Raw genomic sequence first — 54,618 nt, 5'->3', positions numbered from 1 at the left:
CGTTGGACAAGGTCGCCGCCGACACCGGCGTGCCGGCCGAAATGGTGGTCGCCATCATCGGCGTCGAGACCAGCTACGGCGGCAACACCGGCAGCTACCGCGTGCTCGACGCGCTTTACACGCTGGGCTTCTTCTATCCGGTCAGCGGCGACCCGGCCAAGGTCGAACGCGAAACCATGCGCGGCAAGTTCTTCCGCGACGAGCTGGCGCAGGTGATGCTGCTGGCGAAGGAGGAGAAGCTCGACCTCGCCCAGCTCAAGGGCAGCTACGCCGGCGCGATGGGCTACGGCCAGTTCATGCCCTCGAGCTACCGCGCCTACGCGCGCGACGGCGATGGCGACGGCCGCCGCGACCTGTTCGGTTCGCTGCCCGACGTGTTCGCTTCGGTCGCCAACTATTTCGTGGCCCACGGCTGGAAGAAGGACGAGCCGGTGGTGGCGCTCGCGCAGGCCGCCGAAGGCGCCGCGCCGTTCGTGCCCGATACGCTGGAGGCCAAGTACAGCCTGGCCGAACTGGGCGAGAAGGGTTACCGGCCGGCGGTCGCGCAGGGCCACGACCTCGCCGCCACCCTGGTGACCTTCGAAGGCAACGCCGGCACCGAACACTGGCTCGGTTTCCGCAACTTCTACACCATCACCCGCTACAACCGTTCGCCGATGTACGCGATGGCGGTGTACCAGCTTTCCCGCGAGATCGCCGCGGGCGCGGCGCCCGCCGTCGCCCCATGAGGTTCGCGCCGGGGCTGTTGATGCTGGCGCTGCTCGCAGGCTGCGCCGACAAGCCGGTGAAGCCCGTTCCGCCCGCCGCCGAGCCGCGCGCCGATGCGCCGCGCTCGGCCGCCGAAGCCGCGCCGCCTGCGTCCGCGGTGCCACCGGCCTGCGTGCAGGTGCGCGAACACCGCGACGAGGACTACACGCCCGGCGGCCTGTACGCGCCCGGCGTCAGCGACAGCGCGCCCGAACACGCGCTCGACATCAGCGGCATCCCCGAACCGGTGCCGCGCGCCGAGCCGGCCTCCGCCTACGGCAATCGCTCGCCCTACACCGTGCTGGGCAAAAGCTACCGCGTGCTGCCCAGCGCCGAGGGGTATTCCGAACGCGGCATCGCCTCGTGGTACGGCCAGAAGTTCCACGGCCGGCAGACCTCCAGCCGCGAGGTCTACGACATGTGCAGCTTCAGCGCCGCGCACAAGACGCTGCCGTTGCCGAGCTACGTGCGCGTCACCAACCTCGACAATGGCCGCAGTGCGGTGGTGCGCGTCAACGACCGCGGCCCCTTCCACGCCGGCCGCATCATCGACCTCAGCTATGCCGCGGCGGTGAAGCTGGGCGTGGACCGCACCGGCACCGCCCGGGTCGAGGTGCGCGCGCTCACCGGCGGCGCCGACATCGCGGTCTCGCCGCCCCCGCAGGCGGCCGATCCATCGCGCCGCCAGGTGGTGCAGGTCGGCGCCTACCGCGACAAGGACAATGCCCGCCGCATCGCCGGCCAGCTCGAGGATGCCGGCATCGACGACGTCAGCATCGAGGACGTGCGGGTCGAGGGCGGCAAGGTCTGGCGGGTGCGCGTGGGTCCGCTGGCGCCGCGTTCGGTCGACGGCGTGCTCGAGCGCATTCGCCGCCTGGGCCTGCCCAGCCCGCGAGTATTCAGCGAATAAGGGCTAGCATTACCCTCACTTTTCCCGGCCGGCGCCCGCGCCTGCCCATGTATTGGAGCTACTCCCGGATGTCCGCCTCCCGTTTCCTGCCCCTCGCGCTGGCCGCCTTCGTCGCCACCGCCGCCTTCGCCCAGACGCCGGTCCCGACCCCGGCCGCTCCGGCCCCCGCGCCCGCCGAAGCGGCGCCGACCCCGACCGCGCCGGTGCCGGCCCAGGCCAAGGCCTGGATCCTGATGGACCACACCAGCGGCCAGGTGCTGGCAGGCGAGAACATCGACCAGGCGTTGGAGCCGGCTAGCATCACCAAGGTGATGACGTCCTACGTGGTGGCCGCCGAGATGGCCGCCGGCAAGGTCAAGCCCACCGACATGGTGCGCATCAGCGAAAACGCCTGGCGCTCCGGCGGCGCCGGCACCGACGGCAGCTACAGCGCGCTGGCGATCAATTCCGAAGTGAAGCTCGACGACGTGCTGCATGGTCTGGTCATCCAGTCGGGCAACGACGCCGCGATCGCCCTGGCCGAACACGTGGCCGGCAGCGAGGCCGCCTTCGTCGACCTGATGAACCGCTATGCCCAGCGCCTGGGCATGAAGAACTCGCACTTCGAGAATGCGCACGGCCTGTCGGCGCCGGGCCACGTGATGACGGCGCGCGACATCGCCGTCCTCTCGCGCGCGCTGATCAGCCAGTTCCCGGACCACTACGCGCTCTACAAGATCAAGGAGTTCACCTACGGTGGCATCCAGCAGTGGAACCGCAACGGCCTGCTGTGGAAGGACGCCAGCGTCGACGGCCTCAAGACCGGCCACACCTCGGCCGCTGGCTACTGCCTGGCCGCTTCGGCCCAGCGCGGCGACCAGCGCCTGATCTCGGTGGTGCTGGGCATCGACACCCAGAGCAAGGCCGACGGCTTCAAGCTGCGCGAGGAAGGCAACCTGGCCCTGCTCAACTGGGGCTTCCGCTTCTTCGAGACCCACAGCGTCTACGACGCCGGTGCCAAGGTGGCCGACCAGAAGCTGTGGCGCGGCGAAGTGGAAAGCGTGCCGCTCGGCGTCACCGAGGCCCTGCGCGTGACCGTGCCGCGCGGCCGCTATGCCGAGCTCAAGCCCAGCATGGACGTGCCCAAGCAGCTGCTGGCCCCGATCGCCAAAGGCCAGCAGATCGGTACCCTGCGCCTGTCGCTGGACGGCAAGGTGGTGGCCGAGCGTCCCCTGGTCGCGCTGGCCGACGTCGCCGAGGGCGGTTTCTTCAGCCGCATGAACGACGACTTCTGGCTCTGGTGGGAAGGCGAATGAGTTCCGCAGGCCGGGCCTGAAGGCCGGGCTGAATGGATGCGGGGCCGGCGCGAGCCGGCCCCTTTTTCTTTGCGCACGGTTGCAGCGCGCGCGGCGCCGGTCGTGACAGAATCGGGCCGTATGCCGGCTCCCGCAGCCGCCGGCGACACATGCAGGGGGCATGTCCGATGGAAGAGGGCGGTGGTGATGACGCGCGCCTGCGCCTGATCCGCGAAGTGGCCGACACCCGGCAGCGCGTGCTGCTGGGCGGCGTGTTCTATCTCGCCGGCTGGGCCGTGGTCGGCGGCTTCGCCTCGGTGTATTCGGACCACCCGGTGGCCGGCGGCCTGATCGCCGCGGCGTTCCTGGTGCTGGCGGCGCTGCGCTTCGTGATGCGCGCCCCCTCGTCCGAACAGCCGGCCGCGCTCCAGGCCGCGTGGCTGGACCGGCAGTGGACGGTGGTGCTGGCGACGTCGGCGCTGTGGGGCGCCGTGCTGTCCTGGGCCCTGCTCGATCCTGCTTTCGAACCGGCGCGCCCGGCGGCGCTGCTGTGCTCGATCGCCTACGCCACCGCCTACGCGCACAACTTCAGCATGCGCCGCGAGCGCGCCCTGCTCGGCATCGCGCTGATCTACCTGCCGGCGCCGGTGTTGCTGGCCCTGGACCGTGATGCGCTGGCGATCACGGTGACGATGGCCGTCTATCTGGTCTATGTAGTGCTCATCCTGTTCCGCAGTCACCGCGAGTACGAACACCGGCTCGACATGGACGAGGCACTGCGGCACCAGCGCGACCAGTACGAACAGCTCAGCCGCACCGACCCGCTGACCGGCCTGGCCAACCGTCGCCACTTCAGCGGCGTGCTCGAGCGGCGCTCGGCCGACGCGCAGGGTTCGCGATCACCGATGACCCTGCTGGTGCTCGACATCGACCACTTCAAGCGCATCAACGACGACCACGGCCACGAGGCCGGCGACGTCTGCCTGGCGCGTTTCGCCGAGCGCATGCGCGAGCTGTTCGTGTCGCCGGATGCGCATCTGGCCCGACTGGGCGGCGAGGAGTTCGCGGTGCTGCTGCCCGGCGTGTCCACGGGCGAGGCCGCCGGCGTGGCCGAGGCCTTCCGCCGCAGCCTGGCCGAGCGGCCGCTGCGCCTGCGCGAAGGCCCGATCGGCGTCTCGGTGAGCATCGGCGTGGCCGGTGCCGACGGCCGCTCGCCGGCCGACGGCGCCGAGCTCTACCGGGCCGCCGACCGGGCCATGTACCGGGCCAAGGCCGAAGGCCGCGACCGGGTCCGCATCGACGGCGCCTGAGCCGCCCGGCGGGCTTGGGACACCGGTCCTCCGGCCCCATAATGGTGGGCATGAGCATCCAGTCCGACAACCCCGAGCACGGCTTCCAGTTTCCCGGTGTGTTCGAGATCAGCGCCATGGGCGCCACCGACGCCGACCTGCACCTGGTCATGCCGATGGTGCTCGAGGCCCTGGGCCTGACGGTCTATCCCGACCGCACCCGCATCAAGCCCTCGACCAAGGGCAACTACGTCTCGGTGACCCTGGTCTTTGAGGCGCACTCGCGCGAGGACTACGACGCCGCCCACGGCGCCCTGCGCGAGCACCCGGCCGTGAAGTGGACGCTTTGAAGGGCCGCTGCATGGGACAAAAAAGAAGCCGCCCGATGGGCGGCTTCCTGTTTCTCAGCGGTGAAACTGCGAGTCAGGGGGCCGGCGGATCGGTATCCGTCTCCGCCTCCTCCCCCGATCGGATGTAGCTCAGCTTCGCGCCGGGCGGAAGGCGGCACACGACGGTGCCGGGCTGCTCGCTCGTGCCGCTCATTTCCGTGAAGTTGATGATCTTCAGGCCTGCAAGGAAGGGGGACGCGGCCACGGTCTGGGTGGCCGGAAGCTGGATGCCAGCCGTGTCGATGCCCACCGTCAGGGTGCATTCGATCGTGCCGTTCCCCGCGTACGCAAAAACCAGGACAACCGTAAGCCCCGAATCCGCGCTCCAGGACCCGTCCGCGTCGTGCACGATCGGGCAGATCGTGTACTTGTTGGTGTTGGTGGTCTTGTTCTGGACGCCGTCGGCACGGATCGCCAGGGTGTCGTAGGTCGACGTCTGGCCATACGGCTGGCATTCGGCAGGACTGAACTGCTTGTTGTCGTTGGCGGCATGTGCGTTGGAAAGCGCCAAGCCTGAAAGCAAGGAAATCGAGAGTGCGGCGGAAAGCGTACTTCTTGTCTTCATGGTGGACTCCGGGTTGGCCACGATGCTGTGACCGCAGTTTTCTGGAAGGAAACCTCGGGACAGCGCCTTTTCAGTTCAGTATCAAATTTGCTTCCGAGTGGCGTAAACAACGATCTGGGTACTTCCGTCCGGAAGCGACACCTGGAAGGACCGGGTGAACGGAAGGTCTTCGTTGATGGCCATGCCCAGCATCAGAGCGGCTTCGCCGATGCTGCCCGGATTGTCATAGACCATCTCGATTCGACATATGGAGCTTCTGCATTCGATGCTGCTTTGCAGCGGGGGGGTGGCTCCCACTTCCTGCAGGTGTTCGGCGCTCAGCGACTCCTCGATCTGGCGGGTGGTCGCGAGCGCCCAGGCGGGCGAGACCGCTTCGTTGGCGACCCGGTTCTCCAGCGACGACTGCAGCGCTTCGGAGGCGATGCGGGACGCGGCGATGCGCTCGCTCAGGGTCTGCCGGCTCGCTGCGCCGTCCTGTTCTCGCGAGCGCTCCGATGCCGACGCGCGGCGCCCCTGGATGTCGGCCACGAGCCTGTCCAGCTTCTCTTCAAGCGCCTGCTGCCTGAGCGCCTGTTCGGCCAGCTGGGCGGCCAGGCCGTTGTCTGCTTCCGCGGCCGCGGCCGCGGGCGTCTGCAGGCGCGACAGGCCATAACCGCCAGCGGCGGCTGCGGCCAGGCAAACGGCAGACGCCATGATCTTGAGCGCAGTATTCATTCCAGTCCGTCCATTGGCCGGAGCGGCACGAGGGCCGCTCCGACCGTGCCTGCGTCGTGAGGACGCGGTTACGGGTCGATGGTGTCGGTGCCGACGCTCTCGTAGACCTGGGCGAACGAGAACTTGGCTTGCGGCGGAATGCGGCAGGTGAACGTCGCGGCCTGGAAGCTGTCGCCCGCTGCCTCCGGGAAGGTCGCAACCCAGAGGTTGTAGGGCACCGCGCGCACCGCGTTGACGGTGTCGGAGACCGGGCCGGGCACGACGTTGTAGTCGCCCAGGTCGGTGCCGATGGTGCGGGTGCACTGGATGCTGCCGTTTCCTTCGTAGACGAAGTACAGCAGCATCGACTGGCCGCCTTCACCTTCGGGATCCCAGGCCGACTCGCCGTCGCGGCCGACGCCGCAGATGAAGTACTTGTTGGAATTGGTGGTCTTGTTCTGGATGCCGTCGGCGCGGATCGCCAGGGTGTCGTAGGTCGACGTCTGGCCGTACGGCTGGCAAAGGCCCGGGCTGATCATCTTGGCGTCGGAATCGGCTTGTGCGGACAGCGGCGCCGTCAGCAGCAGGACAGCGGCAAGGATCTTGGCGTTCATCGGAGCTCCGGATCGATTGGGAGAGGCGCCGAATCGGGTTCGGGCCTCAAGGGGTGGGTGTCGGTGGAGATGTCACCGGCGGGACGAAGAAGCGCTTAGCCCCCGGGGGGCCGGCGGGTGAGTCCCGCCGGCTGGCAAACCTTGCGGAAGACCGGGTGAACGAGGCCGCGCTCCACTGGCGCGGCGACGAATCACGGGGCCGGCGGAGCCGGGTTGGTCGCGGTGTCTTCGCTGTACTGGTAGAAGCTCAGCTTGGCCTGGGGCGGGAGGCGGCAGGTCATCGTCGCCGGCTGGAACGACTCGCCAGCGCGTTCTTCGAACTGGATCGCCCACAGGTTCCCAACATAGGGAACGGCGTTGGCGGAGACTGCGACCGGGCCGTCGTCGACGCCCGCGACATCGGTGCCGACCGTGAGGGTGCACTGGATCGTGCCGTTGCCGGTGTAGACGAAGTACACGATCATCCCCATGCCGTTCTCGGCAGTCCAGCTGCTTTCGGCATCGCGGTCGAGCGGGCAGATCACGTACTTGTTGGTGTTCGTGGTCTTGTTCTGAACGCCGTCGGCGCGGATCGCCAGGGTGTCGTAGGACGACGACTGGCCGTAGGGCTGGCACTGGCTCGGCCCGACGGTCTTGCTGTCTGCGAGCGCGGCCTGCGACACGGTCAGCGTGATGACGGCCGCGGCGAGGCGAGAGATGGACTTGGACATGGTTGGCTCCTTGGTTGCACAATGCCGCCGTGCGGGATCGAAGCCATCAGGCCGTTGATCCTCCCGGTCGGGGTTGAGGTCTGTTTTGTTTGGGGTCCGCGCCTACATGCGCGCCCGTGTCAATTTCGTCTACGTGTACAAGAACGCAAGCGCGCGCCGCATGCGGACATGCTCACGACTTGGGACGGTCGCGATACGCATAGACGATCATCTGCGTGCTGCCATCCGGCAGCGTATCGCGCACTGCGCGGGTGTAAGGAAGGCGATCGGCGATGCCCATGTTCAGAACGGTGCCTGCATCGATGGCGTGATCGGGATTGGAGAACACCATTTCGATCCGGCACATCGTGCTCCGGCATTCGATGGTCTGGCCCAGCGGAGGCTCGGCGCCGATTTCGCGGATATCGGCCGAAGCCAGCGCCGCCTCGATGCTGCGCGACGTTTCCAGGGCCCACTGCGGCGACACCGGCTCGGACAGGACGGACTGCTCGAGTTCGGCGCGCACGTCGCGCGATTTCGCCGCGGCGGCCTCGAGGTCGAGCACCGGCGCCGGCGGCGAACGGCGAGGCGCGGATGGCGAAGCGCCGCGCTCAAGATGCGCCGCGAGCCGGTCAAGCTTCGCGTTGAGTTCGGCGTAGCGCTTCTCCTGCTCGCGCTCGATCCGGTCCATGCGGTCGCCATCGCCGTCGGCGGACAACATCGTGGCGGGACTTTCCTTGACCAGAAGCATCACCGTGCCGATGCCGGCAGCGAAGATGGCGACAGCCAGGAGGCCTTTGACGAGCGGTTGCATATTCGAGGAACTCCGGAGCGTGGGGTTCCCAGTAGAACGATGCATGGCGGGCTTTTCGGACATTTCCCTCGGCGGGAGCGGATATCATGTCGCTCCGCCGAAGTTCCCCTGCGAGCCCAGACATGCTGAACGCGTCCTGCCCCGAAGCCACATCTGCCTGCGCCGGCGATGCGGGCCGGGCATGGGCGGTGCGTGAACTCGGCCGTCAGCCCTACGTGCCGGTATGGCGCGCGATGCAGCGCCTCACCGACGCCCGCGGCCCCGACACCGAAGACGAGCTGTGGCTGGTCGAACACGATCCGGTGTTCACGCTGGGCCAGGCCGGCAAACCCGAACACGTGCTGGCGCCGGGCGACATTCCGGTGATCAACGTCGACCGCGGCGGCCAGGTGACCTATCACGGCCCTGGCCAGATCGTGGCCTACCCGCTGGTGGACCTGCGCCGGCTGGGCCTGGGCGTGCGCGAACTGGTCTGCCGGATCGAACAGGCCGTGATCGACGTGCTGGCCGCGCAGGGCATCGCCGCGGTCCGCAAGGAGGGCGCGCCCGGCATCTACGTGGACGGCGCCAAGGTGATGGCCCTGGGCCTGCGGGTCCGCCGCGGCTGCAGCTTCCACGGCCTGGCCTTCAACGTGGCCATGGACCTGGAGCCGTTCCGGCGCATCAATCCCTGCGGTTTCCAGGGGCTGGAAGTGACCTCGGTGCTAGACTTGGGCGGCCCCGGCGACCCGGCTGCGCTCAAGCCGGCCCTGGTCGCGGCCCTGTCCGCCCAGCTGGGCCTGAGGCCCCGATTTTCGCCCGAACCGCCCGACCTGACCCCGCCCGCCTGAGTCCCCGCGCCCATGTCCGACCCCGCCGCCAAGACCATTCCCCTGCAGGTGCTGGGTTCCCCCCTGGTCGAGGGTGCGAAGCAGCTGGGCGGCGACAAGATCGGTAAAAGCCCGGTCAAGTTCGACGAAAACGCGCCGGTCCTGCGTAAACCCAGCTGGATCCGGGTCCGCATTCCGGCCGGCAACGCGGTCGCCAAGCTCAAGTCCAAGCTGCGCGAGAACCGCCTGGTCACCGTCTGCGAGGAGGCCAGCTGCCCGAACATCCACGAGTGCTTCAGCCACGGCACCGCGACCTTCATGATCCTGGGCGAGGTCTGCACCCGCCGCTGCAGCTTCTGCGACGTCGCCCACGGCCGGCCCAAGCCGCCCGACGCCGGCGAGCCGGCCAGCCTGGCGCGCACCGTCGCCGACATGGGCCTTCGTTATGTGGTGATCACCTCGGTGGACCGCGACGACCTGCGCGACGGCGGCGCCCAGCATTTCGCCGACTGCATCCGCGAGGCGCGCGCGCTGTCGCCGAACCTCAAGATCGAGATCCTCACGCCCGATTTCCGCGGCAAGGGCCGCATGGACCGCGCGCTGGAGATCCTGGCCACGAATCCGCCGGACGTGTTCAACCACAACCTGGAAACGGTGCGCGAGCTGTACCCGAACGTGCGCCCGGGCGCCGACTACGACTGGTCGCTGCAGCTGCTGCAGCGCTTCAAGGCCCAGCACCCGGACGTGCCGACCAAGAGCGGCATCATGCTGGGCCTGGGCGAGACCTGGGACCAGGTGCTGGGCGCCCTGCGCGACCTGCGTGCCCACGACGTGGACATGGTCACCATCGGCCAGTACCTGCAGCCGACGCCGCACCACCATCCGGTGATGGCGTACTGGACCCCGGAACAATTCAAGGCCCTGGAGGTCGAAGGCCTGGCGATGGGCTTCACCCACGTGGCCTCCGGCCCGATGGTGCGCTCGTCCTACCATGCCGACCGAATGGCGGCTGAAGCCGGGTTCGTTGCTGACCCCGCCTGAACAAGGGCGGGGGTATGCTCGGGACGCACGGCTTCGATAGCACTATCGGCACAGGCCCCGCCGTCCCCGGGGGCGCAAGCTGACCCCCTGATTCCCGGAAGCTCCCCATGCTCAAGCACAAGCTGATCGCCCTCTCCGCCGCCCTGCCGCTGGCCCTGGCCGTGGCCGCCAGTTCCGCCCCCGGCGGCAGCGCCCCGACCAGCCTCGAGGAGCTCAGCCCCAGTGCCGAACAGGCCGCGGCCGCGCGCCTGGTCTACGGCATCCTGTCCGACAGCCGCTACGTCTACCGCGCCAAGCCGCTGGACGATGCGCTGTCGGCCGAGATCCACCGCCGCTACCTGGAATCGCTCGACAGCCAGAAGCTGTTCTTCACCCAGGCCGACATCACCCGCTTCGAGGCCTACCGCAACGGCCACGACGACGCGATCAAGAACCAGCGCCTCGACCCGGCCTACGAAATCTTCAAGACCTACCTGCAGCGCGTCGACGAGCGCGTCGCCCACGCGCGCCGCCTGCTGGCCAAGCCCTTCGACTTCAGCAGCAACGAGACCTGGGCCTACGACCGCGAGGACGCACGCTGGGCCGCCAACGCCGCCGAGCTCGACGAAGCCTGGCGCAAGTACGTCAAGAACGACGCGCTGCGCCTGCGGCTCGCCGGCCGCGACCAGGCCGAGATCCGCAAGACCCTGGACAAGCGCTACGCCGGCCTGGCCGAGCGTGTGCACGAGCTGCGCGGCGACGACGTGTTCGAGTCGTTCATGAACGCCTACGCGACCTCGATCGATCCGCACACCAGCTACATGGCGCCGCGCAGCGCCGAGAACTTCAACATGCAGATGCGGCTCTCGCTCGAGGGCATCGGCGCCGTGCTGCAGCGCCAGGACGAATTCGTGGTCATCCGCACCATCGTGCCGGGCGGTCCGGCCGACAACGGCGGCAAGCTCAAGGTCGGCGACCGCGTGGTCGCGGTCGGCCAGGGCGCCAGCGGCCCGATGGTGGACGTGGTGGGCTGGCGCATCGACGATGTGGTCGCGCTGATCCGCGGCAAGAAGGGCACCCAGGTCCGCCTGGACGTGCTGCCCGCCGAGGCCGGCACCGACGCCAAGCCGCAGCCGATCAGCATCATCCGCGACAAGGTCAAGCTCGAGCAGCAGGCGGCGCAGAAGCGCGTGATCGACATCGGCGACCGCCGCATCGGCGTGGTCGAACTGCCGACCTTCTACCTGGACTTCGAAGCCCGGCGCCGCGGCGACAAGGACGCGCGTTCGGCCACCGCCGACGTCGCCAGACTGCTGCGCGAGCTGCGCGCCGAGAAGGTGGACGGCGTGGTGATCGACCTGCGCGACAACGGCGGCGGCTCGCTGCTGGAGGCCGTCGAACTCACCGGCCTGTTCATCGACCAGGGCCCGGTGGTGCAGGTGCGCGAGACCGGCGGCCGCGTCAGCGTGGAATCCGACGACATGACCGGCGTGGCCTGGGACGGCCCGCTGGCCGTGCTGGTGAACCGCAGCTCGGCCTCGGCCTCGGAGATCTTCGCCGCCGCGATCCAGGACTACGGTCGCGGCCTGATCATCGGCGAGCCGACCTTCGGCAAGGGCACGGTGCAAAGTCTCATTGACCTCGACCGCTTCCCGCGCAAGGACCAGGCCAAGTTCGGCCAGGTGAAGCTGACCGTGGCGCAGTTCTTCCGCGTCGACGGCGGCACCACCCAGCATGCCGGCGTGCTGCCCGACCTGGCCTTCCCGGTCAGCCTGGACGCCAGCGAGTACGGCGAGAGCACCTACGACAACGCACTGCCGGCGACCCGCATTGCCCGCGCGCCGCACGGCAACCTGGGCAACCTGGCCGCGCTGCGTCCGCAGCTGCTGCAGCAGCACAAGGCGCGCGTGGCCACCGATCGCGAGTTCCGCTGGTGGGCCGAAGACGTCGCGACCTTCCGCGCCGAGCGTGACAAGAAGACCCTCTCGCTCAACGAAACCGTGCGCGCCGCCGAGCGTGACCGCCTGGCCGCCGAGCGCAAGCAGCGCGAGGCCGAGCGCAAGGCCGCCGGCATCGATGTCGCCAGCCTCGCGCGCGACGACGACGGCCTGGCCGCCAGCGAGCGCAGCGTCGCCCAGCAGGCCGCCGAGGAAGAGGCCGCCAAGAACCGCCCGGATCCTCTGCTGCGCGAGTCGGCGGCGATCCTGGCCGATGCGCTCGACCTGCTGTCGGCCGACCGCCAGCTCACCGCCCAGGTGCTGCCGGTGACGCGCCAGCCGACGGTCTGGGCCGAATAAGCGAAACCGCAACATCCGGATAGCCGGTGCCCGACGGCGCCGGCTAGTCTGGGCGCATGGACAGCCACGCCATCGCCACCCCCGACCGCCGCCTCGACCGCGCCCGCCGCCTGCTGGACCAGGACGACCTGGGCCTGGCCCAGCTCGGCGCCGCCGTCGGCCTCAGCCCCAGCCACCTGCAGCGCAAGTTCCGCGAGCAGTTCGGCCTGAGCCCGGCCGAATACCGCGCCCAGCGCCGCCTGCAGACGCTCAAGCGCGGCCTGCGCGAAGGCCAGGCCGTGACCCAGGCGCTGTACGAGGCCGGCTACGGTTCGCCGAGCCGCGTGTATGAAGACGGCGCCGCCCGCCTGGGCATGGCGCCCCTGGCCTACCGCCGCGGCGGCGAGGGCCTGCAGATCCGCTGGTCGCTGGTGGACACCGCCCTGGGCCTGGCCCTGGTCGCGGCCACCGAACGCGGCGTCTGCGCGGTGTCGCTCGGCGACGACGCGGCCGCGCTGGAAGCGGAGCTGCGCGCCGAATTCCCGCGCGCCGAGCTGCAGCGCGTGGACAGCGGCCGCGACGAGTTCCTGGCGCCGCGCCTGCGCGCGGTCGCCGACGCGCTGGCGCAGAAGGACGGCCAGGTGCCGGTGGAGCTGATCGGCACCGCCTTCCAGCAGCGCGTCTGGTCGGCGCTGATGCGCATCCCCGCCGGCGAAACCCGCAGCTATGCCGAACTCGCGCAGGAGCTCGGCGCGCCGCGCGCCGCCCGCGCCGTCGCGCGCGCCTGCGCCAGCAACCGCGTCGCGGTGCTGGTGCCCTGCCACCGCGTGATCCGCGGCGACGGCACGCCCGGCGGCTATCGCTGGGGCCTGCCGCGCAAGCAGGGCCTGCTTGCGGCAGAATCGGCACGGCACAGGGAAGGAAAAAAGAGCCGCGCATGAGTGCTGGAAAATCCGCGGCACCCTCGGCCCTGGCGGTCGGCCTGGCCCTGGCGTCGGTGTACCTGGTCTGGGGCTCCACCTATCTGGCGATCCGCGTCGGCCTGGAAGGTTATCCGCCTTTCCTGATGGGCAGCCTGCGCTTCGTTGCGGCCAGCCTGGTGTTCTACGCCTTCCTGCGCTGGCGCGGCCATGCGCCGCCGACCCGTGCGCAGTGGAAAAACGCGGCGATCATGGGCCTGTTCATGATGCTGCTGGGCAACGGCCTGGTGAATGTTGCCGAACAGACGGTGTCGTCGGGTCTGGCGGCGGTGGCGGTGGCCTCGATGCCGCTGTGGGCCGGCCTGTTCGGCATGCTGCGTGGCCAGCATCCCAGCCGCGGCGAGTGGACCGGCCTGGTGATCGGTTTCCTCGGCGTGGTCTGGCTCAACTTCGACGGCGAGATGCGCGCCAGCGCAGTCGGCATGGTCGCGCTGCTGCTGGCGCCGATCGCCTGGGCCTGGGGTTCGGTGTGGAGCCGCGGTCGCGACCTGCCGGCGCCCTTCATGAGCACGGCGGCGCAGATGCTGTGCGGCGGCGTGGCGATGGGCGTGCTCGGCCTGGCGCTGGGCGAACGCATCGTCGAAGTGCCGCCGCTGAAGGCGACCCTGGCGGTCGGCTACCTCGCGGCCTTCGGGTCGATCGTCGGCTTCAGCGCCTACGTCTGGCTGCTGCACCACGTGCGGCCGGCGCTGGCGACCAGCTACGCCTACGTCAACCCGCCGATCGCGGTGCTGCTGGGCGCGCTGCTGCTGCACGAGCGCGTGGGCTGGGACGCGGTCGGCGCGATGGCGGTGATCCTGCTCGGCGTGGTGATCATCACCCGCGCCAAAGCGCGCGTGACGTAAGGCAGCTCAGGACCCGCGCGGTTTCGGTCCACGCAGCAGGGCCAGGCGCGCGCGGAACCAGGCGCCCGCGTCGATGGCCGCCGCTTCGCCGCACTGCACGCGGTAGGGACGGCCGGTGAAGCTGCTGCGCGAAGCGGCGAGTTCGATGAAGGCCTCGGCGCTGTCCACGCCGCCACGCTCGCGCACGTAGTCGTATTTGCGGCGCAGGTGCGCGGCGGCGCGCGCGCCGTCGTGCCAGCGGCCGTTGCGCTGGAAGCGGCAGGGCGAATCGCGTAGGCCGGCGATCAGGGCGGTGATCTCGCGCTCTGCGTCCGCGGGCGTCGCCTGTGCCGGCAAGGGAGCCGCCAGGACCAGCGCGAGCAGCAGGGTGAAGGTCCGCAATCCGCGGCTGCAGTCAGGAAAGCGCATGCCGGCACCGGCCTGTCGCCGAGCGGCGGCCAGGCCCACGATCAACCTTCCGGGCAGGGCCCGCCGGCGTTGGCCCAGGTGGTGAACGCGGCGATGAACTCGGCGTGCGGCACCGGCACCGGCGCGCGCTCGCCGCCCGGGTTCCAGCCCCACAGCACCAGCGCGTCCTCGCTGACGTGTTTGGTGAGCGCGGCGAAATCGCGGCCGCCGTTGCGGGCTTCGTCCTTCACCATCGCGCAGAGTTCGGCCGGCGGCAGCCCGATCCAGGCCATCTTCATGTCCGGCGGCGGCAGCTGCCAGTGCGGCGCGCCGGGCGGCGCATGCGGCCCGTAACTTGCCGGCGGATTGGTTTCGCCGTGGCAGGCGCTGCAGGGCAGGCCGGGCGCGCCCTTGCCCTCGGGGCCGCGCGCCACGTTCTGCGCGTGCAGCAGGCCGGCGTCGAACTGCAGCGGTGCATCGCCTTCGATGTGGCAGTTCTGGCAGCGCGGGTGCTGGAACACCTGCTGCACGGTGGCGAAGGCGGCGACGCCGGCCGCGCGCTCTTCGGCGGACGGGCCGCAGGCGGCCAGCGGCAGGGCGAGGACGATCGGCAGCAGCTTGCGCATGGTCGTCTACTCAGCCCGCAGCCAGTTGCAGCGGCAGTTCGCGCAGGCGCTGGCCGGTGAGTGCGAACACGGCGTTGGCGACCGCGGGCGCCACCGGCGGCACGCCGGTTTCGCCGATGCCGCCCATCTTCTCGCCGCTGTTGAGGATGTGGACTTCGACCACCGGCATCTCGGCCAGGCGCAGGATGCGGAAGTCGTGGAAGTTCGATTCCTGCACGCGGCCGTCCTTGAAGCTCAGCCGGCTGTGCAGCGCGGCGCTGAGACCGAAGGCCACGCAGGACTCCATCTGCGCGGCGACGTTGTCGGGATTGACCGCCATGCCGCAGTCCACCGCCACCACCACCCGGTGCACGCGCGGCGCGCCGTCCACCAGCGACACCTCGGCCACCTGCGCGCAGAAGCTGCCGAAGGAGGCATGCACGGCGATGCCGCGGGCGCGGCCTTCGGGCAGCGGGCTGCCCCAGCCGGCCTTTTCGGCGGCCAGGTTCAGCACGCCCAGATGCCGGGGCTCGTTCTTGAGCAGCGCGCGACGGTATTCGACCGGATCCTGGCCTGCCGCCTGCGCCAGCTCATCCACCAGCGACTCCATCGCGAACGCGGTATGGCTGTGGCCGACCGAGCGCCACCACAGCACTTTCACCCCGGTCTCCGGCGAATGCAGTTCGACCCGGCGGTCGGCGACGGACTTGAGGTAGGGCGAATCGGCCACGCCTTCCACCGAGGTGTGGTCGACGCCGTTGTGGATCATCATCGGCGCCATCGGCGTGCCCGCCGCCAGCGACTGGCCGACCAGCACCTGGTGCCAGGCGGTCGGCAGCCCGTCCTCGCCCAGCGCCACCTTCGCGCGGTGCAGGAAGGCCGAACGGTAGTAGCCGCCGCGGATGTCGTCGTCGCGGGTCCAGACGGTCTTCACCGGCGCGCCCGCGGCCTTGGCCACGTGCACGGCCTCGACCACGAAGTCCGATTCCGCGGTCGCGCGCCGGCCGAAGCCACCGCCGAGGAAGGTGGTGTGGATGAAGACCTGCTCGGGCTTGAGTCCGGTGATGCGCGCCGTATGCCCCTGGTCCAGGGTCTGGAACTGCGTGCCGGTCCAGACATCGCAGCGGTCGGCGCCGATCTTCACCGTGCAGTTGAGCGGCTCCATCGGCGCGTGCGCCAGGTAGGGCACCGCGTATTCGGCTTCCACCTGCTTGCCGCCCTTGGCCAGGGCCGCGGCGGCGTCGCCGGCATCCGCGGCGCGCGTGCCTTCGGTGCCGGCGAGGCGCTGGAACTCCGCGCGAAGGGCGCCGGAGTCGAGGCCGGCGTGCGGCCCGAGGTCCCATTCGAGCTTGAGCGCGTCGCGGCCGAGCTTGGCGGCCCAGAAATGATCGGCAACCACGGCCACGCCGCTCGGCACCTGCACCACATGGCGTACGCCGGGCACCGCCTTGGCGGCGCTGTCGTCCAGCGTGACCAGCTTGCCGCCGAACACCGGCGCGCGCGCCACCAGGGCGGTAAGCAGGCCGTCGAACTGCACATCCATGCCGAACACCGCGCGCCCGGTGATCTTGTCCAGGCCGTCCAGGCGCTTGGCGCCCTTGCCGATCAGCTTCCAGTCCTTCGGGTCCTTCAGCGCGACCTGGGCCGGCGCGGCGAGCTTGCCGGCGTCGTCGGCCAGTTCGCCGAAACGCGCGCGCTGTTCGCCGGCGATGACTTCGCCGTTTTCCGTGCGGCAATCCGACGCCGGCACGCCGAAGCGTGCGGCTGCGGCCTGCACCAGCAAGGCGCGCGCGGTGGCGCCGGCATTGCGGTAATTGTCGAACTGCGCCCAGGTCGTCGTGGAGCCGCCGGTGCCCTGCATGCCGAACACGGGATTGGCGTAGGCCGGCGCCGCCGGCGCGTGTTCGGCCTTGATCTTCGTCCAGTCGGCGTCGAGCTCTTCGGCGATCAGCATCGACAGCGTGGTCCAGATGCCCTGGCCCATTTCCGAGTTCGCCAGCAGCACGGTGACGCTGTCGTCGGCGCCGATGCGCAGGAAGGCGTTGGGCACGAAGCCGGCACTGGCCGCCGCCGGTTCCTGCGCGAACGCGAACCGCTTCGCGCCCGGCACGACGAAGGCGACCACCAGGCCGCCGCCGATCAGGGCGCTGGCCTTGAGGAACTTGCGGCGGGAGAGGGTGTTCTCGGCGTTCACGGTGGACCTCCGTGCAGCGGAAATGTCGACGCCCGCGGCCTGCGCGGGCGTGCGGATGTCAGGTCTTGGCGATCTCGGCGGCGCGGTGCACGGCCGCGCGGATGCGCGGGTAGGTGCCGCAGCGGCAGAGGTTGCCGCTGAGCGCGGCGTCGATCTGGGCGTCGTCGGGATTGTTGACGACGGTGAGCAGGGCCGCCGCGGCCATGATCTGGCCGGACTGGCAGTAGCCGCACTGCACGACGTCGAGCTCGGCCCAGGCCTTCTGCACCGGATGGCTGCCGTCGGCCGACAGGCCTTCGATGGTGGTGATGGCCTTGCCGGCGACCGCGCTGGCCGGCGTCACGCAGCTGCGCAGCGGCGCGCCGTCCACGTGCACGGTGCAGGCGCCGCATTGCGCGATGCCGCAGCCGAACTTGGTGCCGGTCAGTCCCATCAGGTCGCGCAGGACCCAGAGCAGGGGCATGTCCTGCGGCGCGTCGACCTCGTGTTCTGTTCCGTTGACGGAAAGCTTCATGGGGTCTCCCTGGCGGCGGCTGGGCAAGGTCCCGAGACTACTCCTGCTTTTTTTCACTTCCAATCCCACCTTCGGGGAAGGCGGCCAGGTCGGCGGGGCGGTCGATGTCCTGTGAAAGCCCGGGCGCGGCGACGGCCGTCACCCGCGCTGCCCGTTCGCGCAGCAGGCCGCGGGCGCCGCGGTCGCCGTCGAAGGAGAGGGCCCCGAACCAGGCGCGCGGCAGCAGGGCCGGCACGCCCAGAACGCCGGCGTAGGCGCTGGCCGCGGCGCGGTCCGGGGCGGCGCGCCAGGCGGTGACCAGGGCCTGCAGGTGGGGGATGTCGAGGGCGGGCTGGTCGCAGAGCAGCACCAGGGCGCCGTCGCAGTCGTCCGGCACCGCGGCCAGGCCGGCGCGCAGCGAGGCGCCCAGGCCAGCGGTCCAGTCCAGGCAGTCCACCCGCTGCAGGGGCAGGCCGGCCGTCGCCGCCTGCACGGCCTGCGACTGTGCGCCCAGCACCAGCAGGGCGCAGGCGGGCGCGGTCGCCAGCCCGAGCCGGGCGGCGCGTTGCACCAGGGATTCGCCCTCGAACACGAGCAGCTGCTTCGGCTGGCCCAGGCGGCGCGAACCGCCGGCCGCGAGCAGCACCAGCGCGTGCCGCGGCGCGCTCATCCGGGCGCGTGGAAAAAACGCTGCAGGTCGGCGGCGATGGCCAGCGCGATCGCTTCCGGGCCTTCGCCGCCGAGCGGCAGGCCGACCGGTGCGCGCAGGCGCGCCCGCAGCGCGTCGCGACCGGCGGGTTCGAGCAGGGCCAGCAGTTCGTCGCGGCGCGCCGGCGGGCCGAGCAGGCCGACGTAGGGCACCGGCATCGTCGCCAGCGCGCGCAGCGCCTCAAGGTCGGCGCTGGCCTGGTGGGTCATCACCAGCACGGCGTCGGGGGCCGGGCCTTCCGCCAGCGCGGCGGCGGCGCGCGCGTGCAGGCGGCGGTCGGCATCGGCCAGGCGCTGGGGATCGAGCAGGCCTTCGCGGTGGTCGGCCACCGTAGCCGCCCAGCCCAGGGTGGCGGCCAGGCGCAGCAGCGGCGGCGCTTCCGGGCCGCCGCCGATCAGCATCAGTCGCGGCGCGGCGCGGATGCGCAGACGGGCGAGCGGATGGCCGGCGTTTTCGTGCAGGCCGTGCGGCCAGCTCGCCGCCGCGTCGGGGATCGAGGTGCCGAGCCTGGCGTGCTGCCCGTCGGACCAGGCCCAGGCATCGCCGGGGCGGGCCGCGTCGACGGACACGGCCAGCTCGACGTCATGCCCTGCGGCCTGCGCGGCCAGCAGCAGGTCGAGCAGGGCCTGCGGCGCATCCGCGGGCACTGGCCAGGCCAGCACGCGCATGCGGCCGCGGCAGCCGGACCCCGAACCGAACAGCAGGTCGTCGTCGCCCAAGGTGTCGAACACCGCGGCTTCGGCGCGGCCCGAGGCCATCGCCCGCTGGGCGAGCTGTTCAAGCGCCGGCTCCAGGCAGCCGCCCGAGAGCGTGCCCTGGCGCTGCCCGTCCTCGGCGACTACGGCGAGCGCGCCGGGTTTGCGGTAGGTCGAGCCCTCGCTGTCGGTGACCAGCGCGAGCGCAAAATGGCGGCCCTCGTGGCGCAGCGCACGGGCGCGTTCGAGCACGCCGCGGTTGCCGCCAGCGCTCATCGCGGTGCCTCCGAAAGCGCCGAGACCAGGGCCTCCCAGGGCAGCAGCACGCAGCGGTGCCGGGCCGGGTGCGCGGACACGCCGGCCAGGGCGCCCAGGTCGTCGAGACCGGCGGCTTCGCCGGTGCTGACGCCCGCGCGCAGCGCCGCCAGGCGCGCGCCGATGCCGTCGGCGTCGCGGCCGGGCACGTCGCAGGCCATCAGGGATGCGGAGGCGGTGCAGAGCAGGCAGCCTTCGGTCCGGTGCTGCAGGCGCGCGATGCGGCCGTCGCCGTCCAGCTGCAGCGTCAACACGATGCGGTCGCCGCAGAGCGGGTTGCTGGCTTCGGCGCGATGGCTCGGCGCCTCGAGCTCGCCGCCGTGGCGCGGCGCGCGGCCGTGCTCGAGCACGAGCTCGCGGTAGAGGGCGGCGAAGGTGTCGGCGGTCGACATGTGCCCCGATTAGCGCATGGCGCCGGAGGGCCGGCAAGCCCGCTCAGGCCGGGCGGCCGTCTTCCTTGGGCGGGGTGGCGCCGTCGCAGGGCGGCACCTGTTCGTCGCAGTGTTCGTTCGCGGCCAGCATCGGCTGCTGGCGCGAACGCCACCAGCCGTCGAGCGCGTAGATCGCCAGCGCGAACCAGATGGCGCCGAAGCCGACCGCCTGCACGCCGCTGAAGGTTTCGCCCAGCAGCAGCACGCCGCTGAGCAGCTGCAGGGTCGGCGCGATGTACTGCAGGATGCCGACCAGGGAATAGGGGATGCGGCGCGCGCCGTAGGCGAAACCGATGAGCGGCAGCGCCGTCAGGGCCCCGCCGAAAACCAGGAGCGCATCGCTGCCCCACGTTCCATTCCCGAACGCGCCCACACCCTGCACCTGCGCCCACGCCAGCCACGCCACCGCCGGCACCAGCAGGATCAGGCTCTCGATCGCCAGGCCGGGGATCGCGTCCACGTTCGCGGTCTTCCGGATCAGGCCGTAGATGGCGAAGCTGAAGGCCAGCGCCAGCGACACCCAGGGCGGCTGCCCGTGTTGCACCGCCAGCCACAGCACGCCGGCGGCGGCGATCGCCACCGCGGTCCACTGCGCGCGGTTCAGGCGTTCGCGCAGCACCAGCACGCCCAGCAGCACGTTCACCAGGGGGTTGATGAAATAGCCGAGGCTGGCCTCGATCACGCGGCCGTTCGTCACCGCCCAGATGTAGATGCCCCAGTTGAAGCTGATCAGCAGGCTGCTGGCCACCAGCAGGCGGCCGACCTTCGGCCGCGCCAGCGATTCGCGCAGCCAGGCCGTGCCTTCGCGCAGCAGCAGGTAGCCGACCACGAACACGGCGCACCAGACGATGCGGTGGGCGATGATCTGCAGCGAGGGCACGTGCTTGAGCAGGTACCAGTACAGCGGGAACACGCCCCACAGCACGTAGGACGCGATCGCGGCGCTCAGGCCCTTGCGGTGGATGGCGGGGGCGGGGACGGTCTGCACGGCGGCTCCGGGTCGGGCCGCGATTATCCCCCCGGCGCCGGTTCCATGCCTGGAACGCTGAGCGGCGGCATTTGCCCGGGGGCGGAGGGTGACGGACGCGGCGCCGGCCGCGTCCGTCCGGGACGGATCACTGCGTGCGCAGCGCCGTCGTGACCTGCATGCGCGCGGCGCGGATCGCCGGCAGCAGGCCGCCGATGAAGCCGATGATCATGGCGATCACCAGGCCGGTCACGACCAGGGACGGCGTCACCGCGAACTCGAACACCACCTGGGTGAAGCTGGCCTGGCTCAGGGTCGACACCGACAGCCCGTTGAACAGGACGTAGGCCGCGATGGCGCCGATCACGCCGCCGACCAGCGACAGCAGCACGGCTTCCACCATCACCGAAGCCAGCACCGGCATGCCGCCGAATCCGATCGCGCGCAGCGTGGCGATCTCGCGGGTGCGCGTGGACACCGCCGCATACATGGTGTTGAGTGCGGCGAAGATCGCGCCCAGGCCCATGATGAAGGTGACCACGAAGGCCAGGCCCTCGATCGTCTGCCGAACGCCCTTGGTCTGGGCGCTGTAGTAGGCCTGTTCTTCGGTCACGTCCACGGCGAGCCGCGGATCGGCCGCCAGGGCCGCGCGCAGCGTGGCGATCGCGGCCGGCGACTCCAGGCCGACCCGCACGGCGCTGACCGCATTGCCGCGGTTGAACGCCGACTGCGCGGTGCCCAGGTCGACCCAGACCTCGCTGTCGTTGGCGTCGCCGGCGGTGAAGTGGCCGACGATGGTCCAGTCCGAGCCGCGCATGCGCAGGGTGTCGCCGAGCGCGGTGCCGGCGAACTGGCCGGCGACGCCGTTGCCGACGATCACCTCGCGCTTGCCCGGCGCGAAGGTCCGGCCCGCGGTGATCTTCAGCTGCGGGCGGATCGCGAACGAGGCCGGCTCGACGCCGCGCAGGGTCACGTTGGCGACGGCGGCGGGATCGTCCTTGCGGCCCAGCTCGGTGATCACCATCAGCTCGCCGGCGGCCAGCGGCTCGCCGTCGGGGCCCTTGCGGATGCCCGGACCGAGCTTGATCAGCTGGACGCTGTCGCCGCCGAAGCCGGAGTTGAGCTCGGCGCCGGACTGGCCGCGCAGCACGATGGCGTTGTCGCCGCGGCCGGCCGACTGCAGGGTCGACGAGAAGCCGTTGGCCATCGCCAGCAGCGCGGTGAACACCGCCACCACGCCGGCCAGGCCGATGACGATCACCAGCGACGGGCCCCAGCGTTCGGGGATGGACCGCACGTTCATGGCGGTGATCGCGAGGATCTGCTTGATCATGTCGGTTCTCCTCAGCGGCCCGCGAGGGCGTCAACGATGCGAAGCCGGCGCGCCCGCAGCGCCGGCATCAGGCCGACGGCGAGGCTCAGCACGATGATCGCCACCAGGCCGGCGATCCAGACCTGGGCGGTCAGGATGATCGGCGGCAGGAAACCCCCGGCCGCCTGCGTGATGCCCTGGCTCAGCACCCAGGCGATCACCAGCCCGACCAGCCCGCCGATCGCGCACAGCGCCAGCGTCTCGGCCAGCACGAAGCCCAGCACGGCGTTGTCGGTGAAGCCCAGGGTCTTGAGCACGGCGAACTGCGGCACGCGCTCGCGCACGCTCTGCGCCATCGTGTTGCCGACCACCAGAAGCAGGGTGAAGAACACCGCGAACAGGATCCAGCGCAGCATCAGGCCGATGTCGCCCAGCTGCTTGAGGAAGTTCACGTTGAAGTCCTTCTCCGACATCGTGCGGGTCTCGTCGGCGGTGTTCTCGAAGCGCTTGTCGATGGTCTGGGCGATCGCCTCGGCCATGCCCGGGTCCTCGATCTTGAGCGAGAACATGCCGGCCAGCCCGCCGCCGAACATCGAGGCTTCGGAGAAATAGGCATGGTTGATGTACATGCCGCCGGTCTGCCCCTGCCACTGCTCGTCGATGCCGTCGTAGATGCCGACGACCTCGAACTCCCAGTCCTTGCTGCCGTTCTTCTGCGGGAAGATGTTCGAGGCCAGCGGAATGCGGTCGCCGACCTTCCAGCCGGTGCGGTCGGCGACCTGGCGGCCGACGATGATGCCGGTGCGGGTGCGGGCGAAGGCCTGCCAGTGTTCCTCCGGCATCACCCACTCCGGGTAGACCTCATGCAGGCGCTCGGGGTCGACCGCGAAGGTGAAGATCTCGGTGTTGTCGGCCTTGTTCACGCCGCCGAACCACTGCTGGTACATGGCGCGCTCGACGCCGGGGATCGCGTCGATCTCCGGGACCATGCGCATCGGCAGCGAATTGGTGAAGGACACGCGCGACTGGGTGACCAGCCGGGTGGTGCCGACGAAGTCGGCGCCGCTGCTGAACACGACGATCACGGCCTGCAGCAGGCCGAACAGCGTGAACGCCGTGATGACCGACAGCAGCGTCAGCCACGTGCGTCCCTTGCGGTGGAAGAGGTTGGCGAGTACCAGTCCGGTGCGGGTCATGGCGGCGTCCTCAGTGCGCCGCGACGGTGTCGACGAGCAGGCCCTTGTCGAGGTGCACCGTGTGCGTGGCGTATTCGGCGGCCTTCGGGTCGTGCGTGACCATCACGATCGTCTTGCCGTGCTCGCGGTTGAGCACCTGCAGCAGGGTCAGGATCTCGTCGGCGGTCTTGCGGTCCAGGTCGCCGGTCGGTTCGTCGCAGATCAGCAGGGTCGGGTCGGTGACCAGGGCGCGGGCGATCGCCACGCGCTGCTCCTGGCCGCCGGAGAGTTCACTGGGCTTGTGGCCGCCGCGGTCGCCCAGGCCCACCAGCTGCAGCGCCACCTGGGCCCGCTTGGCGCGTTCGGCGCCGCTCATGGACGCCAGCAGCAGCGGCAGCTCGACGTTCTTCTGCGCGGTCAGCACCGGCAGCAGGTTGTAGAACTGGAACACGAAGCCGACGTGATGCGCGCGCCAGGCGGCCAGTTCGCCGCCCGACATCTGGTCGATGCGGCGGCCTTCGACCGACACCGAGCCGGAGGTCGGGGTGTCCAGCCCGCCGATCAGGTTCAGCAGCGTCGTCTTGCCCGAACCCGACGGCCCCATCAGCGCGACGAAGTCGCCCTTGGGGATGTCGAGGTCGATGCCGTGCAGCACTTCGACGGTCTGCTTGCCGCGGGTGTAGTGCTTGGTGAGCGCTCGGATCTGGACCAGGGACTCGGACATGGCGTGCCTCGTGGGGTTCGCGTGGAAGGGGAGTTCAGGGCGTGACGGCGACCTTGCCGCCGTCGGCGAGTTCGGCGGGCGGCGCCAGCACCACCTGTTCGCCGACCGCCAGGCCGCGCAGGATGCGGCGCTGGCCGTCGCGGGTGTCGCCGGCTTCGATCTCGCGCAGGCTGGCGCGGCCGTCGCGCACCACGTAGGCGACGGTCTTGCCCTCGCGCTGCACCACCGCCTCGCTCGGAACGGTGACGCCGGTGATCGCCGGGGCGTTGGCCTCGGCCGGCTTGGCTTCCTCCAGGAAGGACACGCGCACGCCCATGTCGGGCACCACGCGCTCGTCCTTTTCCTTGAAGGCGATGCGCACCTTCACCGTGGCCTTGCTGCGGTCGGCGGTGGGCACGATGGCGATCACCTCGGCCGGGATGCGCCAGTCGGGATAGGCGTTGAGCACGGCCTCGACCTTCTGCTTGGGCTTCACGCGGCCGATGAAGGCCTCGTTGACGTCGACCTGGATCTCCAGCGAGTCCATGTCCACCACCGTGCCGATGCCGGTGCGGGTGAAACCGCCGCCGGCCGACATCGGCGAGATGATCTCGCCCGGCTGCGCGGCCTTGACCGTGATCACGCCGTCGAAGGGCGCGCGCACCACGGTGTTGTCCACGCCGATGTCCGACAGCGCCAGCGCCTCGACCGCGACCTGCAGGTTGCTGCGCGCGCTCTGCAGCTGGGCGGCGAGCGCGTCGCGTTCGGCCTGGGCCTGGTCGAGCATGGCGGTGGCGACGAGCTTGCGCGCGGCCATGTCGCGCATGCGCACCAGGTTCTGGTCGGCGAGCTTGAGCTGGGCGGCGATGCCGGTGACGTTGCTGCGCGCGGCCTCGAGCTGGGCGGCGGACAGGTCGCGCTGGGCGTCGGCGTCGGTAGGCTCCAGGCGCGCGAGCACTTCGCCGGCCTTCACCTTCTGGCCTTCTTCGATCAGCACCTCGAGCACCTTGCCGGTGACCTTGGACGAGACGGTGGCGATGCGGCGGGCGGTGACGTAGCCGGAGGCGTCGAGCACCGAGGTGCCGGCCGAGGCGGTGCCGGCGGCCTCGGGCTGGGCGGCGGCGGTCCTCACCGCCAGCGGCTCCTCGCGCAGCGCCCACCAGGCGCCGGCGGCGACCAGCACGACGGCGGCGACGGCGATCGCCGGCCAGGGGCCGCGGCCGGCCGGACGCGGCGGCGGGGCGGCGCTGCGGTCGATGCGGAGCTGGTTGAGCAGGTCGGGCGAGTTGTTCATGGGCTCGGCGCGGTTTCCGGAAGGCGGCCAGTGTACCCACCGACCCGGTGCGGCCAAGGTGCTGGAAGGCACTTTCTTCAGGCAGTGCGCGCCATCACCCGGCGCGGCTGACGATTGTCATCGAAGCCGCGCCGTCGGCAGGTAATGGATGTGCCGTCGCGCGCCGGAGGCCGGGCCGCGCCCGCGCCTCAGCTGTAGCGGGCCTTGAGCAGGCCCCAGGCCGCGCGCAGGCCCTGGGCTTCGCCGCCGGCGGGTTTGCCCGGGCGGTCGCTGTCGTTCCAGGAATACACGTCCACATGCGCCCAGGGCTGGCTGTCGGGCACGAAACGCTCAAGGTAGACCGCGGCGGTGATGCAGCCGGCCATGCGCGAAGCGCCCGAATTGGCCAGGTCGGCGATGCCCGAGCGCAGGTAGCTCAGGTAGGGGCGCCACAGCGGCATGCGCCACAGCGGGTCGCGGGCGCGTTCGCCGGCGGCCAGATAGTCGGCGGCCAGTTTGTCGTCGTTGGCGAACAGCGCCGGCAGGTCCGGGCCCAGGGCGATGCGCGCGGCGCCGGTGAGCGTGGCGAAATCCAGCAGCAGGCTCGGCTTGCCCTCGGCGGCGTAGGTGAGCGCGTCGCACAGGATCAGGCGGCCTTCGGCGTCGGTGTTGTCCACTTCCACCGACAGGCCCTGGCGCGTGGCCAGCACTTCGCCGGGGCGGAAGGCGTCCGGGCCGATCGCGTTCTCGACCGCCGGCACCAGCAGCTGCAGGCGCACCGGCAGCTTCATCGCCATCACCAGCTGGGCCAGGGCCAGCGCGTGCGCGGCGCCGCCCATGTCCTTCTTCATGTTGCGCATGCCGTCGGCGGGCTTGATGTCCAGGCCGCCGGTGTCGAAACACACGCCTTTGCCGACGATGGCCAGGCGCGGGTGCGATTCGTCGCCCCAGGTGAGCTCGATCAGGCGCGGCGCGCGGTGGCTGGCGCGGCCGACGGCGTGGATGGCCGGGAAGTTCTGCTTGAGCAGGGCTTCGCCGCTGACCACGTCGAGCTTGCCGCCGTAGGCCTGGGCCAGGCGCGTGGCCACGGCCTCGAGTTCGGTCGGGCCCATGTGTTCGGTCGGCGTGTTGACCAGGTCGCGCACCAGGGTGGCGGCCTTGAGCAGGGCGAAGGCTTCCGAGTTTTCGGCGCTGGCGTCGTCGATGACCAGGCGCGCCGGCGCACGCGCGGGCTTGAGGTAGCGGTCGAAGCGGTAGGCGCCCAAGCCCCAGCCGAGCAGGGCCTGGCCCGCTTCCAGCGCCAGCGGCGATTCGGCGGCCAGCCGGTAGCTGCCGGGCGGCAGCATCGATGGCAGGTGGGCCAGGGCCAGGGGATCCTTCGGATCGGACACGCCGGCCAGGAAATACGACGGCTGGCCGTCGGCGCCCGGCACCATCAGCGGTGCGCCGGACTGCCCGGAAAAATCGTGCGCCGCGAGCCAGGCCTGCACGGCCGCCGGCTGCTGGTCCCGCCACGCCGCGTACCCGGCGCGGTCCACCAGCCGCAGCGGCAGCGCCGCAGCGGCGGCATCGGGGCTGGCGAAGCAGGGCGGCAGGCTCATCGGGTCTCCGTGTCGTGGGTGTCCAGCCAGTCGGCCAGGCCGGCAAGCGTAGCGAATTCCAGGTCCGGACGCGGCAGGCCGGCGGGCCAGCGCTCCTTCTTGCGGTTGATCCAGCAGCTGGGCATGCCGGCGCGGCGCGCGCCGACCACGTCCAGCAGCGGGTCGTCGCCGACGTGCAGCACGTCGGCCGGCGCCAGGCCCAGGCGCTCGCAGGTGGCGTGGAAGATCGGCGTGTCGGGTTTGGCCACGCCCAGCTCGCGGGCGCTGACGAAATGCACGAAGTGGGCCTGGATGCCGATGCGCGCCAGGTCGGCATTGCCATTGGTCAGCGCCGCCACCGGCCGGCGCGCGGCCAGGCGTTCCAGCGCCGGCAGCGCGTCGGGGTAGAACTCGACCTGGTTGCGGGTGGCGTAGAAGGCCTCGAACGCCGCATCGGCGTGCGCCGCCTCGTCGCCGCAGTCCTCCAGCGCGCGCAGCAGGGACAAGCGCCGCTGGTGGGTGAAGTCGTGGGCGAACTGCGGGTGCTCGGTGGCGATCTGCTCGCGCAGCCGGCGCATGCGGTGCACCGGGTACTTCTGCGCGGTGCGCGGGCAGTGCTCGCGCAGGAAGGCGTCGAGCGCGAGTTCGGCGCGTTCGATCAGGGGCCAGATCGGCCAGAGGGTGTCGTCGAGGTCGAGGCTCAGGGCCAGGGGCGGTGCTTTCACCGCGGAAGGATACCGCTTTGCGGGGTGAGCCCGGAGTGAGCCGGGCCGGCCCGTCGCCTATTCGAGCAGCCGGGCCCAGCTGCGCAGTCCCTCGACCCGGTCGGCGACGATCTTCAGGCAGACCAGCATCGGCACCGCCACCAGCAGGCCGGCCACGCCCCACAGCCAGCCCCAGAGCATCAGCCACAGGATGATGGCCAGCGGGTTGATGCGCATGGTCCGGCCCAGCACCAGCGGCGTCAGCACATTGCTCTCGACCGCGTGCAGGACCAGGAAACCGGCGGCCGGCATCATCGCAGCGCCGATCGTGTCGAACTGCGACAGCCCGACCAGGGCCAGCAGCAGGGCCATGATCAGCGGGCCGACGAAGGGCGTGAGGTTGAGCGCGGCGGCCAGCACGCCCCACAGCAGCGGGTCCTCGACGCCCAGGTACCACAGCAGTCCGGCGGTGGCGCCGCCCAGGGCGATGCTGGTGGCGCTGATGGTGACCATGTAGCGCGACAGGTCGCTCTGGATCTGCTGCACGATCTCGGCGGTCAGCCGCTTCTGGGCGCGCGTGGGCCGCAGCATCAGCAGCTTGTTGAGCACGTCGTCGCCGTAGACCAGGAAGCTGAAGGTCAGCAGGATCACCGCCAGCAGCGAGCCCAGCACCTTGGGCGTGGCCGACACCAGGTCGTCGCGCGGCGGCCGCACCACCACTTCCTCGGGGCCCGGCTCGGGGTCGCCGGCGAGCTCGTCGAAACCGCTGGCGCGCCGGGCCTCGTACAGCGGCTTCACCATCGCCTGCAGTTTCGGCGCCGCCTCGCGCACCACGAAGGGCACCTTGCGCACCCAGTCGCCGGCCGGGTTGGCGATGAACACGCCGACCGCGCCCAGGGAGCCCAGCAGGCCCGCCACCAGCATCAGCGCCGCCAGGCCGCGCGGCAGCCAGCGCAGCGGCACGCGGTTGATCAGCGGGCTGAGCAGCATCGCGAAGAAGGCCGCCACCACCACCGGCAGGATCAGGCTGGAGGCGAAGTAGCAGGTGTAGAGGATGACGCCCAGCACCAGCACCCACAGCAGGCGCGAGTTCGCGCGCAGCGCGGCCAGGCGCTGGGCGTGGTTGGACAGCGGCAGGCGCGGCGGGTCGTCGTCGCCGGGCAGGGTCACGCGCACGACCGCCGGAGCGGCGGTGGCCGGCGTGGTCGGGGACGCATCGTCGGGGCGTTCAGGCGTCGACACGGGCTTTGGGCCTGCGCTTGCGACGACGACGGGGGCGGGCCGGTGCGGCTTCGTCCGGATTCTCGACAGCGTCCTCCACCGCTTCCTCCACGGCCGCTTCGGCCGCGCCCTGCGCCGCGTCGGCGGCGGTGTCTTCCACCACCTGCTCGGCGGTGGCGGCGGCGGTGATGCCGGCCATCAGGCCCGGCAGCAGCGAGTCGAACAGCATGGAAAATATCGGCCCCGAAAGGAAACGCCCGCTCACTGCAGCCGCCGCACCGCGCGGCGCGGCGATGCCGCTGGCGAAACCCAGGGCCAGGCCCGAGACGACGATGCGGCCCGGCGTGGCGCTGCGGCGGAACTCCGACTTCAGCGTCTCCAGCGACTGCTGCGCGTGCAGGCGTTGGCCCTGGCAGCGCAGCTCCGCGGCTTCGACGGCGGCCTGTTTTTCCGACAGCTTCATGGCGGCGGCTCCGGCGCGGCCGGATCGCGCAGGCCGGCCAGGCCCTGCTTGAGCTGCCGGCGCGTGGCCTCGAAGTCGGCCAGGCGCAGCAGCGCCTTCGCGCGCAGGATGCCGAACCCGCCGATGCCGGCGCTGACCAGCAGGGGTATCGCGATCGCCAGCGGCCAGGGCGCCCCGGCCGAACGCAGCGCGGTCACCACCAGGGCGGTCAGCAGCACGTACATCGTGCCCAGCATCACCGTCGCGACCAGCAGGTAGACCAGGGCATGGATCAGGGCGTCGCGCGCCAGGCCCACCTCGGCGGCGAAGAGCTGGCGCAGCGCGTCGAAGCTGCCGACGTAGGCGCGGGCGGTGGCGCGCGCGGCCGACAGCACGGCCTGGGCATCGTCGCCCAGGCGTCCGGCCTCGCCGGGTGGCTGCGGGTTCGGCGCGTCCTGCGCCGGCTCCTGGCCGCTCATCGGCCCGGCTTACTTGCGCCGGGTGAGAGCGGCGACCAGGTAACCGGCCGCGAAAGCGACGCCGAACGAGGCCAGCGGCTTGCTGCGGATCAGGTCTTCGGCCTGGTTGAGCAGGCCCTTGCCCTGGTCGAGCAGGCCCTGCAGCTTGTCGTCGAGTTCGGCCTTGGCCTCGCGTGCGGCGGCGGCGCTGGCGCCCACCGCGTCGGAAACGCCGGTCTTGAGCGCGTCGCGCGCCTCGCCCAGGCTTTCCTTGGCCGATTCGAGGTGGCTCAGTTCGGGCACCGCGTCCAGCGGCGGGGTCGGCTCGGGCATCGGGCGGGACATGGCGGGGGCTCCTCTGCGGTCCAGTGGCTCACCTTACACCGACGCCGCGGGCGCGGCGCCGGAACTTATTCCATCACCAGGTAACCGAAGCGGCCGCCGCGCGCGACGCTCAGCACCAGGTCCTGCGGCTGGTTGGCCAGCACGCTGCGGAAGGCCGGCAGGTCGGCCACGTTGCGGCGGTTGACCTGGCCGATGCGGTCGCCGGCGCGCAGGCCGTTGCGGGCCGCGCGGCTGCCGGGCTCGACCTTGCTGGCGATCACGCCGATCAGGCCCTGCTGGCGGAAGCGCTCCGGCAGTTCGGTCAGGGTGGCGCCGGCCAGGCGCGGGTCGATCTCGCCGCCGTCCACCTCCTTGGCTTGGGCCTTGAGGGTGGCCGAGACCGCCAGGCGCTGGCCATCGCGCAGCAGCTCCAGCCTCACCTGCTTATCCACCGGCAGCAGGCCCTCGAGGTTGCGCAGGGCCTGGGCGCTGTCGATGCGCTCGCCGTTGGCGGCCACCACGATGTCGCCCGGCCGCACGCCGGCGGCCTCGGCCGGGGAACCGCGGTAGACGCGCGCCACCAGGGCGCCGCGCTGGTTGGCGGGCAGGTCGAGCTGGCGGGCCGCGAACTCGGTGATGTCCTCGCCGTCCAGGCCCAGCGAGCCGCGGCGCACTTCGCCGTAGGCCATCAGTTGGCGCATCACCTCGCGCGCCAGGTTGGCGGGAATGGCGAAGCCCAGGCCGATGTTGCCGGCATTGCTGCCGCGCGGATTGAAGCTGGCGGTGTTGATGCCGACCAGTTCGCCGCGCAGGTTCACCAGGGCGCCGCCGGAGTTGCCGGGATTGATCGAGGCGTCGGTCTGGATGAAGTTCTGGTAGCCCAGGCCCTGCAGGCCGCTGCGGCCGACCGCCGAGACGATGCCGCTGGTGACCGTCTGGCCCAGGCCGAAGGGATTGCCCACCGCCACCACGAAGTCGCCAACCCGCAGCCGCGCGGAGTCGGCCAGGGGCAGGGCGCTGAGGTTCTCGGCCGGGATGCGGATCACGGCCACGTCGGTGTCGGGGTCGGCGCCGACCAGCTCGGCCTCGAAGGTGCGGCCGTCGGCCAGGGTCACCGACACGCCGTCGGCGTTCTCGATGACGTGGTTGTTGGTCAGCACCAGGCCGCGCTCGGCGTCGACGATGACGCCCGAGCCCAGCGACTGCTGCATGCGCTCCTGCGGCATGCCGCCGGGCATGCCGAAAAACTCGGCCAGGGGGTTGCGCACCCGGACCACCTGGCGGGAATACACGTTGACCACGGCCGGGGTGACGTTCTGCAGCATCGGCGCCAGGGACGGGACCGGCGAGCCGGCCATCTCGGCCGGCAGGGCGGCCTGGGCGACCCGGGGCAGGGCCAGGTCGGCGGCGGTGTCCAGGGCGGCCTGGGCCCGGGTCGGGGCGGCGGCCGGGGTGACGGCGACCGGCTGGCTGAGCCAGTGGTGGGCGCCGGCGCCGGCCAGGCCGGCGAGCAGGAGGGCAGTGGCGGCGGTCAGCAGACGCATGGATCGGGCTCCGGAGGCACAGGCCATGAACAAGATGAACGGGATAACAGATGGGAGCCGAACGGCGGCTGGACAAGCCCCGGCCCGGTCCGGCCGGCCGGCCCGAAACTGTGATGACAGTCTGGTTCCACGGGTCGCCTGGCGCCGGGAAAGCAGCCGCCGGAGGTTTCAAGGCAAGTCTGGGAGTGCCGTGGAACATCTTGAAGCCGCTGTGTTTTCAGCGTGTTTCGGGTTGTTGACAGCCCCCCCGCCGAGGGGTAGTTTTGCCTTCCGCTGCCACTACATCTTGTGTCGGGCAGCGGGGGCGGCCCCAAGTCTTGGGGTTGGAGCTTGCACGACGCGACGGCGAGACGGCATGCGGGAAACGGACCGGACAGGGCATCTTCCCAGGGGCAAAACCCCGCGGGCGGGCATCCTTTCCCCCGGAATACCGGCCGGCACGACCCGATAAGAATTCACATAAGGCGCCCTACCGAGGGGTGCCCCGGGAGGAAGAAAGGACTTATGAGCACGGTTCGCCTGGAGGCGGTCAAGAACAACACGGCGCAGGACATCGAGATGCAGCCGGCGTCCTACGACATCTGGGACAAGAAGTACCGCCTGAAAACCAAGAAGGGCGAGCCGGTCGACCCGACCATCGACCACACCTACCAGCGCGTGGCCCGGGCCCTGGCCGAGGCCGAGCCGACCAGCGAGAAGCAGAAGTACTGGTATGAGCGCTTCCTGTGGGCCCTGCGCCGCGGCGCCATTCCCGCCGGCCGCATCACGTCCAATGCCGGCGCGCTCGAGCACAAGCCGGCCACCAGCACGATCAACTGCACCGTGTCGGGCATCATCACCGACTCGATGGACGACATCCTGGGCAAGGTCCACGAAGCGGGCCTGACCCTGAAGGCCGGCTGCGGCATCGGCTACGAGTTCAGCACCCTGCGCCCGCGCGGCGCCTACGTGTCCGGCGCCGGCGCCTACACCAGCGGCCCGCTGAGCTTCATGGATATCTACGACAAGATGTGCTTCACCGTCTCGTCGGCCGGCGGCCGCCGCGGCGCCCAGATGGGTACCTTCGACGTGTCGCACCCGGACGTGAAGGAGTTCATCGGCGCCAAGCGCGAGGACGGGCGCCTGCGCCAGTTCAACCTCTCGCTGCTGGTCACCGACGAGTTCATGCAGGCGGTCGAGAAGGACCAGGACTGGCCGCTGGTGTTCCCGGTGAACATCAAGGAAGCCGACGAAGTCGACACCAAGGACCCCAAGCAGGTGGTCTGGCGCGACTGGCCGCACACCAACAACTACGTGACCCGCGAAGACGGCATGGTGGCCTGCAAGATCTACGGCCACATCCGCGCCCAGCAGCTGTGGAACCGCATCATGGCGTCCACCTACGACTTCGCCGAGCCGGGCTTCATCCTGATCGACCGCGTCAACGAGATGAACAACAACTGGTGGTGCGAGAACATCCGCGCGACCAACCCCTGCGGCGAGCAGCCGCTGCCGCCCTACGGCGCCTGCCTGCTGGGTTCGGTCAACCTGACCAAGTTCGTGCGCGACCCGTTCACCGACAAGGCCTCCTTCGACTGGGAGGAATACAAGGAAGTCGTGCGCGTGTTCACCCGCATGCTCGACAACGTGGTCGAAGTGAACGGCCTGCCGCTGGAGCAGCAGCGCAACGAGATCATGCGCAAGCGCCGCCACGGCATGGGCTTCCTGGGCCTGGGCAGCACCGTGACCATGCTCAAGATGAAATACGGCGAGAAGGAATCGGTCGCGTTCACCGAACAGGTGAGCCGCGAGATGGCCGTCGCCGGTTGGGAGATGGGCCTGAGCCTGGCCAAGGAAAAGGGCCCGGCCCCGATCATGGACGAGGATTTCACCGTCACCGCCGAGATGCTGCGCAAGCGCCCGGAGATGAAGAAGGACGGCTGGAAGGTCGGCCAGATCATCAAGGGCCGCCAGCTGCACGCCCAGTACTCGCGCTACATGCAGCGCGTGGCCACGGTGGCGCCGGAGCTGGTGAAGGAGCTGTCGGAAACCGGCTCGCGCTTCACCCACCACAGCTCGATCGCGCCGACCGGCACGATTTCGCTGAGCCTGGCCAACAACGCCAGCAACGGCATCGAGCCGTCGTTCGCCCACCACTACAGCCGCAACGTGATCCGCGAAGGCAAGAAGTCCAAGGAAAAGGTCGAGGTCTTCAGCTACGAGCTGCTGGCCTACCGCACCCTGGTCAATGCCGAGGCCATGCCGTTCAGCACCGACGAGAAGACCCGCCTGCCGGACTACTTCATCTCGGCCGACGACATCACGCCCAAGGCGCACGTGGACATCCAGGCCGCCAGCCAGAAGTGGGTGGACAGCTCGATCTCCAAGACCGCGAACGTCCCGACGGACTACCCGTACGAGGACTTCAAGGACATCTACATGTACGCCCACAAGCAGGGCCTGAAGGGCTGCACCACCTTCCGCTTCAACCCGGCCGCCTTCCAGGGCGTGCTGGTGAAGGAGACCGACCTGGAGAACACCACCTATCGCTTCGAGCTCGAGGACGGCAGCGTGGTGGAAGTGAAGGGCAACGAGGAAATCGAATACGACGGCGAGCTGCACAGCGCCGCCAACCTGTTCGACGCCCTCAAGGAAGGCTACTACGGCAAGTTCTGACGCCCGGCCCGGCGCGCAAACCGCGCGGGATCGCGCTAGATTGGCCCCGCGGAACATTCCCGCGGTTTTTCTGACGAGGAGAGCGGTATGAGCAACGGCAACGGTGTCACGGCGGCCATTTCCAGTGCCGCTGGAAGCGTCAGCGACAAGGCTTCGGAAATCGGCAGCGCCATCGCCGACCAGGCCAACAAGGTGATGAAGGCGGCGAAGAAGAAGGCCGCCCCGACCATCAAGAAGGCCAAGGCCCAGATCAAGAAGGCCGAGAAGTCCGACACCGGCAAGGCCGTGAAGAAGGCCGTGGCCGGCGCGAAGAAGAAGGCCGCCGCGGCGGTGAAGGCCGTCAAGGCCCGCGTCGGCGGCGCCAAGACCGCCACCAAGAAGGCCGCCAAGAAGGCGACCCGCAAGGTCGCGGCCAAGAAGGCGGCGGTGAAGAAGGTCGCCAAGAAGGCCACCCGCAAGGTCGCCGCCAAGAAGGCCGCGGCGAAGAAGACCGTTCGCAAGGCGACCCGCAAGGTCGCCGCGAAGAAGGCTCCGGCCCGCAAGGCCGCGAAGAAGGTCGCCAGGAAGTCGGCGCCCCGCAAGAAGACCGCCCGAAAGGTTGCCAGGAAGCGCTAAAGCCTGAGGCTGTCCCGATTGTCGTACCCCGTCCCCCCGCCGCTGTGCGGCGGGGGGCTCCGGGCGAACCACCCACCGAATACATAAGCGAAAAGAACCAGATGGCCATCAAGATCAGCAAGAAAATCAAGGGTTACAGCGTGCAGAAGCCCGAGGACAAGGCCAAGGAGGCTGCCGCGCCGGCGCCCGTGGCCGCCGTCGTCGAACTGCCGACTGCCGACATCATCCAGATGCACGAGAAGGTCGAGCGCCCCGAGGTGCTGATCGGCTCCACCTACAAGATCAAGTCGCCGCTGGTCGAACACGCGATGTACGTGACCATCAACGACATCGTGCTCAACCAGGGCACCGAGTACGAGCTGCGCCGTCCGTTCGAGGTGTTCATCAACTCCAAGAACATGGACCACTTCCAGTGGATCGTGGCCCTGACCCGCATCATGAGCGCCGTGTTCCGCAAGGGCGGCGACGTCACCTTCCTGGTGGACGAGATGAAGGCGGTGTTCGACCCGCGCGGCGGCTACTTCAAGGCCGGCGGCGTGTACATGCCGTCGATCGTGGCCGAGATCGGCTCGGTCGTGGAAGAGCACCTCAAGTCCATCGGCATGATCATCGACCCGGAGCTCAGCGAAGCCCAGAAGCAGCTGATCGCCGACAAGCGCGCCGCCTACGAGGCCCGCGCAAAAAAAAAGTCTGACGGCCTGAGCGGCGCCCCCGCAGGTCCCGGCACCGACGGCGCCAGCGCCGACGAGGCGGTGCAGGTCACCGGCGAGGGCGCCTCTTTCCCGCCCAGCGCGACGATGTGCTTCAAGTGCAACACCAAGGCCACCGTGATCATGGATGGCTGCGCGACTTGCCTGAACTGCGGCTACTCGAAGTGCGGTTGAGCGAAAGCGGATGATTGAAAAAAGGGCCCTGTTGGGCCCTTTTTTGGTCACGGCGACGACGTTCGCCACGACGACAATCCGGTAGGCGCGCACCAAACCGCCTGCGACGTCACGACAGCCGCCATCCCCCTCACATTCAGTGGGAAAAGGCCAGCCGCGAAAGCGCCGCACAACTCGAGCATCACCACCACGCCATGGGTGGCCGCCACGCGCGCCAAAATGCTCGGCACAGGCCACAGGTCTACCGACCACGCCACGATGAAGCCTGCAGCTGATCGAGTCGGGCTCGCCGACTGCAAGATTGCCGGCGCCATCTGAGTGGAATGCTCGCACTGACGGCGCAGAGATATGCTTTCATGGTGCGACGGTTGCGCAGCCTTGGGGGTGTCACGTGGATCGAACGGAGTTGGTGCAAATAGGGGCCCTGGCCTGCTTGATGCTGGCCACCTGTTCTGCGCTTGCGTGCACGTCGAGCTGCCCCGACGCTGGATCACGCTCGAGGCCTTGGCAAATCGCCATCGACAGGTTCGACGCTGCGTTGGCGAAGGGCGACAACGCCGCCGCCGACGAGGCTTTCGAAAACGTCATCCGGACGTTCACCGAGGCGCGCATATCAATCCCCGAAAGCGTCTTCGCATACAAGATCCTCGAGCGTGGGGACTGTTCTCCGACTTTGATCGAATCCCTGGATGCTGCGCCGCGAGGCTTCCTGTACGAGGCGCGGTTGGTCTGCCAGGCGGCCCAGCTGGCTGACACGAACGAGCAAGGGGCCTCACAACTGCTGGCGGCGCTGGTGGACGGCCGCACCGGCGCAAGCTACTGGCGTACCGATGTTTTCGACCAGTTCGCGCGGCAGGCCACGCTTAATCGGAAGGCGCTGGACTGGATGCTCGCGAACGACCTCGATGACCGTCGTTTCGAAATCGAGGCAGAAGATGCGTTGATCGCCCAGGTACGCGCCGGTCGGGCGGGCAACGTGGCTGCCTTGCTGTCCTATGGCTACGATCCCAACGCCAAACGGCCGCCTAACGATGTCAGTTCGGGAGCATCGAAACACGAACTCGGCGTGGCGGCCTTTCCGCTCCAGGCCGCCATGCAGTCGATCGCGATCCAGGGCCAACGCGCGCTGGACGTCACACGCGTCCTGATCGACAACGGCGCGGACCCCAATAAGCTGCGATGGGCCCCTGGCCAGCCGGAAATGGCGGGCGCGAGTGATCATATGCGGAGTGAATTCAAGCGCATGATCGAGGAGGCGGCGAGCTCCCGCGATGCGCTGGGCACCGAGTTCGTCGGCTTCGTCGCCGAGTATGTCGCCAACGTGACGGGGCATCGCATGTACGCGCGGTTCATGCTTCGAAACGCGTCGGACGAAACCCTTCGGGTCCCTGCGTGGAAGGACGGCGACGACTATCTGCTTGGCGGCCTCTATCAGGACGCCCATCTTCAGGAGCGCGCGTGGGGCGGGACTGTCTGGAGCGACCCGGTTGTACTCGAGGATGGCGCGTCGCCTGATTCGTTCCTGGAGTTGCCTCCTGGAGGTTCACACGAGGTGCTGTACGAGTGGGCCGATTGGAAACTGCTTCTTCAAGGCAGCCGTAGAGATGCCCGGATCAGATTTCGGGATCGGGACGGAAATGTCCATGTTTCGGAGGCGTTTCGAATCCATGATTCGGCCAATGAGGCCTCAACCCGTTTTCTGAACAGGGAGCGTCGGTGGTATCCCAGGTTTGACTCGGCGGAGACGGGTTCGCTCAGTACAGGACAGGCGTCTGCGCCGAGCTTGCCGGCCATTGCCCAGGCCAACGATGAACCATGACCGCTCCAGATTCGATCCCCTCCGTCGCCGATTGTTCCAGGCCTAGGCAAGCATGGCGTTGCTGGCGGGTGGCTGCAGGCCGACTGCGGAGGAGGGCAACGTGGTGCAGGACGTGACGCGCTTGGCGGGCCTGACTGTGGCCGCCATCGCGCGTCGGGTCAGGAGGTTCTCTGTTTCGCCCTCTTCTACAAGAAGCGCAGCCACCGTTATGCCAGCCAGTCGGTAGAGAAGTGGACCCGCGAGCTGATCGACGCTGCCTTGGCCGAAGGCGGACGCTACTGCCTGCCTTATCGCCTTATCGCCTTATCGCCTGAACGCCACGCGGGAGCCGTTCCAGCGCGCCTATCCGGAAGCGGCCCGCTTCGCCGACATCAAACGCCGGCGGGATCCAAGCAACCGCCTGCGCAATGCCCTGTGGGGCAACGGCCTGGCCTGATGGCCGCGCATTCGCCTTCAGTTTTTCCCCAAGAAGGTCGCGTGACGCCATGAAACGATGCCGGTCGTCACGTACCAAAATGCCTGCGCCAAAACCACTGCCGCCATGCCCGTCACATCGAGCTCGAATGCGCTGAAGGCAAACGTGGCGCACAAGCCCAGCATCACCACCACGCCATAGGTGGCCGCCACGCGCGCCAATACGCCCGGCCCACGCCACAGATCGATCGACCACGCCACGATCCCGCCCGACAGCGCAAACACCCCAAACCCCGCCAGCGTCTGGTTGAGCGACCAGGCCAGCGGCATCACGCGCGCCGCGTCGCGCAACGCGTCGGGGCCGCCCTGCAGCGCACTGCTGGCGTAGTGGTCGATGGCGAAGCCATTGATCAGGGCGGCGCCGATCATGGCGATCGCGCCCAGGCCGTAGAGCTTTTCGGCGATGCGCGCGAGGGCGGTGCCGCGCCACGCCGTCCATTCGGCCAGGGCCAGCCAGAGCGCAATCACGCACACGATCATGCCGCCGTGCACGGGCCGGCTCAGCGCGCCGATGCGCACCAGGTCGGCCACCCACAGTTCCTTGCTCATGCCGTGCGCGGTGGGGTGGTGCGACATCGCCAGCAGGGACAGCGCGCTGGCGCCGATCAGGGTGCCGCCGACCAGGCGGCGGGCGAGCGGGGAGGGCGGGGTGGGCATCGGTGGTCTCCGGACAGGGTGCGCCCATGCTGGCGGCCGGCGCGCGCCGGTTTCCGGACAGTCGCGGCCTCCTGTCCGGCAGGGCGCGTGGGAGAATCCGGCCATGACGCTCGCCCACGACGCCCAGGACCCGCGCAAGCGCCGCAGCCGCGAGGCCCTGCTGCAGGCCTTCTTCGGCCTGGTGCTGTCGCGGCGCTACCACGAGATCACGATCGCGGATGTCGTCGCGAAAGCGGGCGTCAGCCGCTCCACCTTCTACGAACATTTCCGCAGCAAGGACGCGCTGCTGGCCGCGGCCATCGAAGGCCCGTTCGGCATCCTGGCCTCGATGCTGGGCGAGCCCTCGCCCACATGCGTGCAGGGCATCCTGGAACACTTCTGGCAGAACCGCGCGATGGCCCGCGGCATTTTCCAGGGCGCGGGCCTGCGCCCGGTGCGCGCCACCCTGGTGGCGATGATCGAGGCGCGACTCAAGCGCGACCACGGCGCCCACCTGCGCGTGCCGCCGCGCCTGGCCGCGCATTCGCTGGCCGACGCGATGCTGTCGCCCATCCTCGCCTGGCTCGCGGGCGAAGCCACCTGCACCGCCGCCGACCTGGCGCAGACGCTGCAGGCGTCCACCGCGGCGATGCTGGGGGCGATGCGCGTGGGTGGCCGGGCCTGAGACAGCTTGCGGCGGTCTGGTCCGCTCAATACCCTGCGATCATCCTTTGCCGATTTGGTGGCCTCCGTGCAACTGATCCTCCGCGCGCTGCTGGTGTTGGCCCTGGTCCTGCCTGGAGCGGCCCGCGCCGACGAAGTGGCGGAAGCCGTGTCGCGTGCCGACAAGCTGCTGGACGAAAGCCGGTTTGCCGAGGCGGTGGACGTCCTCGAACCCTACGAATCCCTCGAACGCCGGGATGTCGACGAGCGCCTGGCGGGCGCCCTGATGGACCAGGCGCTGAGTGGAGTGGCTATCCAGGACATGCTGGGCATGGATCTCTCGCGAATGATCGCCCTGGCCGAGCGTGCGGGTGCCAAGGGCAGTGGCGCCTCGCTGAACCGCCTTTACATGCTCCACGCCAACGGCTGGACCGTGCCCGTGGATGCGCAGAAAGCGCTCGACTACCTCAAGCGTGCGGTGGCGGCCGGCGACGAGGGCGCGAAGCTCAACTACGCGGTCAATCTCTACCAGGGGTCGCCGCTGGTCGAGCGTGATGTCGACGCCGCCTGTGGCCTGCTGCGTGAGCTTGGCGCGATGGACCCTCCGAACGTGATCGCCGTCTACTACATCGGCCTCACGCGCTTCCGCGGCCAGTGCGGCCGATCCGCGAATGCCGAGGACGGTGCGGCACTGGTTGAAATCGCCGCCGGCAAGGGCGTGCGCGAAGCCGAACGCGACATGGGCCGTATCCTGGAATTCGGCTGGGCCGGCGAGACGGACCTGGACCGTGCGCTGGAGTGGTACCAGCGTTCGGCCGACCACGGCGAACCGCATGCGCAGTGGCGCGTCGGCATGGCCTACGTGAGGGGCGAAGGTCGGAAGCCGGACCCGGTGGCCGCCGTCCAATGGTTCGAGAGATCGGCCGCCGGCGAAGACAGCGACGGCCTGACGAGTCTGGCGGTGATGCATGCTTCCGGTGAGGGCGTTCCGCAGGATTTCGCCAAGGCACTGTCGTTCTATCAGCGCGCTGCCGATGCCGGAAGCTCGCACGCCTACCGGGGCATGGCGGTGATGTACCTGCGGGGCGAAGGGGTCGACGCGGATCCGGTGCGCGCCTGGGTGCTGTACTCGCAGGCCATTGCCTCCGGCAACGGCGAGGAGCCGGACCTGCGCGCCGAGATCGAGGGCCGTCTCGGCAAGCTCGAGCGTCGTGCCGCCCAGCGCGAGTTCGACGACTGGCGCAGGAAGCGCGGCGAGTAACCGCCAGAAATCCCCCAATCGCCCGGAATCACCGGCCGCGTGCCCGATCGTGCGTGCGGCTCGTCGTCGGCAGCCACCGCGATTGCGGCGGCATTACTGACGCCACACTCGCGGCGAATGCCCGGGCCCTATGCTGGACACCATTCCCTTGCGTCGATCCCAAGGGCTGGAGCGGATTGGATGAGGCGATTCCTGCGGTGGATGTTCCGCGCGACGGTCGTGGGCGCGGCGGTGCTTGCGGTGGCGGTCGGGGTCGTGTTTCTGATTCCCGTCCGCACCACCGTAGCGGCCATCGCGCCGCGCGCCGACACGCAGTACTGGCAGATGCAGGGCGGCTACCGCATCGCCTATACGCGGCTGGCGCCGGCGGCGGGCGCGCCGCGCCGGCTGCCGGTCGTGTTCCTGCACGGCGGGCCCGGCGGCTACGTGCACTCCTCGATCATCCAGACCCTGCAGCCGCTGGCCGATGCCGGGCACGAGGTCTTCCTCTACGACCAGCGCGGCTCGGGCCTGTCCGACCGCCTGCCGCGGCCCAAGGACAGCGGCTTCAACGACCAGATCGCCGACCTGCACGAGATCGTCGGGCGGCAGCTGGGCGTCGAGCGCGTGGCCCTGGTCGGGCAGTCGCATGGCGCCCGGCTGGCGGCGTATTACGCCGCGCGGCATCCGGAGAAGGTGGCGCGGCTGGTGCTCGGCTCACCCGCCAACCTCGAGCCCGCCGAATACGACGAGCAGGGGCGGGCGGTGGTGGAGTCGCGCTATCCCATCCCTGAAACCCTGGACTTCCGCATCCCCGATCCCGAGCAGTACCGGCGCGACACCGGTTTGTCGGCGATGCCGGCCAAGGTGATCCTGGCGCAGGCCTTCGCCATGGCCTTCAACGTGAAAACCGTGTCGGACGCCGAGGCGGACGCGGCCCTGAACACGCTGGCCGCCGGCTTCACCCGCAACATGGTCTGCGACCCGAAAAACGTGAAGCCGGAAGAAGGCGGCGCGGGCGTGTACGTGCGCACCGGCGCCAACTGGTTCGGCGATGTCGAAGACCCGCGCCCGCAGATGCGCCGCTTCCCGGGCCCGGTGCTGGTGCTGCAGGGGCAGTGCGATTTTGTGCCCTATGCGGAGGCCTACGAATACGTCGACTTGTTTCCGGACGCCCGCTACCAGTTCATCCCAGGCGGCGGGCACATCCTTTGGTGGGAACAGCCCGAGGCCTACGTCCGGCACATCGCCGGGTTCCTTTCGGAAGACGCGTCGCAACGGGGTCAGGTTCAGTAACAAGGCGCCGCGCACAGTTCGGCCCCGCGCGTCCTGAAACAATCCATCCCGGCGTTTACGCCTTCGACAGGGGCGGCGGGGTGTGGGCATGGCGAAGTTCTGGTTCCTCCTGACGGTCGCGTTCATCGACCTGATGGTCGCGGTGGTGCTGGTGAACTGGGGTTATGGCTCGGTCGCCTTCCTTTTCCTGCTGATGGCGGCGCTGTTGGGCGCCTATGCGTTCTTCTCCACGCCCTCGGTCCAGCGCGACCCGCGCGGGCGGCTCCGCCAAGCGGAAGTGCCCTACAGCGGCGTGCTGGGCACAGTGGGGGCGATCGCGATCCTCAGCTCGGCGGGCTATGTCGCCTTCGTCAGCAGCCAGCCGAAGCCGCCGGAGCCCCGCGCCGTTCCGGTGCAGTCCACCGCGCCACGGCCGCAGCCGCGAGCCGAAACCTATGTGCCCCCGCGCAGCTACAGCCCGTCTTCCTCCGGTGCGGCGCTGTACAAGTGCGTGGATGGGAAGGGTCATTCGAGCTTCCAGTCCCAACCCTGCGCGGCTGACGCCACCCAGGCCTGGGTGCGGGATGCGACGCCAGAACCGGAGCCGACACCGGCACAGCAGCGGCGGATGGCGCTCGCGCGCCAGGCCGCCGAACGCCAGGCTGCCAACGACGCAGCGGAAGGGTCGGGTGGGTATTCGACGAATGGCGCCACGACCCGAGCGGAACCCGGATCGTCCGCGGCCTGCCAGTCCGCACGGGCCGCGGATGCGGCCTATCGCCGCCAGCCGCTTCAGTACGTCACGCACGATGGGCTGCGCCGGCACGGCGACCGTATCCAGGAAGCGTGCTACTGAGCCCGCCTGGGTCAGCGCATTCGGCGCGTATGCTGACCGTTCCGCCCGCGACGGAAGCTCCCCGATGCGATCCACATCGCCTGTTCCACTTCGATGCTGCGCGCTATTCCTTGCCCTGGCCCTCGCCGGCTGTGCCACCGCGCCCGGCACGCCCTGCGATCCGCCCGCGCGGGAACAGGTCCAGGACCTGCTTTATTTCGGCACCCGAACGCCGACCGGCGAGGTGACTCCGGCGGAATGGGCGGAATTCCTCGCGGACACCGTGACACCGCGGTTTCCGGCCGGGCTGACCGTCTGGCCGGCGCAGGGCCAGTGGCGCGACGCCGACGGCACGCCGGTGCGGGAGGCTTCGTACGTGCTCAACCTCGTGCATCCCGCGGACGCGGCGAACGAGCGGGCGGTCGCCGAAATCGTCGCGGCCTACCGCGAACGCTTCCGGCAACAGTCGGTGCTGCGCGTGCGCAGCCTGGCCTGCGTGTCGGGCTGAGCGCGGGCGTACCCCATGCGGCGAGGCATGTGACGCCATCGATGGCCGCCGCGCCCGCGTGAAGTCCGCTTCACATTGTCCCGGTTAGCTGTGCTTGCCCCGGCAGTTCATGTCGCCAATCGAGTCGTTCGTCCCGGTTTGTCTTGAGTTTGTCCCGACCGTCAAAGACACTCCCGGGGCGTCCCCCATCTTCCCCGAGGTCCGAATGCTCCGTCCCGCCCTGCTTGCCCTGGCGCTTGCCGCCGCCGCCAACGCCGCCCAGGCCGGCGAATGCGAAGACAACTTCAAGAAGTCCGGCAACGCCTTCACCGGCGTGGACTTCTCCAGTGCGGTGACGGTGCCCGACCAGTCCATCGCCGACGCCATCGGCCAGATGCGGGGCATCATGATCGGCGAGAAGATGGACGTGCTGTCCGAGGACGTCGAAACCGGCACCCTGCTGGTCGAGCAGCGCTCCACCAACACCACCCGCCCGATCCCGACCCTGATCAATGTCTACGACGAAGGCGGCGCCGCCGCGGTCGAGATGACGGTGAAGACCGAGAAGGGCCAGTTCGCCAAGGCGGAGAACATCCGCAGCTACATGTGCACCCTGCTGGGCAAGCTGCAGGGCGGCGACGCCGGCCGCCAGGCCGCGGCCAAGGGCGCGGCCACCCAGAACGTGGACGACGTGACCGAACAGGACGTCTACATGTTCTCGCGCCGCATCGCCCGCGAAGGCCAGGCCAATGCCGCCGCCGTGGTGGCGCGCCACACCGGCCGCCGCTACGCGCTCAAGGGCAAGGTGTCGTCGATCCAGCAGGTGGAGGGCGACACCATCGTCGCGTTCCACATCCTCGACCACAACGATTCCATCATCCGCGTGCCGGGCGACAACGCGCCGCAGACCGGCGTGGCCTGCGTGTTCAAGCCCAACCAGCAGGCCCTGGTGCTGACCTTCCGCCGCGGCGAGACCGCGCGCTTCGAAGGCCGTTTCGCCGAATACGACAACATCCTGCACCAGGTCTGGCTGGACGGCTGCAAGCCCGCCCGCCGCCGCTGAGGCCGGTTCCCCGGTGTCATCCCGCGCCCCTGGTTCCGCGAGGAACCGGGGGCGTTCCGTTTGTCTGCCCGGGGACACCACGCACCCGAAAACCCGGAAAAGTGTGAACCAGTTCACATTCTGAGTGTGAAGAAGATCGCCTAATCGCGGGCGGAAACAGGCCGCCTCCCGCGGCTGGCAGGCAAACAGGGGCCGCCATGACACCCGTCTACATCGCCGAAAGCGAGCTCGATGCGCAGCTCGTGCAGGATCTGCTGGTCAGCGCCGGCATCGCCGCCCATGTCTTCGGCCCGAACGTGGCCGGGTCCCCCGCCGGCGTTCCGGCCACTCCCCAGATCCGTGTCGTGGTCGAGGACGGCGAGGCCATCGTCGCCCGTGCCCTGATCAAGGACTGGCAGACCGGCCCCGAGCTGGACGACGAGGACAGCGACGAAGACGACGCGCTGTTCGAAGACCGCCTGCCGCTCGAACGCGACGCCTGACCCGGCGTCACCGGCGCGCATCGCGCCGACTTTCTCCATCGCTGCCGTTATGCTCCCGGGGCTGGCCGCGCCCCCGCGTGGCCCGTCTGCCACCAGATCCGGGAGCCCTGCATGGACCGCCGCCACTTCCTCGCCGCCAGCGGCCTGGCCGCCGCTTCGCCGATGTTCGCCGCCACCGCGGCCGCGGCGGAGGCGGCATCGGGCGAAGGCCTTTTCCAGACGGTCAACTTCGGCCCCGACGGCCTGGGCCTGAGCCCGCGCGAATACGCCGCCCGCCTGGGTGAAGTGGTGAACGCCAGCAACCTGCACCCGGACTACTACTCGCTCGGCGGCCCGGTCGCCGAAATCGAAAAGCAGTTCGCCGGCCTGCTGGGCAAGGAAGCGGCGATGTTCGTGCCCACCGGCACCCTGGCCAACCACCTGGCCGTGCGCAAGCTGGCCGGCAATCGCCGGCGCGTGCTGGTGCAGGCCGAAAGCCATCTCTACAACGACAGCGGCGACGCCGCGCAGATGCTCAGCGGCCTGAACCTGGTCCCGCTGGCGCCCGGCCAGGCGACGCTGACGCTGGACGAAGTGGAACGCTGGGTCGACCGCTCCGGCGGCGGCCGCGTCGAGACCAAGGTCGGCGTGATCGCGATCGAAAGCCCGGTGCGCCGCCTCGACCACGCCATGGCCGATTTCGGCGAAATGCGCCGCATCAGCGCCTGGGCGCGCGAGCAGGGCATCCGCATGCACCTGGACGGTGCGCGCCTGTTCAACCTGCCGCTGCACTCGGGCAAAAAGCTGCCCGAGATCGCCGCGCTGTTCGACACTGTCTACGTTTCGCTGTGGAAACACTTCAACGGCATGGCCGGCGCGGTGATCGCCGGCGACAAGGCCTTCATCGACGGGCTGTTCCACACCCGGCGCCTATTCGGCGGCTCGCTGCCGCAGGCCTGGCCGACGGTGGCGCTGGTGTCCGGCTACGCCGAAACCTACGAGCGCGATTACGCCGAGTCCTGGCGCGCGGCGAACCGGCTGATCGGCCTGCTGGAGGCGCAGGGCCGCTTCCGCGTGCGCAAGGTGCCGGAAGGGACCAGCCGCTTCTACCTCTCGGCCACCGGCGTCCCGCTGGGCGCGCTGGCCGAACGCGCGCAGGCCCGCGGCATCGTGCTGCCCTGGCCGGGGCCGGATGCCGACGCCTTCCCGATGCAGGTCAACCCGACCATCCTGCGCCTGCCGCCGGAGCAGATCGCGCAGCGGCTGGCGGATTCGCTGGAAGGCTGAGGACCGCGCCCATGGCTGCGCATCCGCTCGACAATCCGATCTGGCAGTCGCTGGCGCATCGCCATCGCGACCTCGCGCTCGCCCACGGCGAAGTGCTGCGCTATCCGGCCGAGGTCGCGCCCTTCCTCGGCGTGCCGGGGCCGGGCACGCCGCTGCAGACGGGACTCGACGCGTTGGTGGCGCCGGGCGAATCGGTCTATCTGCTGGGCGCGGTGCCGCCGGCGCCGTCCGGCTGGGCGCTGCAGAACCTGGGCGACCTGGCGCAGATGGTCTGCGATGCGCCGCTGGCCGAGGTGCCGGGCCCGGACTTCATCGAACTGGGCGACGCGCAGCGCGCCGACGTGCTCGCGCTCACCGCCCTGGTCTATCCGCACTATTTCCGGCCGCAGACGATGCGGCTGGGCCGCTACTTCGGCCTCTACGAAGACGGGCGGCTGGCGGCCATCATCGGCGAGCGCATGGGCCCGCCGGGCTGGCGCGAGATCAGCGCGGTCTGCACGCATCCGGATTTCCTCGGCCGCGGCTACGCGCGCCGGCTGATGGCCTGGCTGGCGAACGACCTCCTGGCCAGCGGCCTGATCCCTTTCCTGCACGTGAGCCAGCAGAACACCCGCGCGCTGGAGCTGTACCGCAACAACGGCTTCCGCACGCGCGTCGAGATCCCGTTCTGGTCGCTGGCGCGCGGGCCATGAATCCAACCCTTTCCTGCACAGGCGAGCTGCGATGCTGCGCACCCTTCTTCTGCTGACCTTCGCGCTGGCCGCGACCGCCGACGCCAAGTCGTCCAGGATCGAAAAGGACGGCGCCGGAAAGACGGTGACCGTCGTGGACACCGCGAACTGGCCCTGGCCCTGGGACGCTCCGCGCACGCTGTCCTACGACCTCGAGCAGCGCATCGAGACGACGCGCATGGGCAGGACGTCGCTCATGCGCAGCACCGAGATCCAGCACATCACGGGCGATCCCGGCGGTGGCCAGGTATGGCGGGCCAGCGACGCGAAGGTCGAATACCCGGAGGGTTTCGCTGCCGAGCAGCGCGCCCAGGTCGAAGCGCTGAACCGGTCGATCAACCGGATCGGCGTCAGGGTCACGCTGGACGCGCAGGGCGCCACGACCGGCATCGGCAACCTCGCGGAGCTGCTGCCCGAATTCCGGCGCTCCATCGAGGCGGTCGCCCTGCCGGCCCAGGAGAAGGCGCTGGCGGCGATGGAGAACGAGGCCGAACGGGCGCGGGCAAAGGAGACCTCGGACCGGTTGCTGCAGGCGATCACCTCCGAAGCGGTCATCGCAGCCGAGCTGATGCGTCTTCCGGTGGCCTACAACTTCCCCGGCAAGGGCGGCGTGGTGATGGGTGAGACCATCCAGTACGAGGAAGACGCCCCGAATCCGCTGGGCGGCGACACGTTTCCGATGCAGGGCAGTTTCCGCGTCGACCCGCCGGCCACCGAAGGCGGCCCGATCGAAATGACCTGGACCGTGACCATGGATCCGGAGCGATCGGCCCCGGTGCTGCTCGATACCGCGGAGCGGATGATGGGCAAGACGCTGAGCGCGGACGAGCGGGCGAAGCTGCCGGGGCGGGTCGTGTTGCGGGTGGTGACGCGGTATCGCATCGACGCAGCCACCGGCGTGATCCAGTGGCTGGAGCGGTCCGAGACCCGCGATGTGTTCGGTGCCCGGGACGAGAGGTTCCTGGTGATGACCCTGCGGCCCGAGGCCTGAGCGCGCGCGGCGTCCGGATGGCCGGCCCCACCGCACCAACCGCTTCGCCCTGCACGCGCAACTGCTGCCTGGACGCGCAGGACGTCTGCCTGGGCTGCGGCCGCACGCTGGACGACATCCTGCGCTGGCACGCGGCCGACGACGACGAGCGCCGGCGGATCGTCGCGCTCGCGGCCGAACGCCGCGCCGCGCGCGCCGCAGGTAATGGCTTCGCCGCACCCGGTACTTCCGGCCCTTAGGCGCCCGCGGCGGCGCGCCGACAGTGGCGCGGTCCCCCACCCGGAGCGCGCCATGCGATTGAACCGACTGCTGTTGACCTTCCTGCTCGCCGCATCGTTCGGCCACGCACCGGCCTTCGCCGCCGACGGCGAGGCCCCGAAGCCCAAGGTGTTCGTGGTCTCGACCCTGTACAAAAAACACGAAACCACGCCGTCCTACGACCTGCCCACGCTGCGTGCCCTGATCGAGCGCCTGGACCCGGACGTGTTCGTGCTCGACGTGACGCCGACCGAACTGCGCGAGCGCACCGTCTGGCCCGGCAAGGTCGAATACGTGCAGGTGGTGTTCCCGATGATCGACGCGCGCGGCGCGACCGCCTACGCCTCGGAGCCGGCGGAGCCGCTGTTTGCCGAGCTCTCCGGCCCGTCCACCGCCGCCCACGTCGCACTGGAAAAGGAACGGCCCGCCGTGCGTGCGGCCCTGCGCGACCTCGATGCGGCGACCTATGCCGCCCTGGCCGTGCACTGGCGCACGCCGGAGGCGGTTCACGACGCCCTGACCGACCGCGTCGTCGGCGCCAACCGCGACCTCAAGAACCGCCTGGTCGGCCCGGTCGCCGAAACCAACCAGCGCCGCTGGAACGAACACCACGCCCAGCGCCTGCTCGAGGCCGCGGCCCGCCATCCGGGCCAGCGCATCGTGATGCTGGTGGGCATCGAGAGCCGCTACGAGGTGATGCGCCTGCTGGCCGATGCGTCCGGCATCGAGCTGGTGGACGTGGCCGACTGGCCCGCCGCGGCGCCCTGAGCCGGCGGCGGGAGACGTCGCCGGCCATTTCGCGGGCGCCGGGCTTGGGCGTAGAGTCGGGCCCTGAACCCGACCCGGAGCCCCCGATGAAGCCGTTGCGCCGCCGCCCGCTTTCGATCGCCATCGCACTGCCGTTCGCGCTCTCCCTGGCCCTGGCGGCCTGCCAGCCGGCCGCGGGTCCGGAGGCGCCGGCGCCCACCGCCGCCGCCCCGGTGGCCGAGGTCGCGCGTCCGGCCAAGCAGTACGTGATCGAGGACTTCATCGAATCCACCGGCGTCAGCGGCGCCTCGTTCAACGCCGACGAATCGCGCATCCTGTTCTCGTCGAACAAGGCCGGCGTCTGGAATGTGTACTCGATGCCCGTGGCCGGCGGCGAGTGGACGCCGGTGACGGAATCGACCACCGACAACAGCTGGGGCGTGGCCTACTTCCCGGCCGACGACCGCGTGCTGATCGCGCGCGACGACGACGGCGACGAGCTCGACCACCTGTTCGTGATCGCCGCCGACGGCAGCGAGAAGGACCTGACCCCGGGCAAGGGCCTCAAGGCCGACTTCCTGGGCTTCACGCACGACGGCGGCGCCTTCCACGTGATCAGCAACGAGCGCGACCCGCGCTTCTTCGACGTCTACCGCTACGACGCGACCAGCTACGAACGCGAGCTCGTCTACAAGAACGAGGCCGGCTTCGAGCCCGCCGAAATCTCCGGCGACGGCCGCTGGCTGGCCCTGGCCGAAACCCACACCACCAACGACTCCGACGTGCACGTGGTCGAGCTGGCCACCGGCAAGTCCACCAAGATCTCGCAGCACGAAGGCCAGGCCAACTTCAACGCCCAGGCCTTCAGCCCGGACGGGCAGTGGCTGTACTACACGGCCAACGACCAGGGCGAGTTCGCCGAACTGCGCCGCGTGAACCTGGCCAGCGGCGCGCACGAGCCGGTGCGCAAGGCCGACTGGGACATCTCCGATGCGTTCTTCTCGCACAACGGCAAATACCTGGGCATCGCCACCAGCGTCGACGGCAGCACCGAGGTCACCCTGCTCGACGCCGCCAGCGGCGCCGAAGTGCCGCTGCCGGCCCTGCCGGCCGGCGAGATCCGCAACCTGCGCATCGCCCGCTCCGAGAACAGGCTGGCCTTCTACCTCAACGGCGACCGCCAGCCCAACGACCTGTACGTGCTCGACATCGGCGGCGAGCCGAAGCAGCTGACCACGTCGCTGAACCCGGCCATCGACCCGGCCGACCTGGTGGATTCTTCGGTCGTGCGCTTCAAGAGCTTCGACGGCATGGAGATCCCGAACATACTGTGGAAGCCGCACCAGGCCACCGCCGACGCGAAGGCACCGGCCCTGGTGTGGGTGCACGGCGGCCCGGGCGGGCAGACCACGCGCGCGCACTCGGCCCTGATCCAGTACCTCGCCAACCACGGCTACGTGGTGCTGGGCATCAACAACCGCGGCAGCTCGGGCTACGGCAAGACCTTCTTCGCCGCCGACGACGGCAAGCACGGCCGCGAGCCGCTGTGGGACACCATCGAGGCCAAGAAGTACCTGCAGTCCCTGGACTACGTCGACGACGACCGGATCGGCATCGTCGGCGGCAGCTACGGCGGCTACATGGTCCTGTCGGCGCTGGCCTTCAAGCCGGGCGAGTTCAAGGTCGGCGTGGACATCTTCGGCGTGTCGAACTGGGTGCGCACGCTCGAGTCGATCCCGCCGTACTGGGAAAGCTTCCGCGAGGCGCTGTACCAGGAGATCGGCAATCCCGAGACCCAGCGCGACTTCCTGGTCGAGACCTCGCCGCTGTTCCATGCCGACAAGATCAACGTGCCGCTGATGGTGCTGCAGGGCGCCAACGACCCGCGCGTGATCAAGCCCGAGAGCGACGAGATCGTCGCCGCGGTGCAGAAGAACGGCGTGCCGGTGGAATACGTCGTGTTCGACGACGAGGGCCACGGCTTCACCAAGAAGAAGAACCAGATCGAGGGTTACGGCCGCATGCTGGCCTTCCTCGACCAGCATCTCAAGGGCGTGCCCGCGCCGGCGGCCACGCCGGCCGAAGCCGCGGCGCCCACCGAAGCGCCGGCGGAGTAGGCCGTGCGTGCGGTCTGGCCGATGGGGCTGTGCGCGGCGCTGCTGGCGGCGTCCGCGCCGCCGGCGGGCGCCGAGGCGCTGTACAAGTGCACGAGCGCGCAGGGTGCGGTCAGCATCCAGTCCGAGCCCTGCCCCAAGGGCAGCACCCAGGACTGGAAGCGCGAAGCCGACCCCGAGCCGGCGCCGACGCCGGAGGAGCTGGCGGCACGCGCCGCCCTGGTCGACGCCGAGGCCCGGCGCGTCGCCGAAACGGCGCGCCTGGCCGAAGAGGCCCGGCTGGCCGCCGAAGCCCGGCGGGCCGCCGAGGCGCAGCGCCGCGCCGACGAGGCCGCGGGGCGTCGGCCCGAGCGCACCAGCGACTGCACCCGGGCCCACGACTTCAACGATGCCGCGCTGGCCATGGACTGGCTGGAGCTGAGCGAAACCCAGAAGCGGCGCCTTTACGACTGGGTGGTCGAAACCTGCCGCGACCCGGAGGCGGCCTCGCTCTAGCCGCCTGGTCCGGCGCCGCGATCTGTGACCGGGTCGACGGATTCATCCGCGCCGGTCTGGGAGGCTAGCCGGTCTTTTCCGGGGGGTGTGCCATGAAGTCCTACGTCTGGGTTTTGCTGCTGGCGGCCGCGATGCCGGCAGCGGCGCAGGAGGCGGTCGACAGCATCGGCTTCGGCGGCTGGGTCGAGCTGTCGGCGGCGGGCGAGGTCGAGAAGTTCGAGCCCAGCCAGCGGCCGCCGCTGTCGAACGCGCTGCGGCCGATCGTGATCAAGCAGGTGCGCGCCGCGGACTTCCTTCCCGCGCAGGGCGCGGCCGGTCCGGTGGCATCGCGCAGCTGGCTCGACGGCCGCGTGCAGATGATCCCCAACGGCGAAAACGTCATCGTCCGCACCGCCAGGCTCAAGCTCGGCCCGCGCGTGATCAGCCGCGCCGCAGCGCGTTATCCCGAGGCGCTGCGCGACACGGCCGCGGAACTGGTGCTGGTGTTCACCGTTACCACCGCCGGCCGCGCCGGCAACTTCGAAGTGCTCGCCGAGCCCACCGTCGACCCGGCCTTCGGCCAGGCGGCGATCACCGCCCTGCACGGGTGGCGCTTCGATCCCGAGCAGCGCGACGGCCAGCCGGTCGCCACGCGCATGCAGCTGTGGTTCCGCTTCCTGCCCGAAGGTGCGCCGGGCGGCGCTGAGGTGGCACCCCTGCCGGTGCCCGAAGGTCGTCCGCAGGTGGCGGGCCAGGACGCCAGCGTCGAGCTGGTGGAAGTCCGCGCCGGCGGCTAGCGGTTTTCGCAGGCGCCGCCGCGGCGGATGCCTGCGGCGCCAGAACCCGCGCCACGCTGCAATGGTCCTCCCGGACGGAGGACGAAAATGTCGCGAGGGCTGGCGGTTTTCCTGGTGTTCTGGATGGGTTCGTCCGCCGTCGGCGCGGACGAGCTGCACAAGTGCGTCGATGCCGCCGGCGCGGTGAGCTACCAGTCGGCGCCCTGCGCGGCCGGTTCGCGCACGCTGTGGGTGCGGGCCGTGGTGCCGGAAGCCACGCCGGCGAGGCCGGCCGCGAGCGCCGCGCCGACCGTTTCTCCAGGGCCTGCGCGGCCGGGCGCGCGCCGCACCACCGCGCCGCGGCGCGATCCCGCCGCCAGCCGCTGCGCTGCCGCGCGCCGCTCCGCCGACGCCACCCGCGAGCGGCTCTGGAACCGCCTCACTTTCCGCCAGCGCTCCGAGCTCGACGCGAAGGTGGCGCGGGCCTGCGCGGGCTGACCGCCGGCGCCGGTTCGTCCATCGCGGCGCCGTAGCGGCGCGCTTCCTCGAGCAGCCAGGCGCGGAACGCGGCCAGGCCTGCGTGGTCGTCCGAGCGCGCCGGATGCACCAGGTAGTGCGCATAGTCGGACTTGAGCCGCTGCGGGCTCAGCACCACCAGCAGGCCGGCGTCGATCAGCGGCTTGGCCAGGGTCATGCGGCCCATCGCCACGCCCATGCCGGCGGCCGCGGCGCGGTGCAGGGTCTCGGCATCGTCGAGCCGGGCGACGAAGCGCCGCGGCGCACTGCCGCCGAAGCGGGCGAACCAGTCGGGCCAGCGGCCGGCGTCGTCTTCCAGCAGCGGATAGCGCGAAAGGTCCTGCGGTTTATTGCCGCCGTGTTCGGCCACCAGTTTCGGGCTGGCCAGCGGCGCGATCCAGTCGTCGAACAGGTGGGTGGCGGTGAGGCCGGGCCAGCGGCCGGGGCCGTAGCGGATCGCCGCGTCCACGGCGAGGTCGCGTTCGAAGTCCACCAGGCTGATGCTCGACTGCAGGTTGATCTCGAGCTGCGGGTGCGCGGCCAGGAAACCGGGCAGGCGCGGCACCAGCCAGCTCGAGGCCATGGACGGCAGCAGGCTCAGGCTCAGCACTTCGTCGCGGCGCGAGCAGCAGGGCCGCAGCGCGCGTTCGAGTGCGTCGAAGGGCGCCGCCACGGCGTCGAAAAGCCGCTGCCCGTCGGCGGTCAGGCGGATGCCGCGCGGGCCGCGTTCGAACAGTCGCTGCCGCAGGCGCTCTTCCAGCGCGCGGATCTGGTGGCTGAGCGCGCTGACGGTGAGGTTGAGCGATTCCGCCGCACGCGAGAGGTTGCCGGCCCGCGCGGCGGTGAGGAAGCCCTGGATCGGCTGCAGCGGAAGCCGGCTCATGTTGAATTTCGCTCAAGTCTTGATTGAAAAGGTATCGCTACTGCGCGGACAAGCATCTCCCTATCTTTCATTTCCATCAAGTAACGCCGCGCCGCGGCCCAGGGAGAAGACCATGAACGTCTACAAGAACCTGCTGTTCCTGCACGGCCATTTCACCGACCCGCACATGGACGATGGCTACGGCCCGACCTACGGCAACCGCAAGGCCAGTGCCCGCACCCTGCGCGAAAGCTGGCAGCCGGCGCGCGAGGCGGTGGCCGAGGCGCTGGCGCCGGGCGCGCCGGACGACGGCAGCTGCCGCCAATGCACGAACGGAGCCTGAGGTAATGGCCGCGACTGCCCCGGTGGCGACGGGCCTCGCGCACAATGGCGGCATGACCCAGCCCAACAACCTGCGCGGCATCGTCGCCATGCTGCTCGCCGTCGGCCTGTTCTCGCTGATGGACGGCGGGCTCAAGCACCTCTCGGGCCACTATCCGTCGATGCAGGTCGCGGCCATCCGCGGCCTGTCCTCGCTGCCGCTGGTGCTGGTGTGGGTGCTGGCCACCGGCGCCGGCGCCGGATTGCTGCGCATCCGCTGGCCCCTGCACCTGCTGCGCGGCGTGTTGTCGATCGTGATGCTGGCGTCCTTCGCCTACGCGCTGAAAGTGATGCCGCTGGCCGGCGCCTACGCGCTGTTTTTCGTCGCGCCGCTGATGATCACGGCGCTGTCGGTGCCCCTGCTGGGCGAGAAGGTCGGGCCGCGGCGCTGGACCGCGATCGGCGTGGGCCTGCTCGGCGTGCTGGTCGTGCTGCGGCCGACCGGCGAAGGCGTGCTGAGCTGGGCCGGACTGGCGGTGCTGCTGTCGGCCGCCGGTTATGCGCTGTCGGCCATCACGGTGCGCGTGCTGCACCGGACCGACAGCAGCCAGAGCATGGTGTTCTGGATGCTGCTGATGACCGGTGTCGGCGCCGGCGCCCTGGCCTGGCCGCAGTGGGTGCCGCTGATGTGGGGCGATGCCTGGGTGATCGCCGGGGTCGGCCTGGCCGGTTTCCTGGGCCAGGTGGCGATCACCGAAGCCTTCCGCGCCGGCGAGGCCTCGGTCGTCGCGCCGTTCGAATACAGCGCCCTGGCCTGGGGCCTGATGCTGGACTGGCTGGTCTGGCAGGCCCTGCCCGACGGCTGGACCTTCGCCGGCGCCGGCATCATCGTCGCCAGCGGCCTGTACCTGATCCGCCGCGAGCGGGTGCATGCGGAGGCCGAACACCCCTAGCGGCTCCCGGACCCGGCGTCGGGCTATGCTTCGGG

The 54,618-nt window shown here is 70.1% G+C and carries 57 protein-coding genes and 1 pseudogene (1 of these 58 only partly in view); 32 read left to right on the top strand and 26 right to left on the bottom strand.

Features of this window, described 5'->3' with window-relative positions; genetic code table 11:
• From mltB to E1B00_RS11610, 5 genes are all read left to right on the top strand, one after another.
• On the top strand, positions 1–728 hold the 3' portion of the coding sequence (mltB, locus tag E1B00_RS11630; protein WP_139448907.1) for a lytic murein transglycosylase B. The gene continues 319 nt to the left of window position 1, outside the view; the window shows 728 of its 1,047 coding nt (coding positions 320–1,047); its start codon lies off the left edge, out of view; its stop codon occupies positions 726–728.
• On the top strand, positions 725–1,657 hold the full coding sequence (locus E1B00_RS15900) for a septal ring lytic transglycosylase RlpA family protein (protein WP_139448905.1): 933 nt from the start codon (positions 725–727) through the stop codon (positions 1,655–1,657). The genes mltB and E1B00_RS15900 overlap by 4 nt, the downstream gene beginning before the upstream one ends.
• 68 nt (positions 1,658–1,725) lie before the next feature.
• On the top strand, positions 1,726–2,952 hold the full coding sequence (locus E1B00_RS11620; protein WP_139448903.1) for a D-alanyl-D-alanine carboxypeptidase family protein: 1,227 nt from the start codon (positions 1,726–1,728) through the stop codon (positions 2,950–2,952).
• A gap of 167 nt (positions 2,953–3,119) precedes the next feature.
• Positions 3,120–4,241 carry a GGDEF domain-containing protein gene (locus tag E1B00_RS11615; RefSeq protein ID WP_139448902.1) on the top strand — a complete coding sequence of 374 codons (1,122 nt, stop codon included), beginning with the start codon at positions 3,120–3,122 and terminating at the stop codon, positions 4,239–4,241.
• A 50-nt stretch (positions 4,242–4,291) separates the two neighbouring features.
• Complete coding sequence (locus E1B00_RS11610; protein WP_139448900.1) at positions 4,292–4,570, top strand: DUF493 family protein; 279 nt, start codon at positions 4,292–4,294, stop codon at positions 4,568–4,570.
• A 73-nt stretch (positions 4,571–4,643) separates the two neighbouring features.
• Here E1B00_RS11610 and E1B00_RS11605 read toward each other — a convergent pair whose 3' ends face one another.
• From E1B00_RS11605 to E1B00_RS11585, 5 genes are all read right to left on the bottom strand, one after another.
• A complete protein-coding gene (locus E1B00_RS11605; RefSeq protein WP_139448898.1) occupies positions 4,644–5,174 on the bottom strand; it encodes a hypothetical protein in 531 nt (176 codons plus the stop codon).
• 81 nt (positions 5,175–5,255) lie between these two features.
• Entirely contained in the window at positions 5,256–5,888 is a 633-nt protein-coding gene (locus E1B00_RS11600) for a hypothetical protein (RefSeq protein WP_139448897.1), read from the bottom strand.
• A 68-nt stretch (positions 5,889–5,956) separates the two neighbouring features.
• Complete coding sequence (locus E1B00_RS11595; RefSeq protein WP_139448895.1) at positions 5,957–6,481, bottom strand: hypothetical protein; 525 nt, start codon at positions 6,479–6,481, stop codon at positions 5,957–5,959.
• A 191-nt stretch (positions 6,482–6,672) separates the two neighbouring features.
• Positions 6,673–7,191 carry a hypothetical protein gene (locus E1B00_RS11590; RefSeq protein ID WP_139448893.1) on the bottom strand — a complete coding sequence of 173 codons (519 nt, stop codon included), beginning with the start codon at positions 7,189–7,191 and terminating at the stop codon, positions 6,673–6,675.
• 172 nt (positions 7,192–7,363) lie between these two features.
• Positions 7,364–7,984 (bottom strand): hypothetical protein, encoded by a 621-nt coding sequence (locus E1B00_RS11585; protein WP_139448891.1) that lies wholly within the window; start codon positions 7,982–7,984, stop codon positions 7,364–7,366.
• 122 nt (positions 7,985–8,106) lie between these two features.
• Between E1B00_RS11585 and lipB the strand changes: the two genes are divergently transcribed.
• The 5 genes from lipB to yedA all read left to right on the top strand — a co-directional run bounded on the left by lipB (position 8,107) and on the right by yedA (position 13,914).
• On the top strand, positions 8,107–8,814 hold the full coding sequence (gene lipB / locus E1B00_RS11580) for a lipoyl(octanoyl) transferase LipB (protein WP_139448890.1): 708 nt from the start codon (positions 8,107–8,109) through the stop codon (positions 8,812–8,814).
• Between the two features lie 12 nt (positions 8,815–8,826).
• Positions 8,827–9,834 carry a lipoyl synthase gene (gene lipA, locus E1B00_RS11575; RefSeq protein WP_139448888.1) on the top strand — a complete coding sequence of 336 codons (1,008 nt, stop codon included), beginning with the start codon at positions 8,827–8,829 and terminating at the stop codon, positions 9,832–9,834.
• 107 nt (positions 9,835–9,941) lie between these two features.
• A complete protein-coding gene (locus tag E1B00_RS11570) occupies positions 9,942–12,110 on the top strand; it encodes a carboxy terminal-processing peptidase (protein ID WP_139448886.1) in 2,169 nt (722 codons plus the stop codon).
• 56 nt (positions 12,111–12,166) lie between these two features.
• The gene (locus E1B00_RS11565) at positions 12,167–13,030 is read left to right on the top strand and encodes a bifunctional transcriptional activator/DNA repair enzyme AdaA (protein WP_139448885.1); all 864 of its coding nucleotides are present in this window, start codon (positions 12,167–12,169) and stop codon (positions 13,028–13,030) included.
• The gene (yedA, locus tag E1B00_RS11560) at positions 13,027–13,914 is read left to right on the top strand and encodes a drug/metabolite exporter YedA (protein WP_139448883.1); all 888 of its coding nucleotides are present in this window, start codon (positions 13,027–13,029) and stop codon (positions 13,912–13,914) included. Before E1B00_RS11565 ends, yedA begins: the two co-directional genes overlap by 4 nt.
• A gap of 6 nt (positions 13,915–13,920) precedes the next feature.
• Here the strand turns inward: yedA and E1B00_RS11555 are convergent, their stop codons facing one another.
• The 19 genes and pseudogenes from E1B00_RS11555 to E1B00_RS11465 form a co-directional block, all read right to left on the bottom strand.
• Positions 13,921–14,322, bottom strand: coding sequence for a YfeK family protein (locus tag E1B00_RS11555; protein ID WP_139448882.1), 402 nt, complete (start codon positions 14,320–14,322; stop codon positions 13,921–13,923).
• Between the two features lie 41 nt (positions 14,323–14,363).
• Entirely contained in the window at positions 14,364–14,927 is a 564-nt protein-coding gene (locus tag E1B00_RS11550) for a hypothetical protein (protein WP_139448880.1), read from the bottom strand.
• A gap of 10 nt (positions 14,928–14,937) precedes the next feature.
• Positions 14,938–17,100, bottom strand: coding sequence for a xanthine dehydrogenase family protein molybdopterin-binding subunit (locus tag E1B00_RS11545; RefSeq protein WP_139448879.1), 2,163 nt, complete (start codon positions 17,098–17,100; stop codon positions 14,938–14,940).
• A 58-nt stretch (positions 17,101–17,158) separates the two neighbouring features.
• Positions 17,159–17,614 (bottom strand): (2Fe-2S)-binding protein, encoded by a 456-nt coding sequence (locus tag E1B00_RS11540; RefSeq protein WP_139448877.1) that lies wholly within the window; start codon positions 17,612–17,614, stop codon positions 17,159–17,161.
• 37 nt (positions 17,615–17,651) lie between these two features.
• On the bottom strand, positions 17,652–18,263 hold the full coding sequence (locus E1B00_RS11535; RefSeq protein ID WP_139448875.1) for a nucleotidyltransferase family protein: 612 nt from the start codon (positions 18,261–18,263) through the stop codon (positions 17,652–17,654).
• A complete protein-coding gene (locus E1B00_RS11530) occupies positions 18,260–19,273 on the bottom strand; it encodes an XdhC family protein (RefSeq protein WP_139448873.1) in 1,014 nt (337 codons plus the stop codon). Before E1B00_RS11530 ends, E1B00_RS11535 begins: the two co-directional genes overlap by 4 nt.
• Positions 19,270–19,704: a Fe-S cluster assembly sulfur transfer protein SufU gene (gene sufU, locus E1B00_RS11525; protein WP_139448871.1), complete on the bottom strand. Its 435-nt coding sequence runs from the start codon at positions 19,702–19,704 to the stop codon at positions 19,270–19,272. The genes E1B00_RS11530 and sufU overlap by 4 nt, the downstream gene beginning before the upstream one ends.
• 121 nt (positions 19,705–19,825) lie before the next feature.
• Positions 19,826–20,731 (bottom strand): annotated as a pseudogene (gene rarD / locus E1B00_RS11520) (EamA family transporter RarD); the annotation flags it as partial.
• Between the two features lie 127 nt (positions 20,732–20,858).
• Positions 20,859–22,043 (bottom strand): ABC transporter permease, encoded by a 1,185-nt coding sequence (locus E1B00_RS11515; protein WP_139448867.1) that lies wholly within the window; start codon positions 22,041–22,043, stop codon positions 20,859–20,861.
• Positions 22,044–22,054: 11 nt separating this feature from the next.
• On the bottom strand, positions 22,055–23,218 hold the full coding sequence (locus tag E1B00_RS11510; protein WP_139448865.1) for an ABC transporter permease: 1,164 nt from the start codon (positions 23,216–23,218) through the stop codon (positions 22,055–22,057).
• Between the two features lie 10 nt (positions 23,219–23,228).
• Positions 23,229–23,921 carry an ABC transporter ATP-binding protein gene (locus tag E1B00_RS11505; protein WP_139448863.1) on the bottom strand — a complete coding sequence of 231 codons (693 nt, stop codon included), beginning with the start codon at positions 23,919–23,921 and terminating at the stop codon, positions 23,229–23,231.
• 34 nt (positions 23,922–23,955) lie between these two features.
• On the bottom strand, positions 23,956–25,194 hold the full coding sequence (locus E1B00_RS11500) for an efflux RND transporter periplasmic adaptor subunit (RefSeq protein ID WP_139448861.1): 1,239 nt from the start codon (positions 25,192–25,194) through the stop codon (positions 23,956–23,958).
• Between the two features lie 188 nt (positions 25,195–25,382).
• Positions 25,383–26,774: a leucyl aminopeptidase family protein gene (locus E1B00_RS11495; RefSeq protein ID WP_139448859.1), complete on the bottom strand. Its 1,392-nt coding sequence runs from the start codon at positions 26,772–26,774 to the stop codon at positions 25,383–25,385.
• Entirely contained in the window at positions 26,771–27,478 is a 708-nt protein-coding gene (locus E1B00_RS11490; RefSeq protein ID WP_139448857.1) for an HAD family hydrolase, read from the bottom strand. The genes E1B00_RS11495 and E1B00_RS11490 overlap by 4 nt, the downstream gene beginning before the upstream one ends.
• Before the next feature lie 57 nt (positions 27,479–27,535).
• The gene (locus E1B00_RS11485) at positions 27,536–28,699 is read right to left on the bottom strand and encodes an AI-2E family transporter (RefSeq protein WP_139448855.1); all 1,164 of its coding nucleotides are present in this window, start codon (positions 28,697–28,699) and stop codon (positions 27,536–27,538) included.
• Positions 28,686–29,141: a hypothetical protein gene (locus E1B00_RS11480; protein WP_139448853.1), complete on the bottom strand. Its 456-nt coding sequence runs from the start codon at positions 29,139–29,141 to the stop codon at positions 28,686–28,688. The genes E1B00_RS11485 and E1B00_RS11480 overlap by 14 nt, the downstream gene beginning before the upstream one ends.
• Positions 29,138–29,599, bottom strand: coding sequence for a hypothetical protein (locus E1B00_RS11475; protein ID WP_139448851.1), 462 nt, complete (start codon positions 29,597–29,599; stop codon positions 29,138–29,140). The genes E1B00_RS11480 and E1B00_RS11475 overlap by 4 nt, the downstream gene beginning before the upstream one ends.
• A 9-nt stretch (positions 29,600–29,608) precedes the next feature.
• Positions 29,609–29,923 (bottom strand): hypothetical protein, encoded by a 315-nt coding sequence (locus tag E1B00_RS11470; protein ID WP_139448850.1) that lies wholly within the window; start codon positions 29,921–29,923, stop codon positions 29,609–29,611.
• Between the two features lie 65 nt (positions 29,924–29,988).
• The gene (locus tag E1B00_RS11465; RefSeq protein ID WP_139448848.1) at positions 29,989–31,446 is read right to left on the bottom strand and encodes a Do family serine endopeptidase; all 1,458 of its coding nucleotides are present in this window, start codon (positions 31,444–31,446) and stop codon (positions 29,989–29,991) included.
• A 504-nt stretch (positions 31,447–31,950) separates the two neighbouring features.
• Here E1B00_RS11465 and E1B00_RS11460 point away from each other — a divergent pair.
• The 4 genes from E1B00_RS11460 to E1B00_RS11445 all read left to right on the top strand — a co-directional run bounded on the left by E1B00_RS11460 (position 31,951) and on the right by E1B00_RS11445 (position 37,419).
• Complete coding sequence (locus E1B00_RS11460; RefSeq protein ID WP_139448846.1) at positions 31,951–34,101, top strand: adenosylcobalamin-dependent ribonucleoside-diphosphate reductase; 2,151 nt, start codon at positions 31,951–31,953, stop codon at positions 34,099–34,101.
• 87 nt (positions 34,102–34,188) lie between these two features.
• A complete protein-coding gene (locus tag E1B00_RS11455) occupies positions 34,189–34,716 on the top strand; it encodes a histidine biosynthesis protein HisIE (RefSeq protein ID WP_139448844.1) in 528 nt (175 codons plus the stop codon).
• A gap of 101 nt (positions 34,717–34,817) precedes the next feature.
• Entirely contained in the window at positions 34,818–35,600 is a 783-nt protein-coding gene (locus E1B00_RS11450; RefSeq protein WP_139448842.1) for a TSCPD domain-containing protein, read from the top strand.
• A 436-nt stretch (positions 35,601–36,036) separates the two neighbouring features.
• Entirely contained in the window at positions 36,037–37,419 is a 1,383-nt protein-coding gene (locus tag E1B00_RS11445) for a hypothetical protein (protein WP_139448840.1), read from the top strand.
• A 453-nt stretch (positions 37,420–37,872) separates the two neighbouring features.
• Here E1B00_RS11445 and E1B00_RS11440 read toward each other — a convergent pair whose 3' ends face one another.
• Positions 37,873–38,550 (bottom strand): hypothetical protein, encoded by a 678-nt coding sequence (locus tag E1B00_RS11440; protein WP_176693222.1) that lies wholly within the window; start codon positions 38,548–38,550, stop codon positions 37,873–37,875.
• 103 nt (positions 38,551–38,653) lie between these two features.
• Between E1B00_RS11440 and E1B00_RS15660 the strand changes: the two genes are divergently transcribed.
• The 16 genes from E1B00_RS15660 to E1B00_RS11360 all read left to right on the top strand — a co-directional run bounded on the left by E1B00_RS15660 (position 38,654) and on the right by E1B00_RS11360 (position 52,429).
• The gene (locus tag E1B00_RS15660) at positions 38,654–39,214 is read left to right on the top strand and encodes a TetR/AcrR family transcriptional regulator (RefSeq protein ID WP_176693221.1); all 561 of its coding nucleotides are present in this window, start codon (positions 38,654–38,656) and stop codon (positions 39,212–39,214) included.
• A gap of 66 nt (positions 39,215–39,280) precedes the next feature.
• Positions 39,281–40,453 (top strand): tetratricopeptide repeat protein, encoded by a 1,173-nt coding sequence (locus E1B00_RS11430; protein ID WP_139448834.1) that lies wholly within the window; start codon positions 39,281–39,283, stop codon positions 40,451–40,453.
• 180 nt (positions 40,454–40,633) lie between these two features.
• On the top strand, positions 40,634–41,728 hold the full coding sequence (locus tag E1B00_RS11425) for an alpha/beta fold hydrolase (RefSeq protein ID WP_176693220.1): 1,095 nt from the start codon (positions 40,634–40,636) through the stop codon (positions 41,726–41,728).
• An 88-nt stretch (positions 41,729–41,816) separates the two neighbouring features.
• Complete coding sequence (locus E1B00_RS11420; RefSeq protein ID WP_139448830.1) at positions 41,817–42,563, top strand: DUF4124 domain-containing protein; 747 nt, start codon at positions 41,817–41,819, stop codon at positions 42,561–42,563.
• 64 nt (positions 42,564–42,627) lie between these two features.
• Positions 42,628–43,050 carry a DUF3574 domain-containing protein gene (locus E1B00_RS15655; RefSeq protein WP_181953161.1) on the top strand — a complete coding sequence of 141 codons (423 nt, stop codon included), beginning with the start codon at positions 42,628–42,630 and terminating at the stop codon, positions 43,048–43,050.
• A gap of 205 nt (positions 43,051–43,255) precedes the next feature.
• A complete protein-coding gene (locus tag E1B00_RS11410; RefSeq protein ID WP_139448828.1) occupies positions 43,256–44,092 on the top strand; it encodes a hypothetical protein in 837 nt (278 codons plus the stop codon).
• Positions 44,093–44,289: 197 nt separating this feature from the next.
• Entirely contained in the window at positions 44,290–44,574 is a 285-nt protein-coding gene (locus tag E1B00_RS11405) for a putative signal transducing protein (protein ID WP_139448826.1), read from the top strand.
• Between the two features lie 111 nt (positions 44,575–44,685).
• Positions 44,686–45,840: a threonine aldolase family protein gene (locus tag E1B00_RS11400; protein ID WP_139448824.1), complete on the top strand. Its 1,155-nt coding sequence runs from the start codon at positions 44,686–44,688 to the stop codon at positions 45,838–45,840.
• 11 nt (positions 45,841–45,851) lie between these two features.
• Positions 45,852–46,532 (top strand): GNAT family N-acetyltransferase, encoded by a 681-nt coding sequence (locus tag E1B00_RS11395; protein WP_139448822.1) that lies wholly within the window; start codon positions 45,852–45,854, stop codon positions 46,530–46,532.
• Between the two features lie 31 nt (positions 46,533–46,563).
• Positions 46,564–47,562 (top strand): hypothetical protein, encoded by a 999-nt coding sequence (locus E1B00_RS11390; protein ID WP_139448820.1) that lies wholly within the window; start codon positions 46,564–46,566, stop codon positions 47,560–47,562.
• Positions 47,563–47,579: 17 nt separating this feature from the next.
• A complete protein-coding gene (locus E1B00_RS11385; protein ID WP_139448818.1) occupies positions 47,580–47,801 on the top strand; it encodes a DUF1289 domain-containing protein in 222 nt (73 codons plus the stop codon).
• Positions 47,802–47,853: 52 nt separating this feature from the next.
• The gene (locus E1B00_RS11380) at positions 47,854–48,588 is read left to right on the top strand and encodes a hypothetical protein (RefSeq protein WP_139448816.1); all 735 of its coding nucleotides are present in this window, start codon (positions 47,854–47,856) and stop codon (positions 48,586–48,588) included.
• 86 nt (positions 48,589–48,674) lie between these two features.
• On the top strand, positions 48,675–50,684 hold the full coding sequence (locus E1B00_RS11375; protein WP_139448815.1) for a S9 family peptidase: 2,010 nt from the start codon (positions 48,675–48,677) through the stop codon (positions 50,682–50,684).
• Between the two features lie 3 nt (positions 50,685–50,687).
• The gene (locus tag E1B00_RS11370; RefSeq protein WP_139448813.1) at positions 50,688–51,176 is read left to right on the top strand and encodes a DUF4124 domain-containing protein; all 489 of its coding nucleotides are present in this window, start codon (positions 50,688–50,690) and stop codon (positions 51,174–51,176) included.
• Positions 51,177–51,268: 92 nt separating this feature from the next.
• Positions 51,269–51,952 carry a TonB family protein gene (locus tag E1B00_RS11365; protein WP_139448811.1) on the top strand — a complete coding sequence of 228 codons (684 nt, stop codon included), beginning with the start codon at positions 51,269–51,271 and terminating at the stop codon, positions 51,950–51,952.
• A gap of 87 nt (positions 51,953–52,039) precedes the next feature.
• Positions 52,040–52,429 (top strand): hypothetical protein, encoded by a 390-nt coding sequence (locus E1B00_RS11360; protein WP_139448809.1) that lies wholly within the window; start codon positions 52,040–52,042, stop codon positions 52,427–52,429.
• Here E1B00_RS11360 and E1B00_RS11355 read toward each other — a convergent pair.
• Complete coding sequence (locus tag E1B00_RS11355) at positions 52,371–53,330, bottom strand: LysR substrate-binding domain-containing protein (RefSeq protein WP_139448807.1); 960 nt, start codon at positions 53,328–53,330, stop codon at positions 52,371–52,373. The genes E1B00_RS11360 and E1B00_RS11355 overlap by 59 nt on opposite strands.
• A 112-nt stretch (positions 53,331–53,442) precedes the next feature.
• Between E1B00_RS11355 and E1B00_RS11350 the strand changes: the two genes are divergently transcribed.
• Complete coding sequence (locus tag E1B00_RS11350; RefSeq protein ID WP_139448805.1) at positions 53,443–53,652, top strand: hypothetical protein; 210 nt, start codon at positions 53,443–53,445, stop codon at positions 53,650–53,652.
• 52 nt (positions 53,653–53,704) lie between these two features.
• Positions 53,705–54,583, top strand: a complete 879-nt coding sequence (locus tag E1B00_RS11345; RefSeq protein ID WP_281280701.1) for a DMT family transporter — start codon at positions 53,705–53,707, stop codon at positions 54,581–54,583.
• Positions 54,584–54,618: the final 35 nt, after the last annotated feature.

This window comes from Arenimonas terrae (genome assembly GCF_006265115.1).
GTDB classification, from domain to species: Bacteria; Pseudomonadota; Gammaproteobacteria; order Xanthomonadales; family Xanthomonadaceae; genus Arenimonas; species Arenimonas terrae.
Note: the sequence above shows the minus strand (reverse complement) of the source record. Positions and strands in the feature narration are given on the sequence as shown.

Excerpts from the sequence above, each read along its gene's own strand:
- E1B00_RS11515 (WP_139448867.1), bottom strand. The coding sequence starts at position 22,043 with ATGATCAAGCAGATCCTCGCGATCACCGCCATGAACGTGCGGTCCATC.
- E1B00_RS11620 (WP_139448903.1), top strand. The coding sequence starts at position 1,726 with ATGTCCGCCTCCCGTTTCCTGCCCCTCGCGCTGGCCGCCTTCGTCGCC.
- lipA (WP_139448888.1), top strand. The coding sequence starts at position 8,827 with ATGTCCGACCCCGCCGCCAAGACCATTCCCCTGCAGGTGCTGGGTTCC.
- E1B00_RS11360 (WP_139448809.1), top strand. The coding sequence starts at position 52,040 with ATGTCGCGAGGGCTGGCGGTTTTCCTGGTGTTCTGGATGGGTTCGTCC.
- sufU (WP_139448871.1), bottom strand. The coding sequence starts at position 19,704 with ATGTCGACCGCCGACACCTTCGCCGCCCTCTACCGCGAGCTCGTGCTC.
- E1B00_RS11500 (WP_139448861.1), bottom strand. The coding sequence starts at position 25,194 with ATGAACAACTCGCCCGACCTGCTCAACCAGCTCCGCATCGACCGCAGC.
- E1B00_RS11450 (WP_139448842.1), top strand. The coding sequence starts at position 34,818 with ATGGCCATCAAGATCAGCAAGAAAATCAAGGGTTACAGCGTGCAGAAG.
- E1B00_RS11400 (WP_139448824.1), top strand. The coding sequence starts at position 44,686 with ATGGACCGCCGCCACTTCCTCGCCGCCAGCGGCCTGGCCGCCGCTTCG.
- E1B00_RS11475 (WP_139448851.1), bottom strand. The coding sequence starts at position 29,599 with ATGAGCGGCCAGGAGCCGGCGCAGGACGCGCCGAACCCGCAGCCACCC.
- E1B00_RS11445 (WP_139448840.1), top strand. The coding sequence starts at position 36,037 with ATGCTGGCCACCTGTTCTGCGCTTGCGTGCACGTCGAGCTGCCCCGAC.
- E1B00_RS11365 (WP_139448811.1), top strand. The coding sequence starts at position 51,269 with ATGAAGTCCTACGTCTGGGTTTTGCTGCTGGCGGCCGCGATGCCGGCA.
- E1B00_RS11345 (WP_281280701.1), top strand. The coding sequence starts at position 53,705 with ATGACCCAGCCCAACAACCTGCGCGGCATCGTCGCCATGCTGCTCGCC.
- E1B00_RS11605 (WP_139448898.1), bottom strand. The coding sequence starts at position 5,174 with ATGAAGACAAGAAGTACGCTTTCCGCCGCACTCTCGATTTCCTTGCTT.
- E1B00_RS11505 (WP_139448863.1), bottom strand. The coding sequence starts at position 23,921 with ATGTCCGAGTCCCTGGTCCAGATCCGAGCGCTCACCAAGCACTACACC.
- E1B00_RS11410 (WP_139448828.1), top strand. The coding sequence starts at position 43,256 with ATGCTCCGTCCCGCCCTGCTTGCCCTGGCGCTTGCCGCCGCCGCCAAC.
- E1B00_RS11565 (WP_139448885.1), top strand. The coding sequence starts at position 12,167 with ATGGACAGCCACGCCATCGCCACCCCCGACCGCCGCCTCGACCGCGCC.
- E1B00_RS11375 (WP_139448815.1), top strand. The coding sequence starts at position 48,675 with ATGAAGCCGTTGCGCCGCCGCCCGCTTTCGATCGCCATCGCACTGCCG.
- E1B00_RS11535 (WP_139448875.1), bottom strand. The coding sequence starts at position 18,263 with ATGAGCGCGCCGCGGCACGCGCTGGTGCTGCTCGCGGCCGGCGGTTCG.
- E1B00_RS15900 (WP_139448905.1), top strand. The coding sequence starts at position 725 with ATGAGGTTCGCGCCGGGGCTGTTGATGCTGGCGCTGCTCGCAGGCTGC.
- E1B00_RS15655 (WP_181953161.1), top strand. The coding sequence starts at position 42,628 with ATGCGATCCACATCGCCTGTTCCACTTCGATGCTGCGCGCTATTCCTT.
- E1B00_RS11465 (WP_139448848.1), bottom strand. The coding sequence starts at position 31,446 with ATGCGTCTGCTGACCGCCGCCACTGCCCTCCTGCTCGCCGGCCTGGCC.
- E1B00_RS15660 (WP_176693221.1), top strand. The coding sequence starts at position 38,654 with ATGACGCTCGCCCACGACGCCCAGGACCCGCGCAAGCGCCGCAGCCGC.
- E1B00_RS11570 (WP_139448886.1), top strand. The coding sequence starts at position 9,942 with ATGCTCAAGCACAAGCTGATCGCCCTCTCCGCCGCCCTGCCGCTGGCC.
- E1B00_RS11380 (WP_139448816.1), top strand. The coding sequence starts at position 47,854 with ATGCGATTGAACCGACTGCTGTTGACCTTCCTGCTCGCCGCATCGTTC.
- E1B00_RS11350 (WP_139448805.1), top strand. The coding sequence starts at position 53,443 with ATGAACGTCTACAAGAACCTGCTGTTCCTGCACGGCCATTTCACCGAC.
- E1B00_RS11395 (WP_139448822.1), top strand. The coding sequence starts at position 45,852 with ATGGCTGCGCATCCGCTCGACAATCCGATCTGGCAGTCGCTGGCGCAT.
- E1B00_RS11480 (WP_139448853.1), bottom strand. The coding sequence starts at position 29,141 with ATGAAGCTGTCGGAAAAACAGGCCGCCGTCGAAGCCGCGGAGCTGCGC.
- E1B00_RS11540 (WP_139448877.1), bottom strand. The coding sequence starts at position 17,614 with ATGAAGCTTTCCGTCAACGGAACAGAACACGAGGTCGACGCGCCGCAG.
- E1B00_RS11355 (WP_139448807.1), bottom strand. The coding sequence starts at position 53,330 with ATGAGCCGGCTTCCGCTGCAGCCGATCCAGGGCTTCCTCACCGCCGCG.
- E1B00_RS11440 (WP_176693222.1), bottom strand. The coding sequence starts at position 38,550 with ATGCCCACCCCGCCCTCCCCGCTCGCCCGCCGCCTGGTCGGCGGCACC.
- yedA (WP_139448883.1), top strand. The coding sequence starts at position 13,027 with ATGAGTGCTGGAAAATCCGCGGCACCCTCGGCCCTGGCGGTCGGCCTG.
- E1B00_RS11390 (WP_139448820.1), top strand. The coding sequence starts at position 46,564 with ATGCTGCGCACCCTTCTTCTGCTGACCTTCGCGCTGGCCGCGACCGCC.
- E1B00_RS11600 (WP_139448897.1), bottom strand. The coding sequence starts at position 5,888 with ATGAATACTGCGCTCAAGATCATGGCGTCTGCCGTTTGCCTGGCCGCA.
- E1B00_RS11550 (WP_139448880.1), bottom strand. The coding sequence starts at position 14,927 with ATGCGCAAGCTGCTGCCGATCGTCCTCGCCCTGCCGCTGGCCGCCTGC.
- E1B00_RS11385 (WP_139448818.1), top strand. The coding sequence starts at position 47,580 with ATGGCCGGCCCCACCGCACCAACCGCTTCGCCCTGCACGCGCAACTGC.
- E1B00_RS11530 (WP_139448873.1), bottom strand. The coding sequence starts at position 19,273 with ATGAGCGCTGGCGGCAACCGCGGCGTGCTCGAACGCGCCCGTGCGCTG.
- E1B00_RS11460 (WP_139448846.1), top strand. The coding sequence starts at position 31,951 with ATGAGCACGGTTCGCCTGGAGGCGGTCAAGAACAACACGGCGCAGGAC.
- E1B00_RS11555 (WP_139448882.1), bottom strand. The coding sequence starts at position 14,322 with ATGCGCTTTCCTGACTGCAGCCGCGGATTGCGGACCTTCACCCTGCTG.
- E1B00_RS11405 (WP_139448826.1), top strand. The coding sequence starts at position 44,290 with ATGACACCCGTCTACATCGCCGAAAGCGAGCTCGATGCGCAGCTCGTG.
- E1B00_RS11425 (WP_176693220.1), top strand. The coding sequence starts at position 40,634 with ATGAGGCGATTCCTGCGGTGGATGTTCCGCGCGACGGTCGTGGGCGCG.
- E1B00_RS11420 (WP_139448830.1), top strand. The coding sequence starts at position 41,817 with ATGGCGAAGTTCTGGTTCCTCCTGACGGTCGCGTTCATCGACCTGATG.
- E1B00_RS11610 (WP_139448900.1), top strand. The coding sequence starts at position 4,292 with ATGAGCATCCAGTCCGACAACCCCGAGCACGGCTTCCAGTTTCCCGGT.
- E1B00_RS11585 (WP_139448891.1), bottom strand. The coding sequence starts at position 7,984 with ATGCAACCGCTCGTCAAAGGCCTCCTGGCTGTCGCCATCTTCGCTGCC.
- E1B00_RS11615 (WP_139448902.1), top strand. The coding sequence starts at position 3,120 with ATGGAAGAGGGCGGTGGTGATGACGCGCGCCTGCGCCTGATCCGCGAA.
- E1B00_RS11495 (WP_139448859.1), bottom strand. The coding sequence starts at position 26,774 with ATGAGCCTGCCGCCCTGCTTCGCCAGCCCCGATGCCGCCGCTGCGGCG.
- E1B00_RS11470 (WP_139448850.1), bottom strand. The coding sequence starts at position 29,923 with ATGTCCCGCCCGATGCCCGAGCCGACCCCGCCGCTGGACGCGGTGCCC.
- E1B00_RS11590 (WP_139448893.1), bottom strand. The coding sequence starts at position 7,191 with ATGTCCAAGTCCATCTCTCGCCTCGCCGCGGCCGTCATCACGCTGACC.
- E1B00_RS11595 (WP_139448895.1), bottom strand. The coding sequence starts at position 6,481 with ATGAACGCCAAGATCCTTGCCGCTGTCCTGCTGCTGACGGCGCCGCTG.
- E1B00_RS11510 (WP_139448865.1), bottom strand. The coding sequence starts at position 23,218 with ATGACCCGCACCGGACTGGTACTCGCCAACCTCTTCCACCGCAAGGGA.
- lipB (WP_139448890.1), top strand. The coding sequence starts at position 8,107 with ATGCTGAACGCGTCCTGCCCCGAAGCCACATCTGCCTGCGCCGGCGAT.
- E1B00_RS11455 (WP_139448844.1), top strand. The coding sequence starts at position 34,189 with ATGAGCAACGGCAACGGTGTCACGGCGGCCATTTCCAGTGCCGCTGGA.